General features: G+C 43.2%; 38 protein-coding genes and 1 CRISPR repeat array (1 of these 39 running past the window's edge). Of the genes, 33 read left to right on the forward strand and 5 right to left on the reverse strand.

Translation table 11 applies throughout. The annotated features are described in order from the left end of the window. The 9 genes from JAO78_RS07310 to JAO78_RS07350 form a co-directional block, all read left to right on the forward strand. The coding region (locus JAO78_RS07310; RefSeq protein WP_226750721.1) for a CRISPR-associated endonuclease Cas3'' at nt 1–2,558 on the forward strand (2,558 nt) is incomplete at its 5' end. A gap of 3 nt (nt 2,559–2,561) precedes the next feature. Further along, nucleotides 2,562–3,509 (forward strand): type I-Fv CRISPR-associated protein Cas7fv, encoded by a 948-nt coding sequence (gene cas7fv, locus JAO78_RS07315; protein ID WP_226750722.1) that lies wholly within the window; start codon nt 2,562–2,564, stop codon nt 3,507–3,509. 8 nt (nt 3,510–3,517) lie between these two features. Beyond that, the gene (cas5fv, locus tag JAO78_RS07320; protein WP_226750723.1) at nt 3,518–4,528 is read left to right on the forward strand and encodes a type I-Fv CRISPR-associated protein Cas5fv; all 1,011 of its coding nucleotides are present in this window, start codon (nt 3,518–3,520) and stop codon (nt 4,526–4,528) included. 8 nt (nt 4,529–4,536) lie between these two features. Continuing rightward, a complete protein-coding gene (gene cas6f / locus JAO78_RS07325; protein ID WP_226750724.1) occupies nt 4,537–5,088 on the forward strand; it encodes a type I-F CRISPR-associated endoribonuclease Cas6/Csy4 in 552 nt (183 codons plus the stop codon). 130 nt (nt 5,089–5,218) lie between these two features. Beyond that, a CRISPR array of direct repeats spans nt 5,219–8,608; the repeat unit is 28 nt; unit sequence GTTCACTGCCGCACAGGCAGCTTAGAAA. Between the two features lie 460 nt (nt 8,609–9,068). Next, entirely contained in the window at nt 9,069–10,148 is a 1,080-nt protein-coding gene (gene gcvT, locus JAO78_RS07330) for a glycine cleavage system aminomethyltransferase GcvT (protein ID WP_226750725.1), read from the forward strand. Between the two features lie 60 nt (nt 10,149–10,208). Further along, nucleotides 10,209–10,595 (forward strand): glycine cleavage system protein GcvH, encoded by a 387-nt coding sequence (gene gcvH, locus JAO78_RS07335; protein WP_226750726.1) that lies wholly within the window; start codon nt 10,209–10,211, stop codon nt 10,593–10,595. A gap of 305 nt (nt 10,596–10,900) precedes the next feature. Further along, nucleotides 10,901–13,792: an aminomethyl-transferring glycine dehydrogenase gene (gcvP, locus tag JAO78_RS07340; protein WP_226750727.1), complete on the forward strand. Its 2,892-nt coding sequence runs from the start codon at nt 10,901–10,903 to the stop codon at nt 13,790–13,792. Nucleotides 13,793–14,207: 415 nt separating this feature from the next. Then, nucleotides 14,208–14,486 (forward strand): hypothetical protein, encoded by a 279-nt coding sequence (locus tag JAO78_RS07345; protein WP_226750728.1) that lies wholly within the window; start codon nt 14,208–14,210, stop codon nt 14,484–14,486. Between the two features lie 241 nt (nt 14,487–14,727). Next, nucleotides 14,728–16,812, forward strand: a complete 2,085-nt coding sequence (locus tag JAO78_RS07350; protein WP_226750729.1) for an AAA family ATPase — start codon at nt 14,728–14,730, stop codon at nt 16,810–16,812. Here the strand turns inward: JAO78_RS07350 and JAO78_RS07355 are convergent. Beyond that, a complete protein-coding gene (locus tag JAO78_RS07355; protein ID WP_226750730.1) occupies nt 16,787–17,824 on the reverse strand; it encodes a helix-turn-helix transcriptional regulator in 1,038 nt (345 codons plus the stop codon). The two genes, JAO78_RS07350 and JAO78_RS07355, sit on opposite strands and share 26 nt — an antisense overlap. Nucleotides 17,825–17,930: 106 nt before the next feature. Here JAO78_RS07355 and JAO78_RS07360 point away from each other — a divergent pair, with 106 nt between their 5' ends. The 5 genes from JAO78_RS07360 (at nt 17,931) to JAO78_RS07380 (ending at nt 21,721) form a co-directional block, all read left to right on the forward strand. Next, nucleotides 17,931–18,155: a hypothetical protein gene (locus tag JAO78_RS07360; RefSeq protein ID WP_226750731.1), complete on the forward strand. Its 225-nt coding sequence runs from the start codon at nt 17,931–17,933 to the stop codon at nt 18,153–18,155. A gap of 194 nt (nt 18,156–18,349) precedes the next feature. Beyond that, nucleotides 18,350–18,601: a hypothetical protein gene (locus JAO78_RS07365; protein ID WP_226750732.1), complete on the forward strand. Its 252-nt coding sequence runs from the start codon at nt 18,350–18,352 to the stop codon at nt 18,599–18,601. A 44-nt stretch (nt 18,602–18,645) separates the two neighbouring features. After that, complete coding sequence (locus tag JAO78_RS07370) at nt 18,646–19,251, forward strand: hypothetical protein (protein WP_226750733.1); 606 nt, start codon at nt 18,646–18,648, stop codon at nt 19,249–19,251. A gap of 105 nt (nt 19,252–19,356) precedes the next feature. Further along, a complete protein-coding gene (locus JAO78_RS07375; RefSeq protein WP_226750734.1) occupies nt 19,357–20,343 on the forward strand; it encodes an FtsZ/tubulin family protein in 987 nt (328 codons plus the stop codon). A 235-nt stretch (nt 20,344–20,578) separates the two neighbouring features. Then, the gene (locus JAO78_RS07380) at nt 20,579–21,721 is read left to right on the forward strand and encodes a PcfJ domain-containing protein (RefSeq protein WP_226750735.1); all 1,143 of its coding nucleotides are present in this window, start codon (nt 20,579–20,581) and stop codon (nt 21,719–21,721) included. 238 nt (nt 21,722–21,959) lie between these two features. Here JAO78_RS07380 and JAO78_RS07385 read toward each other — a convergent pair whose 3' ends face one another. The 3 genes from JAO78_RS07385 to JAO78_RS07395 form a co-directional block, all read right to left on the reverse strand. Next, nucleotides 21,960–22,724, reverse strand: coding sequence for an SIR2 family NAD-dependent protein deacylase (locus JAO78_RS07385; protein ID WP_369413462.1), 765 nt, complete (start codon nt 22,722–22,724; stop codon nt 21,960–21,962). Nucleotides 22,725–23,032: 308 nt separating this feature from the next. After that, on the reverse strand, nt 23,033–23,791 hold the full coding sequence (locus JAO78_RS07390) for a hypothetical protein (protein ID WP_226750736.1): 759 nt from the start codon (nt 23,789–23,791) through the stop codon (nt 23,033–23,035). A 197-nt stretch (nt 23,792–23,988) separates the two neighbouring features. Continuing rightward, nucleotides 23,989–24,312, reverse strand: coding sequence for a hypothetical protein (locus tag JAO78_RS07395; protein WP_226750737.1), 324 nt, complete (start codon nt 24,310–24,312; stop codon nt 23,989–23,991). Nucleotides 24,313–24,810: 498 nt separating this feature from the next. Between JAO78_RS07395 and JAO78_RS07400 the strand changes: the two genes are divergently transcribed. The 16 genes from JAO78_RS07400 (at nt 24,811) to JAO78_RS07475 (ending at nt 55,747) form a co-directional block, all read left to right on the forward strand. Then, entirely contained in the window at nt 24,811–26,055 is a 1,245-nt protein-coding gene (locus tag JAO78_RS07400; protein ID WP_226750738.1) for a DUF6361 family protein, read from the forward strand. Beyond that, nucleotides 26,042–27,886 (forward strand): phospholipase D family protein, encoded by a 1,845-nt coding sequence (locus JAO78_RS07405; RefSeq protein WP_226750739.1) that lies wholly within the window; start codon nt 26,042–26,044, stop codon nt 27,884–27,886. The genes JAO78_RS07400 and JAO78_RS07405 overlap by 14 nt, the downstream gene beginning before the upstream one ends. Then, nucleotides 27,883–31,128, forward strand: a complete 3,246-nt coding sequence (locus JAO78_RS07410; RefSeq protein ID WP_226750740.1) for a DEAD/DEAH box helicase — start codon at nt 27,883–27,885, stop codon at nt 31,126–31,128. Before JAO78_RS07405 ends, JAO78_RS07410 begins: the two co-directional genes overlap by 4 nt. A 637-nt stretch (nt 31,129–31,765) precedes the next feature. Then, nucleotides 31,766–33,265 carry a sigma-54 interaction domain-containing protein gene (locus JAO78_RS07415; protein ID WP_226750741.1) on the forward strand — a complete coding sequence of 500 codons (1,500 nt, stop codon included), beginning with the start codon at nt 31,766–31,768 and terminating at the stop codon, nt 33,263–33,265. A gap of 70 nt (nt 33,266–33,335) precedes the next feature. Beyond that, nucleotides 33,336–36,761, forward strand: a complete 3,426-nt coding sequence (locus JAO78_RS07420) for a DEAD/DEAH box helicase family protein (protein WP_226750742.1) — start codon at nt 33,336–33,338, stop codon at nt 36,759–36,761. A 17-nt stretch (nt 36,762–36,778) separates the two neighbouring features. Further along, nucleotides 36,779–38,368: a type I restriction-modification system subunit M gene (locus tag JAO78_RS07425; protein ID WP_226750743.1), complete on the forward strand. Its 1,590-nt coding sequence runs from the start codon at nt 36,779–36,781 to the stop codon at nt 38,366–38,368. Next, nucleotides 38,365–39,498 (forward strand): restriction endonuclease subunit S, encoded by a 1,134-nt coding sequence (locus tag JAO78_RS07430; protein ID WP_226750744.1) that lies wholly within the window; start codon nt 38,365–38,367, stop codon nt 39,496–39,498. The genes JAO78_RS07425 and JAO78_RS07430 overlap by 4 nt, the downstream gene beginning before the upstream one ends. 19 nt (nt 39,499–39,517) lie before the next feature. Then, complete coding sequence (locus JAO78_RS07435; RefSeq protein ID WP_226750745.1) at nt 39,518–40,228, forward strand: HNH endonuclease; 711 nt, start codon at nt 39,518–39,520, stop codon at nt 40,226–40,228. Between the two features lie 9 nt (nt 40,229–40,237). Further along, nucleotides 40,238–41,656: a DUF3696 domain-containing protein gene (locus JAO78_RS07440; RefSeq protein ID WP_226750746.1), complete on the forward strand. Its 1,419-nt coding sequence runs from the start codon at nt 40,238–40,240 to the stop codon at nt 41,654–41,656. Next, nucleotides 41,656–42,537, forward strand: coding sequence for a hypothetical protein (locus tag JAO78_RS07445; RefSeq protein ID WP_226750747.1), 882 nt, complete (start codon nt 41,656–41,658; stop codon nt 42,535–42,537). The genes JAO78_RS07440 and JAO78_RS07445 overlap by 1 nt, the downstream gene beginning before the upstream one ends. 20 nt (nt 42,538–42,557) lie before the next feature. Continuing rightward, on the forward strand, nt 42,558–43,340 hold the full coding sequence (locus JAO78_RS07450) for a phospholipase D-like domain-containing protein (protein ID WP_226750748.1): 783 nt from the start codon (nt 42,558–42,560) through the stop codon (nt 43,338–43,340). A gap of 161 nt (nt 43,341–43,501) precedes the next feature. Further along, nucleotides 43,502–44,593, forward strand: a complete 1,092-nt coding sequence (locus tag JAO78_RS07455) for a ComEC/Rec2 family competence protein (RefSeq protein WP_226750749.1) — start codon at nt 43,502–43,504, stop codon at nt 44,591–44,593. Between the two features lie 2 nt (nt 44,594–44,595). Next, complete coding sequence (locus JAO78_RS07460) at nt 44,596–45,243, forward strand: hypothetical protein (protein WP_226750750.1); 648 nt, start codon at nt 44,596–44,598, stop codon at nt 45,241–45,243. A gap of 21 nt (nt 45,244–45,264) precedes the next feature. Then, nucleotides 45,265–45,795, forward strand: coding sequence for a DUF7004 family protein (locus JAO78_RS07465; protein WP_226750751.1), 531 nt, complete (start codon nt 45,265–45,267; stop codon nt 45,793–45,795). 27 nt (nt 45,796–45,822) lie between these two features. Then, nucleotides 45,823–49,365 (forward strand): STY4851/ECs_5259 family protein, encoded by a 3,543-nt coding sequence (locus JAO78_RS07470; protein WP_226750752.1) that lies wholly within the window; start codon nt 45,823–45,825, stop codon nt 49,363–49,365. Nucleotides 49,366–49,387: 22 nt separating this feature from the next. Continuing rightward, nucleotides 49,388–55,747: a DEAD/DEAH box helicase gene (locus JAO78_RS07475; RefSeq protein ID WP_226750753.1), complete on the forward strand. Its 6,360-nt coding sequence runs from the start codon at nt 49,388–49,390 to the stop codon at nt 55,745–55,747. 95 nt (nt 55,748–55,842) lie between these two features. Here the strand turns inward: JAO78_RS07475 and JAO78_RS07480 are convergent, their stop codons facing one another. Next, nucleotides 55,843–56,040, reverse strand: a complete 198-nt coding sequence (locus tag JAO78_RS07480) for a helix-turn-helix domain-containing protein (protein WP_226750754.1) — start codon at nt 56,038–56,040, stop codon at nt 55,843–55,845. Nucleotides 56,041–56,192: 152 nt separating this feature from the next. Here JAO78_RS07480 and JAO78_RS07485 point away from each other — a divergent pair, with 152 nt between their 5' ends. The 3 genes from JAO78_RS07485 to JAO78_RS07495 all read left to right on the forward strand — a co-directional run. Beyond that, the gene (locus JAO78_RS07485; protein ID WP_226750755.1) at nt 56,193–56,669 is read left to right on the forward strand and encodes a hypothetical protein; all 477 of its coding nucleotides are present in this window, start codon (nt 56,193–56,195) and stop codon (nt 56,667–56,669) included. Continuing rightward, nucleotides 56,666–56,980, forward strand: a complete 315-nt coding sequence (locus JAO78_RS07490; RefSeq protein ID WP_226750756.1) for a hypothetical protein — start codon at nt 56,666–56,668, stop codon at nt 56,978–56,980. The genes JAO78_RS07485 and JAO78_RS07490 overlap by 4 nt, the downstream gene beginning before the upstream one ends. Before the next feature lie 320 nt (nt 56,981–57,300). Then, nucleotides 57,301–57,671: the 5' end (the start) of a TnsA endonuclease N-terminal domain-containing protein gene (locus JAO78_RS07495; RefSeq protein ID WP_226750757.1), read on the forward strand. The gene runs 457 nt beyond the window's last position; 371 of the gene's 828 nt are visible here — the first part of the coding sequence; the start codon lies at nt 57,301–57,303; the stop codon falls past the right edge of the window.

Consider the following 57,671-nt stretch of genomic DNA (forward strand, 5'->3'; position numbering starts at 1 on the left):
CCGTAGGTTACCTTGCGGAACAGTTACATCGAAAGTTGTTCCCTGACAGTACACAGTTTTCGATTTTAAATTTTATTGCTGGTTGTTTACATGATATCGGCAAAATCGACCCTAAGTTTCAGGAATGGGTGATAAACCCTAAAAAGAAAAATTATGTTGCCGAAGATGGACAGCATATTGATGATGCTAAATTTAGCTTTGAAAAACACCCTCGGCACAATGAAGTATCCTTGCTTCTTTATCAGTTACTTGACAGCACTGAGTTAAAGCTTTTAAACCCACGAAATAAAGAAGCGCTAAAGCATGCTATTTATTGGCACCATGCAAAACCATTTCGAAAAGATAAAAATAGCTTTTTAACTTACAAAGACATTTCTAAGAAGCTGATATCTAATCAAAATAATTTCTTACTGTCTGATGCCATTAATCAAGCGCAATCAGTACTCAAGCAGGTCGTCGCTTTAGATAAGAAATACCGACATTCTGAGCAGTCTATGGCTGCTAGGGCGGTATTATATGAAGCGGTTTCAGAGCCTGAATACAAGATACCCAGCTCGCTGAATGTGCCAAGTTACAAAGAATATGATTTAGAAGATTCTGTAGCAGCGAATCATGCGAATGTAAAAATAAACGCACTTAATAATATTGCTAGAGCCTGCTTGATCACTGCTGATCGAAGAATTTCTGCGCTAAGTGCGGCAGAATTACATGCTGCAATTTTTGAACGTAAGCTAGATAACGAAGTTACTGAGCTGCTTGAAATTGAATCAACGCTTGGTGGACATATCGAAAGTTGTTTATCCACTTTTTTCCCTGAAAGTGAACGAAGTTTAAAACAAAGCCAAATAGCAAAAGAGCTAACCTATGCTGAAAATGTGGCGGTACTTGCTGGTGCAGCTGGGTGTGGTAAAACCAAAATCGCACTGGAATGGGCACTTTTAAAAAAGGCGAAACGCATTATTTGGGTTTGTCCTAGAGTACAGGTTTGCCAAGGCTTATTTTATGAATTGACGTCAGAACAATACTTACCAAATAGTACAATTGAAATTAATACTGGCGAGTTTAAATTTCATAATCAATGGGATAATCCTATCACGGAAGACAACAACTTTTCTGGTGACATCGTCATCACGACCATTGATCAAATTTTAGGCTCAGTAATAAGTCATACCAAAGCAAATACCCTAATCGACTTTCTAAACGTGCATGTCGTATTTGATGAATTTCATGAATACGTGAATATGCCTGCGTTTAATTTAATATTTGCTGAGCTAATTGCGGCAAAGAAAATGCAAAATAGTGAAGCGAATACACTGCTGGTTTCGGCTACACCTCACTATGTTTTTGTAGAAGATTTGCTTGGTATCGATCCCTGCGATATTAAAGTGATGCCGTCATTTAATAAAAGCCAATACAGATTGGATTTCAAATTATTTAATGACAGCGAGCTAAGTGAAGATAATCCTCTTTTTGCACACCACAGCAGTTTTACTTTTGTGATCAGCAATATGGCATTAACTGCGCAGAATAGCTTTATCACAAATCAACATATTGAAAATGCTATACTTTTACACTCAAAGTTTATAAAAAGTGATAAGCGTAAGTGGTTTGGCGAAGTGTATGAAGCTTTTAAACGGGGCGGTACAAGAAAGTATGATGTGTTACGAAGTGGCCCTATTGTACAAGCGTCTTTAAACATCACTTGTGATCATATGGTGGCAGAAATTACCAATGCTGAAGATTGTCTTCAACGCCTTGGGCGGTTAGATCGTTTTGGTGAGAATGACTACGTAAATACCTATGTCTTAGCTGTACCGCTTTCTATCTCTGAAGCAAAAGGAAGTTCACCTGCGGCACGTTTTTTATCCAATATGTACGTTCTTAGCTCAGTAAGAGCATGGTATCAATTTTTACGATGTGAGCTAGAGAACAAAATATTCACATTGCCAGAAATTTATGAGCTCTACTTTTCGTTTCATCACACAAAGAATAGAACTTTTATTGAAAGTGATTTAGTTGCAGCTCTTCAAAACAGTGTTCAGCAGATAAACGCCAAAGTTCTTGATCCTATCAAAGTACCACCAAAGAAAACCCACTTAAAAACACGCACTAAGATCAGTAAAAATTCGTTACGAGGAGATAACCGATTTGTGCAACTTGCTGTTGTCGATCTAACTAACACAGCACCTGTATTTTTGAACGAGTACGCCTACTCGCAACCGATAGGCAATGATAGTGATATTGATAACTTAACGTTGTCTACGAATGCAATTTTGGGCTACGGCCAGAGCGATAAAAACTTGCTGTCGCATATGTTTAAAAAACATCACAACATTCTTAATGGCATTAAGAAAGCCTACACCGATAATGTGCTGCTAAACGATGCGCGTGAACCGGAGTCTCCGATTTATTTAAGCTACTCCACAGAAGACTTGGAAAAAGTAGGAGGCGACAGTGCTCGTCATCCTTTTGCCATTTACTACGCTATTTGCAAAAAACAAGCAATTGGTGCGATCTCAATTAAACACATTAAGCAAACCACAGAGGAAGAGGAATAAAGCATGGAAAAAGTAACTGGAATTAAAAGTGTTGATTTCAAAATTAAAGCGCTTGGTCATGGTGTAGTAAATTGGAACGGACCAACAACACTAACCGGAGATAACGGTAAAACAGTAGATAATCACACACTGCCTAAGCTTCGAGGCTACAGCAATTTAACAGGTAAAATAAAAGAAGAAACAGGTTACAAGTATAAGAAAGAAGCCACTGATATCGACTTTAAAAAAACACCTCTCTATATCAGTCAAAACTGTATCCGCCATCACTTATTTAAAGAGCAAGCGTTTGATTTACATTTTGCAGCTGAAAAAAATCTTGAAAAAGTACTCGCTTCACTTACTGGGTTGATCAGAGGGTATGTTGTGCCGTCCAGCCAATGTAAACGAACAAGTCCTTTGCTCATTGAAGATTTTGTTGATCAACTAGGCAATGGCAATTTTGAGCAATTTGGTCAAGCGGGGGCACGTGACAGCTCTTCATTTTTCTCTAAAACAACGTTTGGCGATACGCAATATATCTCTTATGGCTCTATAAGCATTGAACAATTGCAATTTATCTCTCTCGACAAAAAGTTTGATCGTGCAAGCATGATTATAAAAGAGGGACAAGGTGAGGTGGTTGCTACCGCAGTGCAAAACTTTATCAAATCTCTTAATCCATCACTTAATCCTACAGCAATCTTTCACAGTAATTATGTGCGAAGCGGAACTATCTTTGAGGAAGGCGAATGTGGGATCTTACTTAATGATGATGCTGTGCAGGCACTAGTTGAGCAGACTTTATCAAAACTTGCTGATCTGAGTATCCGTCAAGCTAAAGGTTATATGTATGTTGATGAAATATCTGTCGATTATAACGATAGCCATAAAATGATGCGCATTAAGCGTGATGAGTCAGAAGTTGTAAGCGAAAAACATATGTCATTTGCTCAGTATTTTTATGCTAAGTAGGAGGCGATATGAAAATAGTTATCGAATATGACTCTTCTTGGCGAAACTCATTTTTGGATGGAACCAATAATGAGCCATTACCCAAAAAAGGCAGAGAGTTTGTAGGCTCTATGACCAATTTGAAAGTAGACGGAAATTTTAAAGTGTGTGATACCACTTTAAATACCGTAATGGGCTTACTAAACCGTTTGATCGGTGATCAGCGAAAGCTCTACCAAGCGCGAAGTAAGATGTTCGAAAAAGCGTATTATTTTGAAGACTTGGAAGAAAAAATAAGTTTCGTTGATAAACCTCAAATTTCAAATGAAATGACGTTTATTCGAAATATGAATGGCAGCACCGATCAAAATGCGTTTACTGGCATGATTAAAGTCTCTGATCCTGTATTTAACTCAGGTTATTCGATGCCGTTCTGGGCGGTTCTAAATCTAGATATTCAGCATCTTTGTGATTTTATAATTAATGAAACGGCTGTTGAAGGCAATATTGAGCTAGATCCTTTAAGTATTATTGCCCGTTTAGAGCTTCTCAATAAAGAGAAAGCCATTGAAAATACGGAAGAACACACTAAAGCCATTGATGTGCTAAAAACACATTTTCCGGATGTTGAATATTTAAATAACAAGGGGTTAATTACGCCAATTAGCCTTTACTGCTCTGCGTTATACCTTCAATTATCTCGCTTAGAAACGCAATTTGATATGAACTCAGCAAAAACTAAGTCTGGTGGAATTAGCGGTATCTCGAAACGAGGCTTTACCAAAAAAGACTTTATGGATCGTTACACTACTGGGTCTAAAAAAATAATTTGGGGTAATCCCTTCATTAAAAAAGAAAAAATTAAAGGACAAGGAGAAATCACATCAATGTTAACTAAAGCTAGTGGTCAGCTTGAAATTACTATTGATGTTGACTTTCCAAAAGGCCAAGAAATTAAAACGCTGATTGAAAATGCCGGGGTATCCAGCTTTTATCTTGGCAAAAAAGGATTGGCTTATGTTTCACAAATTCGTGTTTAGGAGCAAGAATGGACTCGTATATTGATATTCATTTAAAACCCGATGCTGAAATGAGTGAGGCAGAACTGAGCAGTAAAGTGTTCACAAAATTTCATAAAGCTTTGGCCACATTAAATAGCAACAACATTGGTATAAGCTTCCCGCAGGCGAAATTAAAGTTGGGGCGTATATTTCGTGTGCATGGTAACGCTAGCATATTGCATGATTTGCAAGGTCTTGATTGGTTGGGGCCATTGACTGGTTATTGTAAAGTGAGTGTGATTACTGACGTGCCAAAACAAACGCAATACCGTGTTATTTCGGTTAAACGTAGTAATTTAAGCCAAGCTAAATTAAAGCGATTAATTGCCAGAGGCAGCATTGATGCAGAAGGCCAAAAACGTTACAAAGTTAAGATGCTAAGTCAAGGTTTTGATAATCCATACTTGGATTTAATGAGCGCTTCAACAGGTCAAGTGTACCGAAAGTTTTTTGAGTTCAGTGATATTTATACGAAACCAGTGATGGGCGAATTTGATGCTTATGGCCTGAGCCATACTGCAACAATTCCGTGGTTTTAACCCTTTATTTTTGCTCTTTTATAAACTGCAATTAAAACAGTTGGTTACAACTATGCTGTTTTTATAGGGTAAAAATTTATAATTTACCCTAATAGCTTGTTTTAGCTTATTTTTATGTGAAAAACGTCTAGTTCACTGCCGCACAGGCAGCTTAGAAAAAAAAAGCTATTGTTTGCTTTGCCTATCCCTTGTTCACTGCCGCACAGGCAGCTTAGAAAAGCGAAACTGTTGCAAACGTCAAAATCTAACAGTTCACTGCCGCACAGGCAGCTTAGAAATATACACCTTTTCTTTTTCGCGTCAAAACAAGGTTCACTGCCGCACAGGCAGCTTAGAAAGGGCTGCTTAGTGAATCGTTAGCTTGTACCATGTTCACTGCCGCACAGGCAGCTTAGAAACGAACAGGCTTTACCTGTTCAAGCTCCAACCTCGTTCACTGCCGCACAGGCAGCTTAGAAATTTGGCATTGTGGATGGCGAGTTTGAGTTTTAGTTCACTGCCGCACAGGCAGCTTAGAAAACTGCCGCGTTAGCATTGAAAGAGATGAGGACGTTCACTGCCGCACAGGCAGCTTAGAAAAAACGCGCATTGCTGATCACTTCTTTGGCAACGTTCACTGCCGCACAGGCAGCTTAGAAAAGTTGGAGAGCGGTCGCTTTTGGGTTGGCTCAGTTCACTGCCGCACAGGCAGCTTAGAAATTGAGCGCTATCGGGATCGGTTTAAAGGTTTAGTTCACTGCCGCACAGGCAGCTTAGAAATCAACGCACAGACGGCAAAGGGCTGTCTGATAGTTCACTGCCGCACAGGCAGCTTAGAAAAACCTCCAGTTCGTTAGCCCTTTTCTCAACAAGTTCACTGCCGCACAGGCAGCTTAGAAAACCAGCCGCCAGTGTGCGTTATCGGCTTAGTTGTTCACTGCCGCACAGGCAGCTTAGAAAATCTCCGGGCGCGTTAATCGTTCCGACTTGACGTTCACTGCCGCACAGGCAGCTTAGAAACGTCTCACGCACACCCAATGCCCCACCGTCAAGTTCACTGCCGCACAGGCAGCTTAGAAATGCTGGTATCGTGTAATCTGAGTTAGGCGGAAGTTCACTGCCGCACAGGCAGCTTAGAAAACAACAACTGGACACCGAGCCAATATATTGACGTTCACTGCCGCACAGGCAGCTTAGAAACCCACAGGCACTAGATTCGGTCTATTTGTAAAGTTCACTGCCGCACAGGCAGCTTAGAAATAGTCAATCGCGCAGAATTGCATTATAATTAAATTCACTGCCGCACAGGCAGCTTAGAAACTTACCAATCAGCAAGCCCCTAACGTCAATAAGTTCACTGCCGCACAGGCAGCTTAGAAAGTACAGCCCGGCGTTAACTGCTGCGGTCATTAGTTCACTGCCGCACAGGCAGCTTAGAAACAATACGCCCAACGGCAATCAGATTGCAACAGGTTCACTGCCGCACAGGCAGCTTAGAAATTGCTATGCGTTTCGTTCTGGCCCGTTTGTTGGTTCACTGCCGCACAGGCAGCTTAGAAAAAGCGTGGTGAGAGTACCTTCGTGCGGGGCTTGTTCACTGCCGCACAGGCAGCTTAGAAAATGCGGCAAAGATAGCGTGGAAAGCGCACGAAGTTCACTGCCGCACAGGCAGCTTAGAAATATGAACATTCTTAATCGCACTTTTCACATTGGTTCACTGCCGCACAGGCAGCTTAGAAAACCATCACTGTAAAAAACCCATTGGCTGTTGTGTTCACTGCCGCACAGGCAGCTTAGAAAAGTAGATGAGGAATAAAACAATGCGGACATTTGTTCACTGCCGCACAGGCAGCTTAGAAAACGCTTAGCCAGCTGCATTGTGTTCGGGTTTTGTTCACTGCCGCACAGGCAGCTTAGAAAGGTATCAGTTGTGGGTTAGTATCTTGGATAAAGTTCACTGCCGCACAGGCAGCTTAGAAAATTTTTAACGGTGGTCGAAAATGATTAAGGTTGTTCACTGCCGCACAGGCAGCTTAGAAATACGACAATCTGACCGCCTGTAGTGCTTTTGGGTTCACTGCCGCACAGGCAGCTTAGAAATGTGCTTTGATTATCCCGCACTTTCCCGCGCTGTTCACTGCCGCACAGGCAGCTTAGAAAAGCCGTTAGTTTGGGTGATAGGCTTAGTAGGCGTTCACTGCCGCACAGGCAGCTTAGAAAGTGTGGAATACCCGCTTTTCGACGGATGTTGATGTTCACTGCCGCACAGGCAGCTTAGAAAGGTGACATAGACGGTAAACCTGCAGCAGAGCTGTTCACTGCCGCACAGGCAGCTTAGAAAAGCATAAGTCGCGGTCTGCGTATCTTCCAAAGGTTCACTGCCGCACAGGCAGCTTAGAAATTTACAAAGTTAACGATAAGGAAATACCAAGCGTTCACTGCCGCACAGGCAGCTTAGAAAAGCAACCTGCTGCTGTAAATCCTGCAATCTTGGTTCACTGCCGCACAGGCAGCTTAGAAAATTTGCAAGCGACGTTGTGTCGCCGATTGACATTTCACTGCCGCACAGGCAGCTTAGAAATGTGCGTTTCGGCGTCTTGTTAACTCTAATCCGTTCACTGCCGCACAGGCAGCTTAGAAATAGCGCGTCATACGTGTCTGTGTTGCGCGTCTGTTCACTGCCGCACAGGCAGCTTAGAAAAAGAAGATTTAATTGATGATGCTAGGCAAGCGGTTCACTGCCGCACAGGCAGCTTAGAAATGGGATATTTTGTGCAACTGTTGACATTTTGCGTTCACTGCCGCACAGGCAGCTTAGAAATGGTGAGTGTACTGAGCTGATTAACTATGAGCGTTTACTGCCGCACAGGCAGCTTAGAAAATAAACATCAGCCTTGGCGAGTTCCTTAGCTAGTTCACTGCCGCACAGGCAGCTTAGAAAGTTAAGATCCGACCCAGTGCGATCCTGATACTGTTCACTGCCGCACAGGCAGCTTAGAAAAGACGGCTCAGTTGTGGCTGGTGACTTTGCGTGTTCACTGCCGCACAGGCAGCTTAGAAAACGCAAGACGTTACAGACGAAGCCATTACCGTGTTCACTGCCGCACAGGCAGCTTAGAAAATGTCAACCGCTGCAAAAATATCAGTCATAAAGTTCACTGCCGCACAGGCAGCTTAGAAAGCTAACGCATGGCGATAGGCGTTACTGTGTGCGTTCACTGCCGCACAGGCAGCTTAGAAAGTTACGCTGCGGTTGCTGTTATCCGTAAAGTAGTTCACTGCCGCACAGGCAGCTTAGAAAAGGTAATCTTTTAATGCTGCTCTTACATCTTCGTTCACTGCCGCACAGGCAGCTTAGAAAACAGGCACACTTCGGTATCGACTGCCGCTATCGTTCACTGCCGCACAGGCAGCTTAGAAAATCATAAATACGCTCCCACAAAGCCAGCCACAGTTCACTGCCGCACAGGCAGCTTAGAAAGTAAATCCACAGCTTAACCTTTCCAAGCATTAGTTCACTCCCGCACAGGCAGTATTAAAACGTTCAAACAAAAGTTTATTAATCACGTTATAAGCAATGGAGTCACTTCGTATCGTTAATCTAATGGGGTTTAGCCAAGACATGACTATTTAGTGTTGATTGATCAATTTAAGCAACAACACGCTTCATTCTGGTATAAACAATTTAAGAACGTAATACAGTTTTAATAAACCCCGCTACAAGCCGCTAGCTGCAACAGGCTCACGCATTTGGACGGCGGCTCAGTGAGCTTGGATCTCACACTAGTCATAAATTTTGCCTTAGATTTTTTGGTAAGTGGGTTTGATTCATTACAAAAAGTAATCCAAATTGGGCTGTTTACCCAAGGGGCCTTGCGGTATAATCCAGCAGTATTTTTTAGTCCAAGCTGCAGGCTTATTGCGTAACAGGCTGAAATTTAAGGCCTTTTGCTGCGATGGTTTTTCTGCTGCTGACCCTCACACTAAGTAGGAAAAAAATAATGGCTCAAAAAACCGTGTTACACGCCAGCCACCTCGCTGCCGGTGCCAAGATGGTCGATTTCTTTGGCTGGGATATGCCGATAAACTACGGCTCACAGATCGAAGAACACCACGCTGTGCGTCAAGACGCTGGCATGTTTGATGTGTCGCACATGACCATCGTTGACATAACCGGTGCCAACACGCGTCAATTCCTGCGTTATTTAGTCGCCAATGATGTCGCCAAATTAACCGTGCCAGGTAAAGCCTTATACACCGGTATGTTGAATGCAGACGGTGGTGTGATTGACGATTTAATCGTGTATTTCCTGCAAGAAGACTTCTTCCGTTTAGTGGTTAATTCGGCCACCCGCGAAAAAGATCTGGCGCACATCAATGCGCAAGCTAAAGCCTTCAACGTGATGGTTACAGAGCGTCCAGAATTCGCGATGATTGCCGTACAAGGCCCAAATGCTAAAGCTAAAGTCGCCACCTTATTAAATGAAAGCCAACTGGCTGCCGTTGCCGGCATGAAGCCCTTCTTTGGTGTGCAAGCAGGCGATTTATTTATTGCGACCACCGGTTACACAGGTGAAGACGGTTATGAAATTGCCCTGCCAAACGAGCAAGCGGCCGATTTATGGCAGCGTTTAGTGGATGCTGGCGTAAAACCCTGTGGTTTAGGTGCACGTGATACGTTACGTTTAGAAGCCGGCATGAACTTATATGGGCAAGACATGGATGAAAGCGTATCGCCATTAGCCGCTAACATGGGTTGGACTATCGCCTGGGAACCGGCTGAGCGTGACTTTATTGGACGTGCGGCGCTTACGCAAGCTAAAGCGGCAGGTACTGAGAAGCTGGTGGGGTTAGTGATGGAACAAAAGGGCGTATTACGTCATGGTCAGCGCGTAGTTACCCCAGCAGGCGAGGGCGTAATTACTTCAGGTACTTTTTCACCTACACTAGGTTTTAGTATTGCGATGGCGCGTGTACCTGCTGCGACTACCGATACGGCTGAAGTGGATATTCGTGGCAAAATGGTTGCGGTTAAAGTGATCAAGCCGGCCTTTGTCCGCGCAGGAAAAAAACTTGTTTAAGCCGCAAACTGCGCGCTAATTTACACCGAACTACAACATAAAACAGCTAAGGAAAATAACATGAGCAACATCCCTGCGAATTTAAAATATGCATCTAGTCACGAATGGCTGCGAGCAGACGGTGACGGTGTTTACACTGTAGGTATTACTGAGCATGCTCAAGATCTGTTAGGCGATATGGTGTTTGTTGAATTACCAGAAGTGGGTGACACTGTAGAACAAGGCGGCGATTGCGCTGTTGCTGAATCGGTTAAAGCCGCTTCTGACATTTACGCCCCCGTAGCTGGTGAAGTGATTGCAGTTAACGAAGCCTTAGCGGACTCACCAGAATTGGTAAACAGCAGCCCATACGCTGAGGGTTGGATGTTTAAAATTAAGATTGCTGACGAAGCTCAATTAGCCAGTTTGTTAGACGCTGCGGGTTACCAGAGCGCTATCGAAGAGTAATATCGGCTGTTTTAGCTGTTGGCCACCAAGCAATACAGTATCCATTTCATGATGATGCTGTATTGGTTGTTTAATTTTCCGCTAGAGGCTGTCCATTATTAATGACAGCGCCGGTAAAGAAAAACGGCTGATAGCGAAAACCGCAAAGTGTGCTGTGCTTATTTTGATTAATCTATTTGAGCTTACACTGCGTAAGCAACCTAGTTCGCACACTCGCATTTTTTATATCAGCTGGCGTAGCAGCTTATACCTTAACTGCTTCGCGCCCGCTGTGTTAACCGCTGCACCAATACCAGGAATTAAGCATGACCCATACCGCTGTTAAAACCCTGACGCAACTCGCCAAACACGATGAATTTATTCAGCGCCATATCGGCCCAGACAGTGCCGAAACGGCCGCCATGCTGCAAGAACTGGGCGTTGACAGCCTAGAGCAGTTAATTGCTGAAACCGTGCCAGAGAGCATCCGCTTACCTGAGCCGTTATCTATTGGTGACAGCCGCACTGAAGCTGATGCTTTAAGCTTTTTGAAAGCCGCTGCGTCTAAAAACAAAATGTATAAATCATACATTGGTATGGGTTATCACCCGACATTAACGCCAAACGTTATTCTCCGTAATGTGTTAGAGAACCCGGGTTGGTACACGGCTTATACACCTTACCAGCCTGAAATTGCTCAAGGGCGTTTAGAGTCTCTATTAAATTTCCAGCAGTTATCGTTAGATTTAACGGGTATGGAATTAGCCAGCGCTTCATTGTTAGATGAGGCCACTGCCGCAGCAGAAGCCATGGCGTTAGCCAAGCGTGTTGCTAAGAGCAAATCTAATACTTACTTTATTGCTGACGACGTACATCCACAAACTATTGACGTGGTAAAAACCCGCGCGGAAATGTTTGGTTTTGAAATTATCGTTGGTAACGCTAGCGAAGCGACAGAATTAGAGGTGTTTGGTGCTTTGCTACAGTACCCCAATACGCGCGGCGATATTCGTGATGACCGCGCTTTAATTGCTGCTATTCAGGCGAAAAAAGCGGTGGTTGCCGTTGCTACTGATCCTATGGCATTAATGCTGTTAAAAGCACCAGGTGAACTAGGTGCTGACGTGGTGCTAGGTTCTATGCAACGTTTTGGTGTGCCTATGTGCTACGGCGGCCCACACGCCGCTTTCTTTGCCACCCGCGATGCCTATAAACGCTCTATGCCAGGTCGCATTATCGGTGTATCAAAAGATCGCCGTGGCAATCAAGCACTGCGTATGGCCATGCAAACACGCGAGCAACATATTCGCCGCGAAAAAGCCAACTCAAACATCTGTACCGCCCAAGTATTACTGGCCAATATGGCGTCGTTCTATGCGGTATATCATGGTCCACAAGGTTTAAAAGACATAGCTGAGCGTATCCATCGCAGTGCCGATATCTTCGCTGCCGGTGTTAAAGCTAAGGGTGTTCAGTTAGTTAATCACCATTGGTTCGATACAGTAAGTTTTACCGTTGCAGATCGTGCTGCCGTTATCGCTCGTGCTTTAGCTGCGGGTGTAAACTTACGCACGGACATGGCCGATTGTTTAGCCGTGAGCTTTAACGAAGCCACCAAAGCCGCTGATATTGCTGAGCTGTTCGATATCGTATTAGGTAATGGTCATGGTTTGGATGTACAAGCCTTAGATGCTGCTATTGTAGCTGAAGGCTCAACCTCTATCCCTGCCGATTTAGCACGTACCAGTGCGGTATTAACGCACCCGGTATTTAACCAGTATCACTCTGAAACAGAAATGCTGCGTTATATCAAAAAATTAGAAAACAAAGATTTAGCACTGAACCACTCAATGATCAGCCTAGGTTCTTGCACCATGAAGTTAAACGCAACTGCCGAAATGATCCCGATTACGTGGCCAGAATTTGCCTCTTTACACCCGTTTGTACCGCGCGATCAAGCTGATGGTTACTACGAGATGATTGGCGAGTTAGGCCGTTGGTTAGTCAACATCACCGGTTATGACGATATTTCTATGCAGCCTAACTCGGGTGCGCAAGGCGAATACGCCGGTATGGTCGCTATTCGTAAGTATCACGAAAGCCGTGGCGAAGGTCACCGTAATATCTGTTTAATCCCAGTATCGGCGCACGGTACTAACCCAGCGACAGCAGCCATGACCAGTTACGAAGTCGTACTGGTAGATTGTGATAAATCAGGCAACATCGATATGGCTGATTTAAAAGCGAAAGCGGCAGAAGTGGGCGATCGTTTAGCCGCCATCATGGTGACGTACCCGTCAACACACGGTGTATTTGAAGAAACCATCGCTGAGCTTTGTGACGTGGTCCACTCTTATGGTGGCCAAGTTTACATGGACGGTGCCAATATGAACGCACAAGTCGGTTTAACCTCCCCTGGCTTTATCGGTTCAGACGTATCGCATTTAAACCTGCACAAAACCTTCTGTATTCCACACGGTGGTGGCGGCCCGGGTATGGGGCCAATCGGTGTGAAAAGCCATTTAGCACCTTTCTTACCGAATCACAGTATTGTAAAAATTGACAACACCGGCAGTAGCAACGGTGCGGTAGCGGCAGCACCTTTTGGTAGCGCGGGTATTCTGCCAATCAGCTGGATGTACATTGCCATGATGGGCAGTGAAGGTTTAAAACAAGCTACCGAGTACGCAATTTTAACCGCTAACTACGTCGCCAAGAAATTAAACCCACACTTCCCGGTGTTGTATGTAGGTACTAAAGGCCACGTGGCGCACGAATGTATTATCGACATTCGGCCACTAAAAGAAGCCAGCGGAATTACCGAAATGGACATCGCTAAACGCTTAATGGACTTCGGTTATCACTCTCCTACGATGAGCTTCCCAGTAGCGGGCACGCTGATGATTGAACCAACAGAATCAGAAAGCAAAGCCGAGCTAGATAAGTTTATTGAAGCGATGATCACCATCCGTGCGGAAATTGCCAAAGTTGAAGCAGGCGAATGGACTGTTGATAACAACCCATTAGCCTTCGCGCCACACAGTATGGAAGATATCTTCGACCCAGCATGGGATCGCGCTTACGAGCGTCAATATGCCGCCTTCCCGGTGAAGTTTGTCGCAGAAAACAAGTTCTGGCCAACGGTAACCCGTATTGATGACGTATACGGCGACCGTAACCTGATGTGTTCATGCCCAAGCCCGGAAGATTACAGATAATTTGTTGATAATTGTCAGCGTGTAATTAAGTTTGTGACCGGTTTAATTAAGTTTGTGACTTTAATTAAGTTTGTGACTAAACGAAAACCTTAAGAAAAGGGCCGAAAGGCCCTTTTAAATTAATGGCTTACATGAATTATGCTCGTGCGTGTACGACAAGTGGAGTAAGATATCTGATCATATCACCTGTATTGATTATTCAGTTGGTGAGCGCAGATCACTACCTGTATATTACTTTGAAGATAAAGGAGAATTACATGCAGGTAGCGTCAATAAAAGTACTAACTCAATTGACGGGAGAGTTCTTCTCCAGACATTGGAATTTGGAGAAGCTTGGTCCTACACTATCATTGTCGCTGATATATAAATTTGAAGGGGCATTGCCTAACTATGATAGACAGGGCGTTTAGCATTTTTGAAAGATGGTACGGTTACTTATATAGGTGTTGCAACATCGCTTGGTAGTGGACGATATGCGGGTCAAGGATTAGGTAAAAGATCTCAGGTTTATACAAAAGTTATCAATGATGCTCATACTCCAACTGACCCACGACTAATTGACTCTGGCGCTATGATGACCATTGGTTTTCCTCAGGAATATGCATATTTGGCTAATGCATTAGAGCTATTTTTAATTGGAAGAATGGACACTGAGTACAATCTAAACCGTCCGGGTAAATTTATTAAACCTTAAATATTGCTAGAAGTTGGCTTACTACAATAGTAAGTCTATCAACTAAGAGTGATTCGCTATTTATTATTAAGCTTTATTTTTTCGTACAGACATACATCTCTATGTTGGCTTGCTGCTACGTTACAATCTCCGTAACGAAGCTTAGTCATTTTTTCTGAATTAATAGCTGAGACAACAACGCGCGTCTTAATTTGTCGTGCTTGCCTGTAACAATGCTGCTGGTTAACAGAGGAGTGTATTCGTGGGTATAGCTAAACGAAAGCGGGATGATAGCGGTGATGTAATTGCTCAGTTAATTGACGTTGATACACCAGCGATATGTAAGCTTTGGGCTTTTCGGATTATAAAAAGCCAACGCCTGCTAAAAAATCTGCATGAGTCTCTGCTGTTTGATAAGATGCCTGCCTTTTTGCGAGAAACCGAGCAGAATACTGAAGCCTTTACTGTCTCTCAGTTACGGCGCTATATCGATGAGCAGTTACAATTACTGGCCTCTGAAAATCCTCCGATCCCTGATGTGCTTGCCAGGAATATAAATAGACTTGGCGAAATGATGGGATTATCAGTCGTTGAACAGCAATTACTTGCGTTTGCTGCTTTGATTAAAGCAGACGCGACCCTTACCAGGGTAGCTTCAACGATGCCTACTATAAGAAAACCACAACTAGCAAAAATCTTGGGGCAAACCCTTGGCTTTTCAGAGCTCGCCATCAGACAGGCACTTAAAAAAGACAGTGTCTTATTAAGCTCTGGCCTGGTGCAGTTGCAAACCGGAACGGCGATGTCGCTGGAAGATGCGTTTGACTTTGTCACATATGGTTTTGGACACAATTTATTAGAAGACAATAAAGATGCCTCAAGCCTGCTTAAGGATGTGCTGCTACAAGGGGCTGCACCAACTCTGCAGCTGACGCATTACCCTCATTTAAAAACAGATCTGCAAATATTGTTGCCTTACTTAAAAAGTGCGATTAAGCATAAGCTTGTTGGGGTAAATGTACTAATTTACGGACCACCAGGCACAGGGAAGAGTGAGTTGGTAAGAGTATTAGCCCAAAAGTTAAAACTGCCACTTTATGAAGTAAGCAGTGAGGATGAAGATGGCGATGCAATTAGCGGGTTTAACCGTCTGCGAGCTTATCGTATGGCTCAGAAGTTTCTGGAGAAATCAGCCAATTTACTGTTGTTTGATGAAACCGAAGACGTATTTGAACACAATCCCTTTAGCCGAAGCGCCGAACCACGCAAAGCCTGGATGAATCGCATGCTGGAAAATAATCTGGTGCCAAGTTTCTGGATCACTAATAACCAGAGGGTGATTGATGATGCTTTTATTCGCCGTTTTGATCAGGTTATTAAACTGGATGTGCCTCCCAAAGCGCAAAGAGCGGCGCTTTTGCAAAGTGCAGCGCCAGCTTTGCTCACCCAGGCAGAGGCGGAAAAGCTAGCTGAGCATCCTGCTTTAACCCCTGCTATTATTACCCGTGCTGGTCGGGTAATTGCAAGCTTAAACCCCAGACTAAATCGCGCTGATAAAGTCGCGTCATTACAGCATTTAATGCAGCAAACCCTGCGTGCTCAGGGCTTTACTGTTGACTATGCCAAGGAGCGAGACGTTTTAGGTGCGGTGTATGATGCCAGCCTGACTAATGCAGATGTTGATCTTGCTGGTTTGACTGCCGGGTTAATCCGGGCGGGCAGTGGTCGGCTCTGTCTATACGGGCCTTCCGGTACTGGTAAAACAGCGTTTTGTCATTATCTGGCCAAGCAGTTGCAAAAGCCGCTGATAGTGAAAACAGCTGGTCAGCTATTTGGCATGTTTGTAGGTGAAACAGAAAAGCGCATTGCAGCCGCTTTTGCAGAAGCGAAAGAGAACGAAGCTGTACTTTTACTGGATGAAGTCGATAGTTTTTTACAAGACCGGCGTAAAGCTCAGCAAAGTTGGGAAGTGACCGCGGTAAATGAAATGCTTATGCAAATGGAGGCGTTTGAAGGTGTTTTTGTTGCCAGCACCAATTTACTGCATAACCTGGATCAGGCATCACTGCGCCGCTTTGATTTAAAAGCGGGCTTTCACTATTTAAAGCCTGCGCAAGCGCTTAGTTTATTTAAAGCCCATTGCCAGCAATTAAAGCTGACGCCTTGCAAAAGCAGTGAGCATCGTGTTACCAGTGCGCTGCGACTTACTCCTGGGGATTTTGCGGCATTGGCCAGGCAAAGCCGCTTCCGACCTTTTAGCACGGCCAGCGACTTTGTCAGCTCGTTGCTGCTTGAGGTTAGCCTGAAAAGCGATGACATTGCTAAACCGATGGGCTTTTTGCAGTAGCAAGCTCAGGGTAAAGCGCATAGCTCTTTTGCAAGCTGGAAACGATACTTTGCCGAAGGCTGGCCGGTGCCAAAACCTCAATGCTGCTGCTGTGCGATAAAATCCACCACTGCAACTGCCAGCCATCATGCACAGTCGCGCTGAGCTGTTGCCAGTCATCTACGGTTGCGGTGAGTGTCATATCTTCAGCAATCGGCGCTTCTTGCAGTAACTGGCTTAAATAAGGGCTAACCCGGGCTTGTAGGGTAATTTGCTTGCCATTGGCAAATTGCAACGCGCCACTTTGTAAGTAAGCGGATAAAGTAAAACCTGGCGGGCTTTGTAATGAGTTGTCTGTCAGGCCTAGCTCAATAAAACGGTGCAGGGCAAATAAACGCACATCTTCATAGTCACCTACAGTGGCCACCAGGTAAGTGATATGACCCCGCTGTACCAAGCCCAGAGGGTTCAGAACATATTGTTTTCGTTGCTGATCATACAGTGCGGTATAAGTGGCCTGCAGTTGCTTATTCTGGCTAAGCGCCTGTTGCACCGCTTCATATAACGCCTGCGAGGTAGCAGGGGGTATCATTGGTAATGCAGGGGACACCACGGCAATTTTATCAGCTAACCGGCTTATACTGTTGCTTTCTTCCAGCGCTTGTAATTTACTCTTTGCCTGACTAAAACGGCTGTTCAGACTGTGCAACATCACCTGCGGCAGAATGCTTTTAAGCGTGCCTTCCACCAACTGCAATATCATGGCGTCGGCGACACTAATGCCGGGCAACTGAATGTCTTTATTCTCCATCCAACGCCATAAATGCGCGGTTTTGCTGTCATCACTGACAATCGGAAATACCATCGACAAATCGTTTAGATCTCGCTCTACCGTGCGTTTCGTCACTTTAAAGCCTTGATCGTCCAGCAGTGTTTTTAATTTAGCGGCGGTTTTACCCTCGCCGCGGGTTGGCAGCAAATTCAGTAGTTCCCATTGCCGGCTTAAAGTCACGTGTGATTTGGCAGAAGACATAGCAACCCATCCTTGAATGTAATGCGAAGGATTATAAAAAAGCTTGCCCTAATATGGGCGGCTATGGCAATAATAGAGACAAGCACGGCAAATAGGAAGCTGAAAAATGATGATAGATAAGGACTTAAGCCACAGTGCTCTTAAAGCCTATCAACGGCAACTCCGCGACCATTTTCCAGATAGCCTGTCATTACGGGTACACCGGGCCCTTAGCTGGCTGAGTAAAGCCGAGCAGGCCAGAGAAGCAAAAGACACTGACACCGAGTTTGTCTATTACTGGATCAGCTTCAATGCTGCTTACGCCTATGAGTTTGGCGAATTAAGCGCTTAGCTGAGCAGCAGGATTTTCAGGCTTTTATCGCAAAAATTGCTGTTCTTGAAACCGAGAACCTACTTTATAACCTTATTTGGCAGCAATTCAGCGGCAGTATCCGGCTGTTAATGGACAATAAATTTGTATTTCAGCCGTTCTGAGATTTCCAGCGCGGCCGCAGTACAGAAGAGGAATGGCAACAACGCTTTAGCATGTCCAAAGCTAACCTGAATAAAGCGCTAACCGATATAAATGTACCCATAGCGCTGTCATATATCTTTAGCCGGCTGTATACCTTATGCAATCAACTTATCAATCGCGGTGCCATCCATAATAGCAGTGTGAATCGCGAACAACTAAAAGACGCCTGTAACCTGCTAAATAAGCTTATCCCTTTGGTGATTGTTTTGATGATGGGGGCGCCGGAGCAATTGTGGGGTGAAGGGTGTTATCCGGTGGTTTGACACTGATTTTTCTGTATTCTTTAATTTATTACCGAGTGGAAATTATGTCGATAAAAAGAATTAAACCAAGCAAACAAGGCGATCTAGATGGTGCTTGTGGATTTTATGCCATCGTAAATGCATTAATGAGCTTAGAGCCAGAACTTGATGCTGAGGAGTTGTTCACTCAAACATTTATATCTCACTTATATGACGGTGATCCAATGAGATTTATTAACGGGACGAAGCGTGGCTCGATAAAAAATGTTCTGAGTAGAGTAATTGACTATTTACACGACCATTTTACTTTTTCAGATGGTAAGTCAGGCTTAGAGTATAAATTTTGTATGAAAATGCCTTTCTGGCGTGCTGATAAAGAACGAAACAGAAAATCAATGTTAACCGTGTTGAAGCAAGCAGATTTTAAAGCTGGGGTCGTTTGTATTATTGGATACGGTTATGCTGATGGAGATGGTGAACAAGATTATGCTCATTGGTCAGTTGTAACTAAGGTTAATGATGATGGGCTCCATTTACTTGATTCAGGTAAAGAAAAAAAATTAATTAGCTTTGACAGCATAAGAGTCGATAGCAAGCAATCTTCAAATGTAGCTAGACCTTACAATATCTATTCAGAGGATATTTTCGTAATCTCACGAGAGCTTACTTAAGACATTTTATATTTCTAACAAGGCAGTAGGTAAATCAGTAGTAGTAACCGCGACATGTTTTGTCATGCACGCCCTTTATCCTGCTCATTTTGGTGGAGGATAAACATGAGCAAAACTAACACGGGTAATGATAGCGAGAATAGCCTGGCCGCATTAATGGAGTTAGGGCCACGGATCTTATTATTGGGTATTGGCAGCCTGGGCTGTTATCTGGTTGCTAAAACTCAGCAGCAACTGGTCGAAAGAGACAACGGAATCGACTCTCGCATTGAGTATGCCTTGTGCCACCACAAAGCCTTTTTGTTACAAGACAAACCTGATGTGCATACTTTTTTGCTGGCCGATAATAATGCGCCCTTGGCCGAGCGATTGCTTGCTAATGGCGAAGAAGGCAATATCACGGCTTTGCAGGCATTACTGTTTCATTATGATCTGGTTCTGTTATGTGGTGCATTGGGCGGTAAAAGTGGCGCTACGTTAGCAGAGATAGGCTTACTACTTAGTCCATGCCAGGCTGCATTAGCTTTTGTGGTAACGCCGTTTAATTTTGAGGGGGGTGCCAGGTTAAAGCAGGCAAGGGCCACGCTGCAGCAATTAGAAACCTGTTGCAACGGCTTATTAGAGTTGCCAAATGACTTACTGCGCAAGGCCCTGGGTGCAACTACTACGTTGGATCTGGCGCTGGACGCCAGTAATGGCTTTTTAACCGCTATGTTACGTCAACTGCTGCACATCATGGCAAAGCCCAGCTTGATCAACCTGGATATGAATGACTTGCTGGGTTTACTACGATATCGTGGACGTATTGCGATTAACTGGCAGCCACTCGATTTTTCCCAGCCGTTGGCAGCGCAAGTACTAACACTTTTACAGCACCCGTTGTTAGTCATAACTGCTACCGATACGGCTAAAACTGCCATGCTACATGTCGAAGTCCCTGAACACTTTGAACTGGAAGCTTTTGAGCAACTGCATAGTCTGTTGCAACAGCACTTGCCGGATAATCTTATTATGTTGTCTGGCTTAAGAATAACAACAGGTCTTGCCACACCCGAGGTGACGTTATTACTTACCGGCATTTCACCGGAATGAGTGTGCAACGGGCAAAAATAAATTAGCCTGCCGAGCAAAAGAGCCTCGCTTCTGGATGAAAACCGTACACTGGCTAAACACTCAGTGTAGAAAATCCTGAAAAATGTTGGAAATATTGGCAAGGATACCGGCCCCGGACGGAAAAAAATAATAGCTAACCAGTTGTGAGACGCTTGGCTTAATGCATATCAACTCATCGAAATTTAACAAGTATTTATGGGTTTAAGGAGCTTTTTTGTTTTTGCTGACTTTGGAAAATAATGGCGATATTCTGTTGGATACCGGCGAGTGTCAGGGGAGCAGATTCCGTGTTGTTTTTAAAAGTTGGCGTCAGCACTTATGCTGGAGTGTTGCGGTCAATGATGAGGCATTTGAGAGCCAGACAATCGCTCCGGGCATCAATTTAGCAGCGTGTATAGAGGAGTCACAGTTAAGTATTGATTGGTGGAATGCATTAAGTCAGCCTTTTAAAGCAAATGTGCTGTTATTCCATGAACAGTCTGCTTATGTGTTGCAATTAGCCAGTCGATCCCGTTACGTATTTGAGTTGGTTGAAACCAGGCCAATATTATTAGCGTTACTAATGTGTCATTCCGATGACTCTGCAACGTTGATTAACGCAGCAGCAAAGCCGCAAAGAAAAATAGGTGCTATGTTCGGCCTGCCACCTACTAAAAACCTGCTGAAGTTTTTAAATAAATATACCTGTGAGCGTTTTAATAAACATGCATTGCTTAACCTGCTTAACTTCCTAAGGCAGCCTAAGCACTGCCAGGTCTTGCAGCATGAGACAACATATACTGATGCGACAATAGTTGTTGCACTTGAGCACCCGTGGCTTATTTCAAGCCCGTTATGGCGCCGGATTCAGCTGTCAAAAAAGGTTAAACGTAAAAGCTTTTTAAACCAGATAGCTGATTGTTTAATGCTAGCTGAAACATTGGGCATAAACTTGCCTCAGCGAATAATCCGCAACTTAAGCGGATTGACGGATTTACAACAATTGCATGACAGATGGGTTATCCGGGTAAATGCCGGGACAATCGCAGACATTCCACATGCAGAATATGCTAACCAGTTTTGCCATTTTCCCTATCCGAATAGTAATGGCATTGAAGCCATTAAAAGTCAGGGTGAATTAAGTGAGGAAGGGATTCTGTTAAGTCACTGTATCCGCTCATACCTCAATCTTATCATGGCAGGACAATACTGGGCTTACAGATTAATTCTGCCTGATGAGCGAGCAACTATCGGATTTAAGCGGGATGAAAAGGGCGCTATTATCCTAGATCAGATCCGGGGCTACAAAAATGCGCTGGTCAGCCAACAGGCATCAGACTATGTCTCACAGTGGCTTAAAGTATGTAAAATACAATAGCGTGTAACATTCTTCCTGATGATAAATTAATTCATATCACTTAATTAAAGTGGGTATGTACGGGGGGGCTGTCGCCTTTATATTTTCTCTGATCAAGTTCTTCGTGTAGCAAGCGGTAAAGGATTGACGCCCCTCGGATCCCATTAATTGTTGCTGGTTTGCTAATATTTATACTATTCAGTTTTTGAATTATTTCATCTATGGTTAATTCATGTATGTTCATATTTCTTATTCCATCCTATGACACGGATGCATCTAAATTGGCATCATTAAGCCAACGACGCACAAGCTCGACTACTTTAGTCACCGCTTCACCTTGCAACACCTTAAAGCCATAAGGTGTTGCAAGGTGAGCGGCGAGATCTACCAGGTATTTATCAGCATCTTCACCACAGCTATGTAACAGGCTTGCAGCCGGCTCTACCAGCAATGAACTGCCTACTACTAACACCTTTTGTGCGGCACTGAGGAAATCGCTGGCTTCCAGCAAATGGGGTACCATTTCACCAAACCAGACAATATTGGGTCGCCACTCGCTTAGCTGCCATGCTGAGCCATCTGGCGCCAGGCTATGTTCTGTAAATTCAGCGTCACCAATGTCGAAAACGGCGTCAGGTTGGTTGACTTTTCTAAGCTCGTTTAATTTACCATGTAAATGAATAACCTGGCTTGAACCGGCGCGCTCATGTAAATCATCAATATTTTGCGTGATCACCACGACCTGGTACTGCTGCTCTAGCTGTGCAATAGCCAGGTGAGCTGTATTGGGTTGCGCTTTGGCTGCTGCTAAACGACGACTTTGATAAAAGCGGTGTACCAGCTCAGGATTGGCGGCAAAACCTTCTGGTGAAGCCAACTGATACACATCGTATTGTTGCCAAAGGCCTTCACTATCACGAAAGGTTGGCAAACCGCTGGCAGCGCTAATGCCAGCGCCGGTAAAGACTACGATCAGTTCACGCTCAGTACTTTTAGGCTTCAGATTTCCTGCTTTATTTAGAATACTTTTCTAAACTCAATGATGGCATCGCGTTGTCATATCAGTTCATAACAGTTAGCTACCAGCACCAGTAAGTCTGATGTTGGATCAAATTGCCGCTTTTAATAAATCAAAACCGCCATGCACATCACTGAAAAAATGCAGCTGGCGGTAAACCTTGGTATCAAGGATCTTCAGTTTGAGCAAAGCAACTGATATTGCGGGCATTTTAAATGCTCCAAAGATGGCATTATCTTTAGCTTAACTCAGGATTACGGCTGCTTACTTACACAAAGAACGATTAAAGCCAGCAGCCAGCTTTATTGCCAGGTTTACCTGTACAATGTGATGCCATTTAAAATGGGACGATAAAATGTCTCTTCACGCACTTTCACCGCCGAAAAATGGTGCAAATCCATCAATAAAACATCTCTGCCAGCACATTTTAATCTCAAATATGCCGCATTCGGCGTGTATTCCAATAGCGATAACTCACCTAATGCCTTTAGACGCTTCTCTAAATTCATGGTTACAATAATGTCAGGGTTTATTATTTCTATTTGTTTAGTAAAGTAATTTTCTTTTTCCTTGGCAAAGCTGTTGATGAAGCTATCAATTAATTGCCAATCTGCTTGATAATCATCAGACTCATTACTGAATTTGGATAAATTCATAAAAGCAAAGCTCATGCCGTCAGCAGTGGCAAAAGTTTTAGCTATCTCACTTGCCGCTGGTATGTCGTCCCAAGAGCAGCAGTTATGGTTTAAACCATAGGCAATACGCAGCATTAACGCATGAAACTGTGACTGATTTAAGCCCTTTTCGCCAATCTTCCCAGTTTTATAACAGTGGTGCATGAGATCGAGGTAATGCTCGCCGGTCAAACCTAACGACTCTCTGCCAATGAATAATATTTTGCAGGTTTGCGCACTAAAGTAGGGGAAAAAACCATCAAATACCATGTCATCGGCAGATTTATCAGCGTCAAAAGAAATCTGTGTTGCATCTTCATGCCAAGTTGAAAATAACCTATTTAATGATGAAAGTTGCGCTTGTTCAAAATCAGGAAAATTCAGTTTTGTTAAATTCATGTCCATCTCCATATGTCATTTTATATTCAAATTTTGGTGTCAGTTTGAAATTACTTATTAACTTGTCACGGTTTATTACTTTTTACCATTATATCTGACAGGGTAAATTAACTATCCTATGGGTACGCTTGAACTAGGGGCCACTCAGATAAGATAAAAACTAGGAGTAGCGCATCAACGCAATTGCTGTTCCAGTATTAATCAGCGTCATATTCTTTTTCTAATTTTAAAACATAGCGGTTTGATGAATCGCCTACGGTTATAAGCTTTTCAGGAATTAGCAGCAGGTTCCCCTGACGTTGCAGTTCTGTGCAGGTGCCTCGCATCATTATGGCCATTCGCTCTCTGTCGTCCGGATCACTGGTATCAATCAAAAGTTCCAACATCTTGCTGTGTAAAATTGCAGGCAAAATATGCCAATAGCTAGGGCTTAAAGTGGCTGTAACCACGTAATCCTGATCAGGTAATGCCTCAGGCAGAACTAAGAAATTGTCGCAACGCTCCAAAGGTATAGTGAACACGCTAATCTCGCAGTCATCTTTGTAATATTGGCTATTTTAAAACGATGAAGCGACAACTTAAGCCGCACTGACAATAATGCTTACAGACATTATTCAACATGCGTGAAAAGCGTACACTGAGTAATTAAACAGTATGGTCAGATTTTAGAAACTACTTAATAATATTAGTCGTTACTTTGTTAAATATGGAATGTAATGGGTTATGACAGCAGCAAGATACCTTATTAAATCTCGTTTTAAGCTTGCGCTGGAATGCCCGATTAAGCTCTTTTATACCGGTAAGCATGTGTATGCTAACTAAAGTCTGGAAGATGATTTCTTGCAGGAACTAGCCAACGGTGGCTATCAGGAGCGGGACCTTGTCAAAAATTATTTCCGCGAAATGCCGATGTTCATAGTTAATAGCTTTTCTATCTAATTCAGTCTGTTAGTATTCATGCGTATTTTGTTTGATATGGAGTAGTACTACACGAAGCATCGTGTTATTTGTGAGGTAGAATGAGTTTGATTGGTTGGGTCGATTTTTCATCCTTAGAGCGTGAGCGCGTTTCACAAATAATGTCTATGCTGCAAGAAAAAGGCACACTTGATGAGCTAGGCATTGGGCAACTACGTGATGCGTTTGCTGATAAACTTTTTCCAGGTTTTTCTACGATACAAACACGTGCCAAGTACTTTGTGACCCTACCTTTTTTGTTTCATGATTATCGACAGCTTAAACCTCATGAGCGTCTCAAAAAGCCGTTAACTGAGTTTCTTAGCGAGCGTGAAGATAAACTTGCTAGGATGCTTGTTAAGAATCACATTGATAACATGCCTTATGGAATTATTGGCAAAGACAGCTTAGACAAAGGCGTCGCAAGAAAGCCATCATCAGTTTATTGGAATGGGATTCGCAAGCTTTCTATCGCCAATACCGACCTGTCATTAAAAGAATTTATTCGTCAATTTGAAGATCACTATTGTTCAGTGAGAGATACTCACGTAGATGACGATCATCAAAGCTCAAATCTTACTGATTGGATGACAAAGCCTGATGGTTACTCTCCTGACTGGTTGACCAAAACAAAGATCGAGTTAACTCTGCGTGAGGCCGAATTTCTCAAAGATAAGCTGTTAAACACAAAACGCATCGAGCATAGCATTCCAGCACAATTAATTAAGCATAACCTAGTCAAAGAGGTGCTAGATCTCAATGAACATTTACCCTCAGGCAGTTGGCAGGCATTCTCATTACATGAGCAACTTAAGAACTCGGCTGTCTCGTCCCAAACTAAGAGCACACTCGCCAAAGCTCTCGAGTTTAGTTTTGTGTTAGAAGGTGCCCACATTCGATATAACTTACTCATCGCACTACGAGCTGATAACTCAGCTTTCATCGAAAGGCTGAAAGAAGATTTTAGCGAGTGGCAGGCGAAAGCACTAAGCCAGCGAGATAGTTTCACTGAAAATGCGATTAACAATTGGTATTTATCTGCTTTTGACGCACAGAAAGCAGCCAGCAGCCGAACCCGTCAATTCATTGAGAATTGGTGTCAATTGGTAAGGGATGAATCGAGTGAAGATGACTTGGATCAATGTGTAAAACGTCAAGCTATCGCTAACAAAGGTGCGCGATGCTTACTGAAAAAGGCCTTGAATTCAGACCAAGGCTGGGTTGGAATGCGCCTATTAGAGTTTAGGTGGCCGACAGCAAAGATTATTCTTCGCGATATTCAGGAGGGGTTGAGTGTTATTACCTGATAAGAATCGCCTGGATTATGGAGAGCAATTGATTTCTCCAGAAGGCTATGAAATTACTCATGCTATCGCGACAACCTTTAGTCTTGATCTTAACACCTTACTTACAGTGCCCATTGCCATGTGCTTTGGCCACACGCTCGAAGGCTCTGTCGAACACATGCGAATAGCACTGCTGGATGCACTGGGCACACTTGGCGACAAACTGACTGTGTTTTATCAGCAAGGTAATATTAAAGTTCCCGACAAATACAATAGTCTCTTCGGATTGTTAGAAAAAAGCTTAGTGCCCGTTGTACCAAATTCAGGGCGTGAAAACTCCGCTTTTTCATCATTCCACCCCAAAGTGTGGTTGTTGCGTTTCGCCAGTAACGATCCGGAAGCAAATATTAAATACCGTTTGATGGTTCTGTCTCGCAATCTGACATTTGATCGAAGCTGGGATCTTTGTGCAGTTATAAATGGCGAATCGAGAGGAAAGCGAAAGCCGGCGAATAGAGCGCTAGTCCGTTTCTTTGATGAGGTTTATAGATCCTCGCATGAGCAATATTTCAGTGATGTTATTGACCCGGAAGAACTGATGCGGGTGCTTTGGAAAAAGCCAGACAACGTTTCGAATCTGGATTTTCTCTCTAGCATTTTTGAGGATGGGAAACGTCAAAGGCCTATTGATATCCCACGTAGCAGCCGAGCGATGCTTGCAGTTTCTCCATTTATCAGGGGAGGAAGTAGAGTGGATGCATTGGATTGGCTGCAAAGTTTTGCGCCAGATGGTAAACGATACCTCTTTAGCCAAAAAGAAGAGTTAGATCTTGCTGGAGAGAAAGCTTTAGCGGGTTGGAACTGTTACTCATTTAATGAGCATTTAGTAAACGCTGAAGAATTAGAAGAGATGGAGCAGTCTCAATTCGTTGAAAATGACCTCAATTTACACGCGAAACTACTGGTAACTGATGAAAACGCAGCTGAATCAAGCTGGCATTTAGGCTCGGCGAATATTACTCAAGCTGCGCTAGGGGATTCGACTCATGCGCCAAGAAACACTGAATTCATGCTGCGCCTAACTGGCGATCCAAAATATATGGGGGTTCAGGCGTTAATCACGCAATGGGTGAATGCAGAAAATACCGGGTTGTTTGTAAAGCACGAGTTTTCAGTTTTGCAAGATAACCAAGATGACGCATCAGAACGAGAGTTACGCCAACTTGCGTTCGAATTAATAAAGACAAAATGGTACCTGAAAGTTGAGCCGAGTGAAGATAATTACAAATTAATATTGGATGCAGAACCAATTGATTTACCGAACCATTTTAACGTCAAAGTATCGACACTAAGTATTTCACAGCCCCGAGACCTTGCTGAACGGGTTGAATGGGATAAGTTAAAGCTTTCTCAAATAAGCGCATTACTTCGGTTTGATATTGTGCAAGATGGCATTGTGGTAAAGCACTTAGTGACACAAGCCAACTTGAACTTTCCCAATAATTTGGATAGGGATAGTGCCATAACCAAAGAGCTTTTGGCGAGCACCTCGCAGTTCATGGGCTATATCTCGATGTTGCTACAGATAAACCCTAGTAAGCAAGATTTGTTCGACAGCGAAACTCACCAGAACGGTAATGGTGTTGGTGCTGAGTTTTTCAATTCCGATAGCGTTATTTTTGAAAAGCTAATGCGTGCAGCAGCAGTGACCCCAGAGTTATTTGAACGGATCGACAAGCTTCAATCGCAAGTGGATGAGTCGATAATCCCAGAACAATTTAAAAAGTTATGGTTCGTCTTTGCTCAACTCATTGAAAAGAAAATGTCAAAGCAGAACAAGAATAATAAATGATAAACATAGAGATAGATCAACAATTAGAGCGTGTGTTAGCCAGCTTAAAAGACTTCCAATTCGCGACAGTAAACAACACTTTGGTTAAATTTCAAGATCTTAAGCACAGTCATCGAGTATTGGTTGCAGACGAAGTGGGCCTGGGCAAGACGATAGTAGCAAAAGGGGTGATCGCACGCCTGTTACGTTTGCATCTGCAGCGCGAGACAGGCGTTCCTTTACGTGTCATTTATATCTGTTCGAATTTAGCCTTAGCAGATGAAAATAAGCAGAAACTGGCCATATTTAAAGGAGAGCAGGCTGCCCGATGGGTGAAACCATCAACTTTTGGCCGCTTGGTTGAGCTGGCTATAGAATTGAAAGAGGTCAGTCAAACGAGCAGTCACATTATTGAGGTTTGCACACTAACACCAGCGACGTCTTTTACTCTTACAGCAGGGGCTGGCAATCGCAGAGAGAGAGCTATATTAGCTGTGCTTCTGTCCCAAACTTCCGTTTTTAAAGACAAAGCACCTTCGATTTATCAGCTGTTCAAAACCAGCTACATTAGCCGAGATGATCGCTGGAAAGATGAGATTTGCTATATCAAGAACTCGTTCAATATCGATCCAAGGGTAATAGTTGACTTAGAGGAGCGTTTAGCCAGGCAGTGTTTATTGCCGGGACTTTCTTGCAAGTTCAAAACTCTAAAAGAAGCAGCTTTATATATAATCACCGACTGGGATAAACACGGCGGTGAAACTGAAGTCAATAAGCAGCTTTTGAACCTGTTCAGAGCTGAAATTCGCAGGCAAGTCGCTCAGTGCTGTGCATCTCATTTGCAGGCGGATTTATTCATTTTGGATGAGTTTCAACGTTTTCAATCATTAACTGATCAAAGCTCTGAGTCAGAAGAATCACTCATTGCTCAACAAGTTTTTAATAGTAATGTCAAAAAAACAACAGCAAAGCCTAAAGTGCTTTTGTTGTCAGCGACGCCATTTAAGGCAATGACTACCTTGCATGACGAAGATGACGAGACCAGCCACCATGAACAATTGCACAAGTTGCTGGATTTTTTGTCCAGCAATGATGTCGATTTTGTTACTCAGTATGAGATAAACCGCGACTTGCTTCATCGCGATATGCTGGCGCTCTCCTCTGGCAGCTCTGACTTCGAGAACATTAAAGATATTAATGCTCGCGCAGTTGAAAAGCTTCTTCAAACTTATATTTGTAGAACTGAACGAGTTCAAATCAGTAAAGGATTTGAGCAGCTGATTGAGTCAAGTGAGCTATGTTGTGGCGAAGACTTTGACATGACAGAGGTACTGGGGTATCGAGCACTAGAAACGTTGAGTTCCTTGCTGCCTAAAGGCCGCGGCGGCGTTTCATTGATTGAATTTGCTAAAGCAACACCTTGGGCGTTGTCTTTTCTCCATGGCTACGCGTTTAAGGATCTTTATTATCGCAATATCCAGAAACCTGAAGTTAAAGCACTGCTCAGACACTCAAAGCACAGTGAACAGCATCTTGCATGGTTGTCCCGCAGTGCTATTCAACGCTATCAGTTGAATGTCGGGAAAAGCGCACCAAGTGCAAAGATTAAAGCGCTTAGCAAAGTTATTTTTGAACAACAACCAGAGAACTTACTCTGGGTGCCTCCGTGCAAGCCTTACTACGAATTTGATGGTGTTTTTAAAAGCAATGATAACTTTACCAAAACACTATTGTTTTCCTCTTGGGCGCTCGTTCCCAAAGCACTAAGTTGCCTTTGGTCTTATGAAGCTGAGCGCAGGGTATTGAAGGGGAAAAGCAGAGCAGATGAATATTACAGTGATAATAATGCCTCCCCGTTACTCAGATTTGAAGGTAAGTCGACGCTTAATGTTTGGCACTTGCTTTATCCCTGCAAGTCGATTTCTGAGATAAGTTTCTCAGGGCAAAATCTTCATGAGCTTCTGCAGCAACAGACAGCGTTGATTAGAGAAAAACTTGACTGTTTAAAACGTTATGAGAGCGAAGAAAAGAGTAGTAGTAATTGGTATCTGCTTGCTCCTATGTTATTGGACAAGTTATCTGGTAAAGCTGAGCATGTGAAGTACTGGCTGCAAGTCACTGAATCTCATTTAAACAATCAAGGTCGCTTGAAGCACTTTTGCGAAATCAAAGACTTGTTTGAAAAAGATAAAGCCTTGTCATTGGGCAAAATGCCTGATGATTTAGCACAAGTGTTGGCTTATTCGAGTATTGCGAATCCCGCAGTGTGCGCGATGAGGACAATTCAAAAGCTCTGGGCGAAAGATATACCTGCACAAGAGCTTATTGGCTGTTCGGTTAGGCTTGCCGAATTGACAGTGAGACTATTCAACCACGAGTATGCGATCCCTATCGTGAAGCGCAACATCAAAGGCACCCTTGAAGCTGGTAGAACAGCGTCGCCGAATTGGTACAAAGTGCTAGTGTATTGTGCTCATGGTAATTTCCAATCGATGCTTGATGAATACTGTCATTTACTCGCTTCATCAGGTTGTAGCTTGGAAGCTGCATTGCACAAGATTGAGCAATCAATGGCAATTAGAAGCTCTAACGAACAAGTGCATTTTTGGGAAGACAGAGCAAAATCGAAAGATACATGCTCGTCGTCAATGCGTTGTCACTTTGCTGTCCCGTTGGGAAATCAGAAACTAACGGATGATAGCGGTTTGCAACGCGTTGTAAGTGTGCGAGATGCGTTTAACTCTCCATTTAGACCCTTTGTTTTAAGTTCTACTTCTATTGGTCAAGAAGGGCTAGATTTTCACTGGTATTGCCGTCGAGTTGTGCACTGGAATTTACCCAATAACCCGATTGATATTGAACAACGTGAGGGACGGATAAATCGTTACAAGTCTTATGTGGTAAGAAAGCGCATTGCTCAAAGCGTTACTCCTAATCTTGATGGCCAAACAGATATCTGGGAGCAAATGTTTGAGTTGGCTAAAAAGGTGGGTGGTGAAAATGGCAATGATTTAGAGCCATACTGGTATGTACAGAGTGGTACAGCGAAAATAGAAAGAATAGTACCCACGTACCCCATGAGTAAAGAAGTTGCCAAGTACAAAGATATCAAAAGAATATTGGTTCTGTATCGGTTAGCGTTTGGGCAACCAAGGCAGCAAGAGTTGCTTGAACGGTTTATCGGCTGCGATGTTAATAATGGAATATTTCAGGAAATTAAAGATTCGTTGATGATTAACCTTGCGCCAATAATTGCAAAATAAAACTGCAAATGAGTTTTGCAGGCTAAAACCATAAGGCGCCGCGTTCTTGATAATCTTAGCTTTGTAAGGTAAAAAATATTGACGACCAAAGTTTTTTAAAATTTACTTTTTCATGGAGGGTGGCGAAAAGGTACGAGAAGGTCTTTCCGCTAAGTAATTTCTATTATCAAGTTCTTCATGCAAAAGTTTGTAAAGTATCGATGCCACTCTTGCCCCATTAACAGTTTGAGGTTTAGTGGTATTCAGTAATTGCATTTTATTAAGTATTTCAGTTGTGCTCATATTTTCGAATTCAGACATTTTGTATTTCATCTCATAAATTTTGTTAAAAATTATAAAAAAAGAATAGGATTACTGTAGCAAACAAGCAATAAAAAATTTAAAGACACAGCTGCATATATAAAAGTCAGCTTACAATGGGTTTAGTTGTAATTAAGCCGGTTAACACAAACCTGCGTTTTACAGGTTTAGCAACTGAATATTAGTAAATTAACAGACCAAATTAAAGAGCTTAATCTGAAGCATTAATTTTTTTCGTAAATAAATTTGCATCTTTTGAAGATTTATTACGAAACCACTGGTTCATTAAACAGCAGCCTGCTAGGCTGCATTAAAACGTATTTGGTTTAGTGAATCTATGAATATCCTTATCTCTTGGCTGGGTAAAACCGACATCGACAATATGCAAGCGAACGAGCCTGCATCTATTGCAACGCTAGCTACCAAGCACAGTATTATTTTTGACCATATTATTATTCTTGCCAATACTTGGGAGGAACACTGGGATAGCTACGAGAAATGGCTAAAGAAACGTCTTGCTGTATTGCATCGTCCTGCAAATGTCGAAATTAAAAATCAGTCGCTTAACTCGCCAACAGATTATCAGGCCGTAGCGGCGATTATGCAGAAAAACCTGCAAGCACTTTGTCGTGTTGAAAATCAAGTTTATATAAATCTGACCTCGGGCACACCAGCGATGACGGCAGTATCGGTATTGCTGGGGAAGGGGATATATGAGTGTCACTTTTTACAGTCTGCTCGCGATAACACCATAGAAGATGTACGTATACCGTTTGATTTTGACGCTACCTATGCCAAAGCAGCTTTAAGCAGTATTTCCGCTAAAGTCGTTGCAGGTCCAAAATTATCAGCTGCTTTTGATGATATGGTCTCTGTTTCTGAAGCAATGCAGGCAGTTAAGCATAAAGCACAAAGGCTGGCGATGACCGATTTACCCGCATTAATATTGGGCGAAACCGGCACCGGGAAAGAGGTATTGGCAACTGCGATACATGGCGCAAGTAATCGTAGTGCAAAGCCGCTTAAAACCGTTAACTGTGGCGCTTTACCGGAAAACCTGGTCGATTCCATTTTATTTGGCCATGTTAAAGGCGCATTTACCGGTGCGAATAATGACCATGCCGGTTTATTTGAGCAGGCTAATGGTGGCACGCTTTTTTTGGATGAGATTGGAGAGTTAACACCGGCTGTGCAGGTAAAATTACTCCGCGCGCTGCAGCAGGGCGAAATTACCCGGGTAGGCGATAGCAAAACTCGTCAGGTTGATGTGCGGATAATAGCGGCTACCCATCGCCATTTAACGGAAATGGTTGCTGAAGGTACTTTTCGGGAAGATTTGTTTTACCGTATTGCGGTAGGGGTAGTTGAGCTGCCAGCACTGCGCAATCGCACTGCCGATATACCTGAACTGGTTAAGCAGATTATGGCTGAGATAAACGCTGTGTTTGCCAAACTACCTGAGTATAAATGTAAAAAAATTAGCAATCCTGCAATTGGTTTTATAAAAGAGCAGAGCTGGCCTGGCAATATTCGGGCACTTTGGAACGCATTAAATCGGGCGGTGTTGTGGGCAGACAATACCGAACTTAGCGGAGCAGATATTCAAAATGCGCTGGTAGAAACGGTTAAAACAACTGAAAATACCGCCGTTGTACCTGAATTAGTTGCTGGATTCGATATTCAGCAATATATTGATGGAATTAAAGAAAACATCGTCAAAGCGGCACTTGGTAAAACTGCAGGTAATAAGTCCAAAGCTGCAAAGTTGTTAGGGCTGGCCAATCACCAAACATTAACGAACTGGATGAAGCAGCTGCACATTGATACTGAAAATTAATTAGAGCTTTTGTTGTGGCATTAAAGTTGTAATACAGGGATATAAGGAACACGCAGGAATGAAGCACGCAATGAGTTTTAAACATCTTGAAGCGCTACCCGAGTTATATCAACTGGCTGCCTTTGCCCAGGATTACGCCTGTAGCGATCCGCAAAGTGCGCTGGTGAAAATGCGCTGCCTGATGGAAAAAATCGTTGGCGTTATTTATACCAAACTGCAATTACCGGTTTACCCCAACGCTAATATCGTCGACAAAATTAATGCCGACAGCTTTACCTCTGTGGTGCCTAGCCCAATTATCGATAAACTGCATGCAATCCGCAAAAGTGGTAACCGTGCGGCACATGAAGGTAGAGTCAGCCAGCAAGAAGCGGTCTGGATCCTACAAGAATGCTATTTTGTCAGCGGTTATTTTTATGTGGCCTATTGTGGTGGTAATGCAAACAACCTGCCTGAATTTATCGCGCCCGACTGTACCAAGCTGGCAGGGCAATCTGATACCCAGTTCGCCCGCGAGAATAAGCAACTACAATCCAAATTAGCTGAGCACGAAATACGTTTAAAGCAGGCGCTGGACGAGTTAAAAACCGCCGAAGCGGCCCAGCTAAAAGCGCAGCAAGAAGCCGCTAACCTGAAGCAAGCCATTAATGACGGCGCAGTAGCGCAAGCCAAAGCAGGCTATGCCAGCATGTCGGGCTTTAATTTTAATGAAGCCCAAACCCGCGCCCGTATTATCGATATGGATTTACGTGCAGCCGGTTGGGACGTGTCCTTAGATGAAACCTCAACCGAGCAGGTACGCAAAGAATTTGCCGTCGACGGCCAGCCAACTGCCACCGGTAAAGGCTATGTCGACTATGTGCTGTTTGACGATGACGAGCTGCCACTGGCAGTTATTGAAGCCAAACGCACCCGTGAATCTGTTGAGAAAGGCCGCCAGCAAGCCATTTTATATGCCAATGCACTAGAAAAACGCTATGGCCGCCGCCCAGTCATTTTTTACACCAACGGCTACGATATTCGCCTGCTGGACGATGCGCAAGGTTACAATAGCCGCAAGGTTTACGGTTATTACAGCAAAGACAGCCTGCAATATTTAATTAAGCAGCGCAGCCTGAAAAAAGACTTAAACAAAACGCCAATTGATACCAAAGTGGCTGGCCGTTTATACCAAATGGAAAGCATTACTCGGGTGTGTGAACGCTTTGCCGACAAACACCGCAAAGCCTTAGTGGTGCAAGCCACGGGCACCGGTAAAACCCGGGTGTCTATTGCGCTTGCTAAACGCATGCTTGATGCCGGTTGGGCGAAGCGCGTGCTGTTTTTATGTGACAGAAAAGAGCTACGTAAACAAGCGGGTAATGCCTTTAACGAGCATACCAAAGAGCCGCTATACGTGGTGGGTAAAAGCAAAAAAGCCGCTGCCGACAGCGCCCGAGTGTTTATTGCCACTTACCCTGGCATGATGCGAATTTTTCAAAAATACGACGTAGGTTATTTTGATTTAATTGTCGCCGATGAATCGCACCGCTCTATTTACAATATTTACGGCGATATTTTTAAGTACTTTGATGCACTTGAAGTAGGCTTAACCGCCACACCGGTAGAAATGGTCTCGCGCTCGACCTGTGAGCTGTTTGGTTGCGACTACAAGCTGCCTACCGCTAACTACCCGTTAGAGCAAGCGATCGAGGAGGGTAACTTAGTCCCTTATAAAATTGTTAGCTTTACTACGAAGTTTCTACGCGAGGGCATCAGCAAAAATACGCTTAGCGATGAACAAATAGCCCAATTAGAAGAGCAGGGCATTGATCCTAATACCTTGGATTTTGATGCTAAGCAAATTGATGAAGCGGTTAAAAACAAAGACACCAACCGGGTTATTTTACGCAATCTTATGGAAAAGGGCCTGCGCGATGCTGACGGCCAGCTGCCAGGTAAAACCATTGTATTTGCCCGCAACATTAAACATGCCGAGCTGCTCACCACCTTATTTGGCGAAATGTACCCGCAACTTGGTGATAATTTCTGCCGGGTTATTCACTCTAAATACGAGCGTGCTGAAGAGTTAATTGACGACTTTAAAGCCAGCGATGAAGGTAGCGTGCGTATTGCTGTATCAGTCGATATGCTCGATACCGGCATTGATGTGCCAGAAGTGGTTAACCTAGTATTCGCCAAGCCAATTAAGTCCAAAGTAAAGTTTTGGCAAATGATTGGCCGTGGCACGAGGCTTTGCCCCGATTTGTATGGCATAGGTAAGCCTAAAACCCATTTCTTAATTTTTGATCACTGGCAAAACTTTGAGTACTTTGAGCTGGATCCAGAGCAAGAAGATGTGAAGCAAAGTAAATCGCTAACGCAAAAACTGTTTGAAACGCGCTTAGCCTTAGCCGAAACCGTACTGAAAAAAGCTGACTTAGCCGTTTTTAACAGCGTGATAAAACTGATACATGCCGACATTTGCACGCTGGACATGAACACCATCGCCGTGCGGGATAAATGGCAAGACGTTGAAGCCTGCAAAGATGAAAAGCGGCTAAACCAGTTTGCCCCAGCCACCAAAACCATGTTGTTCGACAGCATTGCCCCGTTAATGCAGTGGCGCAACATTATGGGCCAGGGGGAAGCCTATAAGTTTGATACTGAAATAGCCATTATTCAAACCCTGCTTTACACCGACCCTGCACGCATAGACCTAGTGCGCCAAGGCATAATGGGTAAAATTACCACCTTACAAATGCATTTAAATGAAGTGCGAGCCAAAGCCAATGCCATTGCCGATATTCAAAAAGACAGTTACTGGCAAAACCTTAGTTTTGCTGCACTGGAGCAAAGCCGCCAGGCGCTGCGAAGCATTATTCATTTACGCGATAAAGGCTTGGTTACCCCAGTGCCAGAACTGGTGCTAGACATTAAAGAAGCAGAAGCCGATTATCAGGTAACGGAGCGTGCGGCCAAAATTGTGTCGATTGATTATCAAATTTTTCGCCAAGAGGTAGAAAAAACCCTAAAACCACTGTTTGCAACTGACGCGGTGCTGAAAAAAATACGTGCCGGTGAAAGCGTAACCGAAGATGATTTAGCCCAGCTAAACTCACTGGTGCACACGCACAACCCGAATGTTGATTTAAACACCTTAAAAGAGTTTTTTCCTGAGTCGAGCGTAAGCCTAGATAAAATACTCCGCACCATAGTGGGCATGGACAAAGACGCCATAGAGCAGGCCTTTACCCAATTTGTGCAGCAAACGCACACCCACATGAATGCCAAACAGCAGCGCTTTATTGGTATGCTTAAAACCCATTTAATTCGCTACGGCGCAATTACCATAGAACAGCTGTACGATGCACCCTTTACCAGTATTCACGACATGGGCTTAGACGGCGTATTTAGCCAGCAACAAGCCGATGTTATCGAACAATTTATTAAGCAGTTTAATGTGAACCTGGGGCAAAAAGCCCCGCGCATTGAAAAAACACTTAACCCGTTATAAGCAGTACAGGAATTACCATGATCACAGGTCAGCTAAAAAGCAAAATCGACAAACTCTGGGAAGAGTTCTGGACCGGCGGCATTACCAACCCGCTTACGGTGGTAGAGCAAATTACCTTTTTAATGTATGCCCGGCTGCTGGACATGAACGAGCAAAAAGATGAAAAACTCGCTGCCCGCACCGGAAAAGCCTTTAGCCGCCGTTTTAGCGATGAGCAGCAACACTTACGCTGGCAGCACTTTCGCCACTTAGGCGCAGACAAGCTGTATAAACTGGTTAAAGACGAGTTGTTTCCGTTTTTTGCCGAAAGCTCGGCGCAAACGGTAAAAGACGGCAACGAAGGTTCGCTGTTTGCTGAGTTTATGAAAGACGCTCAGCTGATGATCCAAAAGCAAAGCCTGTTGGTGAAAGCCGTTGAAATAGTTAACGACTTACCGCTGGAAAACAGCGACACCAAAGGCGATTTATACGAGTACCTGCTAAGCAAGCTAACCACCGCGGGTATTAACGGTCAGTTCCGCACACCAAGGCATATTATCCGCGCCATGGTAGAAATGCTCGATCCCAGCATTACCAGCCGTATTTGCGACCCGTCAACCGGCACTGGCGGCTTTTTAGTCAATGCCTACGAGTATCTGCTGGAAAAATACACATCGAAAGATGCAGTAGAGCGTGAACTGTTATTCGACGAACAGGGCAAACCGCTGCTGGATATTAACGGCCAGCAACAACACAACCTGCTTTACTCGGGTGACTTAATTGCCCCAGAGCAGCGCGCGCATATTGATAGCGATATGTTCCACGGCTTTGACTTTGACGCCACCATGCTGCGCGTAGCGGCCATGAACCTAGTAATGCACGGTATTAAACAGCCGGATATTCACTACCAAGACACGCTTAGCCAAAGCTTTAAAGAGCGCTTCCCCAAAGCGGCAAAAAACGGCTTTGATATTATTCTCGCCAACCCGCCGTTTAAAGGCAGCCTGGACGAAGAAGACGTTTGCCCGGATATTTTACGCAAAGTAAAAACTAAAAAAACTGAGCTGTTATTCGTTGCCCTTATTGAAAACATGCTGAAAATTGGCGGCCAAAGCGCCACCATCGTGCCCGACGGCGTGTTGTTCGGCTCGTCCAACGCCCACCAGCAGCTGCGCCAGTTACTGGTAGATCAAAACCAGTTAGAAGCGGTTATCTCCTTACCCAGCGGTGTGTTTAAGCCTTATGCCGGCGTATCTACCGCGATATTAATTTTCACCAAAGGCGGCAGTACCGACCACGTTTGGTTTTACGATGTACAAGCCGACGGCTTTAGCCTGGATGACAAGCGTACACCAATTAAAGATAACGACCTGCCAGCGTTAGTAGCCGGGTATAAAGCGCGGGATAAAGCCATTGCTGAAACCGAGCAAAACGACCGCACGCAAAAAGCCTTTTGGGTAAGCAAAGCCGACATCATCGGTAATAAGTATGATTTATCCATTAACCGCTACAAACAAGTAGTGTATGCCGAGCAGAAATATGACGACCCGAAAGTGATCCTTAATAAGTTGGTGGCGCTGGAAAACGACATTCTGGCTGATCTAAAGGCACTGGAGGCAATGCTGTGAATAATTCATTTCCAGAACACTGGGATGTATTGCCCTTTACTGAGGCTATTCGTGACGCAACCTCAGAGTATTCAAAGATTCAGAAATCTGAGTATAACGAAACAGGTCTATTTCCTATTGTTGACCAGGGACAACAAAAATATGGTGGTTTTACAGATGATAGCTCGATGGTATCGTTAGATAGCTATCCGGCTATTGTTTTCGGTGACCACACGCGAATCTTTAAGTTTATCAATGAGCCATTTTGTTTAGGTGCTGATGGTGCGAAAGTACTAGAACCTAAGGTTAAGCTTGATAAAAAATTTTTGTTTTATTATCTGTCTTCACTGCGGATCGAATCAGCTGGTTACAGTAGGCATTACAAGTTCTTAAAAGAGAATCTAGTTCCCCTCCCACCACTAGCCGAGCAAAAGCGCATTGCCGAGATTCTGGACAAAGCCGACGCCATCCGCCGCCAACGCCAGCAAGCCATCCAGCTCGCCGACGACTTCCTCCGCGCCGTGTTTCTGAAGATGTTTGGCGACCCGGTGACCAATCCGAAAAAGTGGGAAGTTAAATCCCTCTCTACTTTGTGTTCAAAAATTACAGATGGGACCCATCATTCTCCCCCGATTGTTGATGTTGGTGTGCCTTACATAACAGCTAAACATCTCAAAACCACAGGATTAGAGTTTTACAAAGATCCTTGGTTTATTTCTGAAGAGTCACATAAAGCGATTTTTTCTCGTTGCGCTCCAGAGAAATATGACGTGCTTTACATAAAGGATGGAGCAACGACGGGTTTGGCTGCAATTAATGAATACGATTTCGAGTTCAGCATGCTGTCTAGTTTAGCTCTCTTAAAACCCAACAAAGAGTTGATGCTGCCTGAGTTTCTTTGCATGTTTCTCAATCACCCTCGCTCTAAGCTGGTGATTACTGCCAATATGGCTGGTGCTGCAATTACGCGCCTAACGTTAGCGAAGATTAAGGATATTCAGATACCCTTACCTGAGGTAACTAAGCAAAAGGTGTTTTCTGAGATTTATTGGAAAGTAAAAGAGTTTTTATCAAAGACCCGTGAAAGTGAGCAACATACGGCTGAAGAGTTTAATGCACTAAGCCAAAAAGCCTTTTCCGGCCAGTTATAACGTAAATAACAAGGATGTTATGAGTAACGAACTTACCACCATCAACGACAAATACCTTTATGCCTTAAGTGCCGCTGCCGATTGGCTGACGGTATCTGAGTGGGCTTTAAAGGTGGCGGAGTTATTTCCCGATTTACTGGCTAATGCCGACGCGCAGGCGGCTAAGCAGAGAAACGATACTACCGGTCTTCGGGAAATTGCCGCCAGGCTAAGTTCGCGTATTTCCAGCGGTGGTTTTGGCAGCCATATTGAAGTCGATACTACCGAGCGGCCCAAAAGGGTGCGCTTTTTAACGCCTAACGAGCAGCAGCAACATGAGGCGGAAGAAGTCGAAGAAGACTTAGCGCCGCTGCGCCGTATCGATATTATTAAACGCGACAGCGAACAACTGAGCGTGGCCGAGCAATACCGCATTGACGAGTTTGAAGCCATCAGCCGCCAGCTTAAAGCCTACTTTGGGCTGGACTTTGAAGTTGACCATGCCGCCGCGCTGCTAAACAGCAAAGCCCCCGGCAAACACCACCCAGATAATTTGCAGTTGCTGTTAAAAGCCCACAACGCTAAAAAGCACGCCAACAACTGGCCACGTTTTAGCTTTGCCGAGCAGAAACAATACATCGAAGCGGCTATAACCCTGCAAACCCTGGTTGCCAGCAGAATGAGCGTTGAAGTTGAAACCCGTGTAATGGCGTCACTTTTAAGCCGGTTAGAAGCCGTTTATGGGAGTTAAGGATCTAACATGCAAATAAAATCCATCACCATACAAAATTTTAAAGGCATCCGCCGTAAAGCGGTGATCCCACTTGCTCCGGTGACCATGTTGTTTGGTGCTAATAGCTCGGGTAAAAGCAGTATTTTGCATGCGTTAATTTATCTTTTTGAGCTGATAGTTAACCGAAATCCTGATCCGGAATACTCAACCATTACTGGTGAACATTTATATCTTGGTGGCTTTAAAGAGTTGGTATTTGGTAAAGATATCAACAACACCATAACACTCGGACTGGACTTAGATACATCTGATGATTTAGATGTATTTGACGAGTTTATCAGTGACGTTGAACGAAATTTAGTGGAAGAAAATACCGGTTGGTATCCCGATAGCCAGACTAATAATCCATCTTTCGAGTTGGATATCAAATGGAATGATCTTGATAACAAAGCTTATGTTAGTGAATACCGTGCTTTCGTAGATGGTAAGCCGTTTATGACATTGCTGGCTCAGAAAGGGCAAAAGTCAGTTAATGCAACGCTTATTGACGTATCGCATTGGCCAGTTGCTGATTTCTTCAGAGATCTGGCTGATGACATTAGGAATGGTTTTCGATTGCCTATCTCATTACACAAAGGCGATTCAGCATTACCAGACCCGAATCAGAGTTTAAATCTGGATTTTGTGCCTTGGAAGTGGAGTGAAATTTACCATGCTCATCCGCTTGCTGCAAAAGTGTTTGCTGAGGCGGCGTTATCTCAAGGTTTGCTTGGTCCACTCCGTTTATTGCAAAAGAAACTTGCAAGCTTGATACATATTGGCCCACTTAGAGTTGTACCCAAGCGAAGCTTTGTTGCCAAAAGAGCGCCTGAAAAGTCGCGTTGGTACGATGGCGAAGCAGGATGGGATGGTTTTTATAATGGTAGTAGAACCTTACAGCAGCAAGTGAACGAATGGTATCAGTTACATTTTAAATGCAATTATCAGTTCTTAAACGCGCCGAAAGGTTATGGCGTGGCACTTATGGACAACCAAAACTCGTATCCTTTATTCCCATCCCAGGTTGGCGCTGGTGTATCCCAGGTATTCCCCTTTGTGGTTGCGGCGATGAAATCTGATATAGGAATTGTCAGCATTGAGCAACCAGAGCTGCACTTACATCCAGCCTGGCAGGTTGAGTTAACTGACTTAATGCTTACACAAACTAATGAATACAGTGCTGGAAAGCAGTTTTTTGTAGAGACCCACAGTGAGTATATGGTGCTGCGTTTGCTCAAGCATTTTCGAAAGCAAGGAAGCAACATTGCAGGCTCTGCTCAGATAATATTTTGCGAAAAAATTGAAAACGAGACACGTGTACAACCAATTAACATTACTGAAGCAGGGGAGTTTGATCGACCTTGGCCAAATGGCTTCTTTGAAGAGCGAAGTAAGGAGTGGTTTTAATGCTTTTTGCTGAATTTGCAGTTAACCCTGATGTGGTAAGAGATTGTAGAGATTTACAGTTGTTGAATGCCCATTTTAGCCGCTATAGCGGCGCGTTAATTTCAAAGTTCCCTGATAGTTGGGCTGAGTCTGTGTTACAAAGATTGTCTAAAGTAAGCTTCTCAGAACAGCAAAAAGCTCAGATCCTCATTCCTAAACTTCTGCAAAATGCATTACTCAGTTTTGAGCGGCAATATCGAACTGCCAACTGGTGTGACGAAGCTATTGCTTCACATAAAGCACAAAATTTCTATGCTTTGTTGGGTATGCGAGAAACTCGTTTACCTGAATTTATCAGTACTTTGGATGAAATTGACCACGTCGATTTTCGCCGAATAGGCTCAAGGAGTGTTGAATGCCGGGCACAAGAGCTGGCAAATGCAGCATTACCAATTTTAAGAAGTGCAGAACGAATCAGTCTGATTGATCCTTACGCGAAGCTTGGGAATAACATTAACCGAGGTTATGGTAAAACTCTGGAAGCGATGTTTGAAAAGATCGCTGGCCGTAGTGTGGCGTTCGATATTTTTGCTGAGGATGATCAAACTAACTTAGATCAAGAACTGGTTAAGTTTAAAGATTTTAAACAGCGTATTCCCCCCAACATTCAACTCACATGGTTTTTCCTGAGTGATGATGGTAATGGTGCTCTGCACCAACGTATGATCTTAGGAAATAATCTAGGCTTGATTTACGATCGAGGATTTAAACATGAAAACGATCTGGATAGGCAAGCTGTCGGCACACCAGTTTATGTTGCAAAATTGCCAGACATTGAGCGGGCCAATCGTCGCTATAACTATGTGCAGCCAGAGCAAAGAGTAGTTTTAAAACTAACTTAAATTACGTCGGGTTTTACACAGTGAGTAAATATCAAAATCTAAACCATCTTACAAAAACCGTTACAGATATGGGTGATAATACGAGAAAAGTTGCCCTTGATGATTGTTCTGTCCAACGATATATATCCGAAAAAACTAAAGTTGCAGCGTACTTTAAGAACCTAGAAGCTCACTTAATTCATCATATTAAATCAGCAGATGCAGTTGTAGGTTGTATTGCTTGGTTAACCAGTGAGAACGTACTTAAAGCGCTTAGTGAAAAAATCGCGGCATCCGTAATAATTCAGAAAGAGGATTTTCTGCGGCCCGATATTAATTCGTCCTCTGCTGACTGGAAAACTGACCTCCGAACTCTATACGATGCAATCAAACCGATCCGAACTCCAGAGAATGGGTTAATGGGATGGTATGAGACATCACAGGTTGATGACAATGTGGGCATTGGAAGCCCTTTTGCTTCAGTTGGTATTCGTTGTGTAGGATATAGTCGTGGAGCGACAGCGACACAGCCCCGCATGCATCATAAGTTTTTGGTTTTTCTCAGACATAAAGTCATTACAAAGGAAGAAGAATTACAAGGCTTGTGGCCGTATTTGCCATATGCTGTCTGGACAGGTTCTTTTAATGTTACCAAGAACGGTGCCGCATCATTGGAGAATGCGCTTTATTTAGAGGATCCTGTTGTCTCTGAGGCATTTTGTAATGAATGGACTCAGATGGTTGAGATATCCGAATCTTTAGATTGGCACAGTGAATACGCAACGCCAGAAGTCTACTTCAATACCGGCGCTTGTCTGAGTTAATTCATTGACGGTATATATTATTACTATAAGGTAATTAATATTACTTTATTATCCTTCCGCTTATTCGCGAATATAATTTATCTGTATGATTTTATTTAACTAATTAAAATGGCATGACTCCTGAATTACCTCTTGTGACTAACATTTCACAGGAGATAAACATGGGTTACGAAGTAGATTTTTTAGGTGTAGGTAGCGAGTCAAAAAGCGGTGATGCGATTGCCATCCGGTTTGGTAATTTACATGGTAGTCGCCATGAGCAAACTGTCGTGGTGATTGATGGTGGTTATAGCGATACCGGTAATGAGCTGGTCGACCATATACGTAATCATTTTGGCACAGACATTGTCGATTTGGTGATAAGTAGCCACCCGGATCAGGACCATATTAATGGCCTTGAAGTCATTTTAAACGAACTGCAGGTTAACGAGCTGTGGCTGCACCAGCCCTGGTTACATAACCATAAGCTGGCAGATGAGTTTGCCGACGGCCGGCTAACGGATAGCGGCCTGGGTGAGCGTTTAAAGCAAAATTTAGAGCGTGCATGGTTACTGTCCAAATTGGCAAACAGAAAGGGCATTGTTCTGAAAGAGCCGTTCACTGGTCTGACGGATAAATCCGGTGCCGTTAAAGTATTGGGCCCCAGCCAGTCTTATTACGAGTCGCTAATTCCTGATTTTGAAGGTATGCCGGCTCGTGCTGAAAACCGCTCTCTTATCAGCGAAGGCTGGTTTGATAAAGCGATGCGTGTGGTAAAAACGTTTTTTGCTAATTGGGGTGAAGATCATATCGCCGATGATGGCCAGACTTCGGCTAAAAATAACTCCAGCGTTATTACTCAGCTTATTGTCGACGGTCGCCGTCTGGTATTTACCGCAGATGCTGGAATTCAGGCATTAGAATATGCAGCTGATGAAGTAGACGGTTGTTACTCCGGCGCTGAGCTGACGCTTATCCAAATTCCGCATCACGGTAGCCGGCGCAATGTTGGCCCTACAGTGTTAAACCGTCTGATTGGTAGCCCGGTTGCGCAGGGCGTGCAAAGTGGTGTAACTGCCATTGCCTCTACTGCCAGAGCGAGCGAACCCAAGCATCCGCGAAAAGCTGTACTAAATGCATTTGCGCACCGCGGTGCCAGAGTTTTAGTCACTCGTGGTCAGGGAATAATGCATTACCACAATTCACCTGGTCGCGCCGGTTGGTCCTCTTTGACTGCAGAGCCATACCACTTTTCTTATGAAGAGGAGGTTTAACTATGGCCGAGGTATCCTTAAAAACGCAAAACCTACCGTTGCTTGCGATGATTATGGTTGCACAGCTATTGATAGCTTATCTTCTCTCGAGTTCGGATTTTAGTTGGTCTGTTATAGAGGAGTTTACTCAAGGTAGCGTTGTGATGGCAGCAATAATGCTACTTGCAGCGCTTTTCAGCGGCCTGCTGCCTGCTTCGATAAAGTTTCAGCTGGTGTACTTACGCCTAAACAATACATTACCGGGTCACCGCTTTTTGCACCTTGCGGCTCAAGACCCGCGTATCGATTTGCTTGCTTTACAGCACAAAGTGATGCCGCTGGTGCCATTGAATGCGGCGGAGGCCCAGCAGAACCAAGTGTGGTATCAGCATATTTATTATCCATTACAGCATGAGCCGCTGATAAAAGATGCGCACAAAGCGTTTTTGCTCTGGCGTGACAGCGTTGTGGTGTCACTTGTTATTGGCCTACTGCTGGCGCTTGGGGTCATTACAGTGCCAGTGGTTGCTGCTGTTTTTGCCCCATACTCGTTTTTAGTGTCTGTGTTCTTTGTTTTTGCCAGCGTGCTTGCTGCTCATCATAGCGGCAAAAGAATGGTGACCAATGCTGTTGTCACCTGGCTGATGCAGCCACGTTCTAATCAGAAATAGCGAACTGAAGGAGAGCGAGTTATGGCATTTTTAGTGAATCAAAAATTTGAAGCTAAAGCGGTTCTGATCTCGAATTTGCTGGATGGTACACGGTTGGTATTTTCACAAGGCAGGTTTGATAGTTGGTGCATTTATCATTTGCGTAATGGTTTTGCCCATGCCATCCGCGATGAGGAGGTATTTTCCTTGATGCAAAAATATACCACGACATTACAACGATTTTGGTTATATCGAGATTTTCTAACTGTGTTCAAATTAGTGACAAATGATATTAATTGTGGTGTAGTCAATAACATAACTCGCATGGCAAAACAGTATGAAGAGCCCAATGAGGTGCAATTTATTCTGACGTTTCTTTACGCAGGTATGGTGGCCGAAGAAAATAAGCAGAAAGCCATTTTAAAAAAATACATCAAACGGCTTGGTGTGCATCAGGTGTTAATAGAATGCATGCCGCCCAGGATGGCAGCAAATTACTCACGGCAGAAAAAATTCCGGGAGTTACAACTCGAGTGTGAAGCAAGGGCTTTTATAGCCAGTATATTGCATTGAAGTTAAGCGCATAAAAGGATTTATGAAGTGACAGCATTAAATGAACTTAACGAGTGGACGGCTTTTGTATTTAAAAGTCGGCGTGATGTGCTTCGAGGTAGTCCATTATGGGCATACAAAATAACTGACCAGGAACTTGATAACCTGCAAACAATTTTGCAGCGTCTATTTTCTACTACCAATGCAAGCTTACTTTTCAATAGACACACAAGTTGTCTGGCATGCCCACTTGTGCTGTACATTTCGACCTGGCTTCAGCGAAATACCCGCACTCGTCCGACATGGGAAAGTGTTACATCAAGCATCTGTTTAGATTACAACACTAGCAGTAGAGCGCTTCTTGTCGATTGCGTAAAAGCTGGGCTTAAAACATTAGGTATCACCATACATTTTGCTCAAAATTACCGATATCTGGACACCTTGTATTGTCATGGCGGTTTTCCGCGAGCAGATTTACTGGGCATGTCGCATTCGCACTTAATCGAGTATTTTGAAAACGTGCTAGATGACTTTGCGACTTTCTCTTATTCGAGCTCAGTGACTGATATTGCTCAGAAAAAACTGTCTGATTTGCCAGAGACGCTAAGACAGCAGCCTTTTGCTGAGCTTGCATCATCATTGATTTCATATCTTATTGAGCTTAGAGACCGCTTTCAGCTGTATGAAACCTCTGATCCATTAGCATCTCTAGAAATGAAGAGTCCTAATTGGCGCGACCAAATCCCTTTTCTGGTCATTGACGAGGAAGCTGAAAGGCTAATTTACAAATTAGTTAAAAGAACAAGCGAAGTTGTTAGACGTTCTCAGAACCCGGTTAGATTAAAGCGTTACCTCACTGAACGTGACAATATATTTAACCTAGTAAGTGAGATTTATGTAAACCACACTATTCACCCATCGGATTTGAATAGAGTCTTTTCTGTTCAGTCACTGCCGAACTTTTTTGAATTAGTCACCATCACCGAAGAGGGAAAGCGACACAAAGCGGCAAGCTTTAGTTTTAAAACTGGCGCTAATCCTAGGTGGATAGTGTCAGTTATAAGTAATGCAGTTACAGGTGATGCTGCGGCCGGAGAATTAAAGTATGAACTTTATTCGGACGGAGAATGCGTTTGTGCGGGCACTTACCGTAATGGCGATCGTTTAGACGAGCATGCCCCTTGGAGTTTTGAGGTTGACAGCCAGAACCATAACTATATCGGAAGTGCCAGCCTTAGGAGCACTCAATCGACCTTGTTGATTGCAAGTTGCCTTGAACCTATAGGTTGTAGCAAGGATGCAAAGGTAAAAAGTATTGGAAATGTCAGTTCTGTAGCTCGAAACCTATATCAGGTTGAAGGGCATGTAAGAATTCCATCTACATTTGGTGATTTCCATGTCAGAACGAATGCAAATCAACTTAAGTGTGAAGATGTAAATGTTAAGGGCAGAGTTTTTTTAGATGTTATATCGGATAAACCTGTCTACATAGGTAAACCTAATCTTGTTATTGATGAGTCAAAGACCGATGCCATTTTAAATAAGAATGAGTTTTTCTGGGTAAATGGCAAAGGCGTTTCAAGGCCCTATTTTGAGGTTAAAGATAGTTGCGGTATCGGCGCCATCGTAAGGGCGATAGAGGGCGAGGTGGTGTGGATACATCAGTGTGTTTACCTACATGAAGCATTTAATGTTGAACTTATTCATAACGGAAAAGGTGATTTTGAGGTAAAATTTTCAGGCTTGGAAAACGCAAAGGTTGGTTTAGTTTCTAGTCAAACTGCCTCGATGGTGGGCGAGCCTGAAGATATCGCCGGTTTTACATTTTTAGAGATCAAGTTGACAGATCTTTTAGCTGATAGTGTTGAGTTTAACCTGTTTTGGCTTGATAACCCCGATACCATAGTCAAGCTTAAATTACCTGTTGATTTAAATGCCATTTCTCTATTAACGCGAAGTGGCCACTTATATCGGGATAATGATTCTGGTGCATTAACTGCTGAGGACCTTATCAACTGCACGTTTAAGTTAAAGTCTGATACAGAAATGTTGCGGGTAAAAGCAGATTTGATCTCAGACGGAAAGTTACAAACAACGGTTTCAAAGGAATTTGCTCTTACTGCCTCGGGAACATATAAAACGCTACAAACAAGAGAAGTAGCAAATCTTGCACTGCGGTTGTTTCGGCACGGAATAAACCCTGAAGACGCAGTACGCTTAACATTTTTCTTAAACGGTCAGATAATGGAAAGCCAGTTACCTTGGATCTCAAGATTCAAATACTCTCCAGAAATCCGCGGTAAATCGGCTTTTATCAGAAAATCATTACATCTGATCAAGGACTTTAAAAATTGGAATTTGAAATTGAGCCCTACTTGGGATCTCACCAGTGACGGCTACTTGCTCGAGTGCATCGATCGACATGGTGATTACATAGAAATACCACTGCCTGAGATTGCAGAATATGGGCGTTGGTTATTGTGGGCGCCAGGTCAAAACAGTATTAAACCGACGGTCATCGAATTTGAGATACCGCTTGTCAGACAAAAAGTTGAAAATCTTGGAGCGTTGGCTCAAGCACTTAAATCCGCTTTTCATTCGTCACAGGGAATTAGTGACTATGATGAACGATTAAAAGTTGATTCTATTCAATATGCAATTAAATATCTAAAAAAGGTTGAACGTAAGGGCGCTGTAGATTACTCGACGTTGGATCGCGTGTTATCCAAAATGGCGAATGATGCTGACCACGAAGGCTGGCAGTATTTTGACAGCCTGATTGATTTAATTAATGAAATTGAGCCAGCCAATTTTCACGCACTTACGCGGCTTATGGCGTATCCCTCTTGTTTGACCTTATTTTTACTTAGAAACAAAACCAAGTTTCATAAGGTGTGGGAACTTGCTGATTATCTGCCTTTTGAATGGACTCTAATTTCAATTCAGGATTGGATTAAAGCAATCAAGATAGTGAAGCAAAAAAATGAACTTCTATTAGAAGGGGTAAGGCGCGCTGCTCCTGCAATTTATGCAGAAGTTCAGCGAGGACTTTTTCATGATCTGATTTCAAAGGGAGCGTATTTCGCTATCTTGGTTGATATTGCGTTAGTGACGTATACACCTGACAAACAGCTTTGGGCGAATAAGGCGTGCAGAAATACAAACTCTTTTATTGGCAATCAGTTTTTGGAAGCGCGTAATAAGTTATTTGAGCGCCATCAGCATAAACTGATGAGCATATCTCAGTCAGTTAAAAAAGATCTGGAACTGATTGAGTGCACAGAAAAGTACTGGCCAGTGTCCTCATTACCTAGTGACCTTCGTGGCTTCTTCAAATCTCAGCTGGCTTCGGAAAAAAATGACGTTGTAAAACGCGCGCATAAGCTAACAGTTGATTTGACGCTAAAAGTTGCTTTTTATAACTTGGGTGTTTTTCAGCGTCCACTGCCGACCTGGGCAATGAGTTCGCTGAGTTTTGCGTTAAGTCAACTTCAACAATTTGACCGAGGGTGGATGCAAGAGGTTATGTCATTGGCTGCTGGAGCAGCCTATTCGGCTTTTTGCAATTCAGAAATAACAGTGGTTGGTTAAGTAATAAATGTAGGTTTATTAAATGGCGAAAAAAAGCATTTCTTTGGCAAATTTGTATAACTCAATTTCATCGGTGTCAGTTGATGCTGTGCTTAATCAATTAAATTTTAGACATGCGAGTTTACGTAATTACCTGCGTACAGTGTTTTCTGGACAAAACCTGTTTAGCGATGGCTTTTTGGCTGACCCTGTAATTGAGGCAACTTTTGGCTGGCATTCTGCTATTGAGACTATGCATGAGTTGGCTGAGCAAAATGAGATTTCCCCTAAACTAGTTGATTGTATGGATGGTGCTTTTGCCCCATATACTGAAAAGCAAAAGAAAAAGGACCAGGAACAAAGAAAAACTCGTTTGGGATATGCTGCTGATATTGATGAGGATTACACCTGGCCCCGGAATCGACCACCATACATTCATCAGCTAGAAGCCTGGAGAGTACTAAATCAAGATAAACCGCGCTCTACTGTGGTTACTTCGGGAACTGGCTCAGGTAAGACAGAATGTTTCTTAGTTCCGCTACTTAACGATTTAGCTAAACAGGCAGAGCAGCAGGATTCTGAGCTTGTAGGTGTTCAAGCCATTATGCTATATCCATTGAATGCGCTGATCAACTCTCAGCAAGAGCGCTTGAGTGCTTGGACTCGAGGGTTTAACGGAAAAATCAGGTATGCCCTCTACACAGGGGAGACAGAAAATACTGCTCCGCCAAAAGCGACTAAAGCGTTTAAAGCGCATAAGCCCGAAAAAGTGGAGTATAGAGAGGACATTAGGAATGCACCGCCGCCAATACTAGTTACGAACTCCACAATTCTTGAATACATGCTTGTGCGTCCGGTTGATCGGGGAATCTTGGCTAAGTCTAAAGGCAAGCTTAGATGGATTATTTTAGACGAAGCACACACTTTGGTTGGTACACAAGCTGCCGAAATCTCGATGTTACTTCGTCGAACAATGATTGCATTTGATGTTAAACCTGAGGATGTAAGATTTGTTGCCACTTCTGCGACAATAGGTGATGCGAAAGATTGGGAAAAGACAGAGAAGCTATTAAAAGAGTTTCTTGCAGGCCTGGCTGGTGTTGCCCCTGGCCAAGTTTCTGTTGTTAGAGGTAAGCGATTTATACCATCAATTCCTGACGATAAAGATATTGAAGGAAATATTTCAATTTCTGAGCTTGAGAGCATGAGCAGTGGTGATGCGTATCAACGGTTATGTCAGATACCTTTAATGAGGCGTCTGCGACAGAAATTAATTCACTCACCAATGACGTTAGATGAGATAGCAAAAGACCTATATCCTGATGTTGAAAATATACAGGCGAAACACAGAGATAATGCGCTTAAGTTAATCGATGTTGCAACAGATGCTTATCCGGATGGAAATGCTGATCTTGAAGCGTTTTTTCCACTTAGAGCACATTTGTTTCATCGAGCGCAGCGCGGGTTGTGGGCTTGTGTAGACCCTAATTGTTCGCATAAAAATGGAACGGAGTTGGAGGCCGGATGGCCTTTTGGCCGAGTATTCGTTACTGAAAGACACAAATGTATAGAAGGGTGTGGGGCCCCGGTTTATGAATTGACTCACTGCAAAGATTGTAAGGAGCCTTCTCTTGCAGCATCGCTCGTTATTGATTTTCAGGGAAATCGAGTACTTCAGGCTAGAGATCAAGATGAACTTGATGAATATTCAGATGATATAGAATATGACCATGACGATGTACCAAATCAGCCGGAGTTTAAAACAAAAAATAATGTTCAGGTTTTTAGTTCTCACTCTAGCGACTTAGCTCGCTTCAAGTCTGTAGGTGCTGCAATTGACTCTAATTTAGCGCCGGATTCACAACAGTTAAAAGTTAAATCTGATAGCGGAATACCGATTAGATACTCGATAGCTGACAGGGACTCGCCACTACGATGCGCCTGTTGTGATGCTACTGAGACCATGCCAAATTCAACTTTTAAAAGGGCACTACTAGGTGCGCCATTCTTGATGGCAAATATTGTTCCTGAGTTACTACGCCATATTCCTCGTAAGAATGAAGACTCTCTTGTTGGCTCCCGCCTTATTACCTTTACCGATAGCAGGCAAGGGACGGCAAGATTTTCAGCGAAACTACAGCTAGATTCTGAGCGAAAGTGGTGTCGCTCTAAAATTTACCGTGAAATTGCGACTCGAAGCTCAGTTGTCGATTTTGACTGTGATCCAAAAATTAAGGCCTATAAAGATGCGTTGAAACTCATCCCGGAAGGTGACGCCCAAAAGAGCATAATCGATCTAATTAAGATAAGAGAAACAGAGCTAAGTAAAGAATCGTTCAGGTTATCTTGGGTCGACGCAGTGGTGCTTTTAGCCAACACCGATGAACTTAAACTAATGTCTGGCGAGCTTGATGTTGAAGATTACATGTTACCTGGAGAATATAAAAATAGAGATAACCAGTTTGACAACACCAAACAGCTTGCAGAGCTCTTTTTGCTTCGAGAATTTGCGCGCAGGCCCAAAAATGCCAACAACCTGGAAAGTCTCGGGTTAGTTAAATTAGTTTATTCAGGCCTAGATAACATTGAACAGGAGGAGTTAAGAGTAGGGTGTCCAACATGGCTGATGTTGGGTCTTAATCTGGATGATTGGAAGAATTACCTCAAAATTATTGTGGATTATTATATTCGGGAAAACACCCTCGTTGATATTCATTCATATCAAGTGAACTGGATGGGCGGTAAATTGTATGCCCGACTTTTACAAGGTCCTGACTTTGAAGCGATAAGCGAAGAACAAAATAAGGCTGTCTGGGCTTTTCCATCTGTAAACAAGGGTAACCAGCACAAGTTAGTGCGTATGCTGGAACTATACAGTAAGAAAGATGCAAAGGACGACCCAGAGCTTTTCAACACTATCTTGAGATTTGCATGGGAAACATTAAAAAAGAAAAACATAGTTGAATTTTATAAAGACGAAACTAGGGAGTGGCGCAAGGGTTTTCACTTAAAATTCTCTAAAGCGGTGTCTTTCGAGCTGGCTAAAACTGCATCGTTGTGTCCTATTACAAAGAGGTGGTTAGACACAACATTCAGAGATATGTCGCCCTATATGAACACTAAAACTTCACTAGAAGATTGTTTAGTGCAGGCTAAGCTTCAGACTATTCCACATCCCGATGCAAATATGCTTACAAGCGAGAGCTCACAAAACTTACGTAATTGGATACGAAATAACGAAATTATTCTCTCCAGAAAAAATGAAGGTAGCTGGAGAGATGTTGCTGATGCAGTGTTTTTACCGCCGGCAATGTTGCGCTCAGCAGAGCACTCTGCCCAGCAGTACACTACCAATCTGAAGCTTTTTGAGAAGGCATTCAAGAAAGATTTTTTGAACGTATTAAACTGCTCAACAACTATGGAAATGGGCGTTGATATTGGTTCCTTAACAATGGTGGCAATGAATAACGCTCCACCATCAACTGCAAATTACCTTCAACGAGCAGGTCGAGCTGGTCGCCGTGGGGAAAGTACGTCCGTTGTCTTCACGTTTTGCAAGGCTACACCCCATGGTGAACGAATTTTTGCTAATCCCAAGTGGCCTTTCGATACACCCATTCCAGTGCCGAAAGTTGCCCTGGAAAGTGCGCCAATTGTCAGTAGGCATATCAATGCATTTTTACTGTCTACTTATCTCAATTCTAAGTTCAGTAAAGAGAATCTACCTAAGTTGAAAGCTGGGAAGTTTTTTACTTCTGATACTGACACTGCACTATATGAGCGTTTTATATATTGGTTGTCACAAGAGGCCGTTGATAACGGCGATATTGCTGATCGCTTGAAATTGTTAGTCATGGGTAGTGGGCTCGCAGGATATTCGCCAGCCTCTTTGATCCACAATTCCTCAGTGAAGATTACTGAAGCCTCAATGCATTGGCTGAAAAGATGGTATGCACTTTCTGAAGAAATTCAGAGATCTGCATCAGATGATTCGGGAGCAAAACGGCGTTTAACAAAGCAAAAAGAATCAATGGAGAAAGAATCTCTATTGAGTGAATTAACTTCAAGGGGATTTTTACCAGGATATGGCTTCCCTATAAATGTTGTAGAGCTTGTCACAAATAACAAGATGGAGCGCTCAAAAGAGATAAAAGGTTATCCTTCAAGAGGGCTTGCTACTGCTATCCGGGAGTATTCACCTGGAAGCGATATAGTACTAAACGGTGCAGTGTATCGATCTATGGGGCTTCAGCTGTCCTGGAATACACCAAGTAATCAGCACGAGTTATACAAAATACAAAAATTGCGTAACGTTGTGCACTGCGACGAATGCGGTTTTTGTCAGGCAGAGATACATGGCGGCGTTGATATTAAAGTTTGTCCGGATTGCGGCTCGAGTAAACTTAAAGCTATGGAATACATTGTACCCGATGGCTTTAAAGTCGATTATTCGACTCAGCTCCATAATGATTACACTCAGCCTCATTATTCGCCCTACATAGAGCCTTTAATTTCTTTAACCGACGCTTCTTGGCAATCGTTAAATAGGCCTGAGTTTGGCCGGTTTAAAGTTTCCGATAACGGTAATTTGTTTTATTACAATAATGGTAATGGAGGAGGATACGCACTCTGTTGGAGCTGTGGCCGGATGGAGCCGTTAGCGGTCAAAAGCACGGATGGGCGGGTTTTAATAGATTTGGAAAGTCCATGTCGCTTGTTGAGTAGTAACGATCATCTGAGGCTTTCTGGCACCATTAAAGATGGAAATACAAAATGTATTAAGAGCGATTGGAGTATAAAAGTCAGCGCTGCTGAACAGCAAGATGGGCTGTTGCGAACTCCATTCGTTCTCGGATTCAGCAATTTGACAAGTATGTTTGAGTTACAACTTCGTAATCCACTTACGAATGAGTGGATATTCGATAAGAAATTGCTATTCACTTTAGGAGCGGCTCTGAGGCAGGTGTATTGCTTTACAAAGGGCATATCGACCGCTGAGTTAGGTATTTCGGTGTATTCCCGAAGCGTAGCTTCTATCGGTAATGAATCAGTATCTAGTCTTTATCTTTACGATACAGCTGAACAGGGTGCGGGGTATGCGTCTTCTATTCCTGAGGTTCTGCCCCAGCTTTTTAGTGAGATATTTAAATTTGCGTATGAATGTCCGGCTGCTTGTGATGCATACTGTCACGCTTGTCTTTTAGATTATGATACTCAGCATCATGCCGACAAACTTGATAGAAAATTATTGATTAACTTCTTCGAAGAAACAAAATTCCACAAGAGATTTAAAGTTGAACAGAATCGGGCTTTTTTTGGAGATAAGTCGATCCCTGAGCTAAACAACCTTGAGCAACTTTTGTCTCTTAAAGGTCGCTCTGCTGGATGCATTGATTTATTTATTTCTTCGGCGGATTGGGATTTCGCTGAGTCTTCAATTCTAGCTAAATTGCAAGATTTCAGAGGAATACCCATAAGACTTCTGATGTCTGAAGAAGTTAGTTTGACGCTGACTCCAAATCTTGCTTGGCAGTTTAGGTGCAAGCTACCGCCGAATATTGAATTAGGGGTTTATGATCACCCCGTTGAGTTGTTATTTGATGCGTACCCAATATTAAGAATGCAGTTTACTGACGGAGATTATTGGTTCGCAACCGACGATATATCGCAAACCTCATGCAACGCGAACTGGGGCATGGCAAAGGAATCGTCGTTGGTTGCAGCGAAGCCTTTAGATATTAAATTGCAAACCAGAGCATTTGATTTAGAAAGGCTTGCCCTAAGTTCTGAATTAGAGAGCAATATTGCCTTGATAGATGATTTATCAATAAGGGTAAATGTACCTTTTGACCGTTTTGGTGAGGCACTATTTAAACTGGTCGAGGATGAAGTTCCACGTTTTGCAGAGCTTTTTTCCGAAGGTATTGAACAAATTTCTTATACTGACAGATATTTATTCAGTCCCCTCAGCATGGGGCTCGCAATTTCAATGTTTGCTTACTTAAAACAAGCTTTTGGAGTAAATGAATTTGAAATTATTACCTCTTATCCGCACCCTGCTTATGAAAAAAAACCTTATTGCATAGCCGATAATTTCAGAGATACTGATGAAGTTAATGACTTTATTCAGGTAGCAAGCAGCCACTATGACATTTCGGTTTATCCTGAGTTTGCCGATAAAAATCAGATTGATCATGGTAGATGTTTAATGCTCAAACTTAAGAATGGTGAACGAGTAAGGTTTTTGTTTGATCAAGGAATGGGCTATTGGTCCACTAGACGCCCGTATAGTCGACGCCAATTTAACTTCGACGATGTATCCAGCTTGGATCTGTCAACCTGGGATTTTGAATTAGAGTCAGCTGGGGGAAGCAGTTATATCGTGGTTCACAAAGGAAACTAGACGCTTATTCCAAAAGGCACCTTAACTAGGTGCCTTTTCTAAACACTTTAAAGTTGGTCGCAGAAGTTTAATTAGCCAATAAATAAAGTTAGAGCTTAAAACCTTTCAAACAAATCCTCAACTTTGCAGTTAAATAACTCGCAGAGTTTATCTATTGTCTCAAAATCAACGCGCTGAGCTGTCTCTTTATAAAGAAGGGTTATTGTATTCCTGTTTAAACCGGTTTCTCGTGCAACGTCCACAATCTTCAACTTATGCTCGCCCATAAGTCTGGCCAAGTGACATCTAATCAATTTTTGCTACCCCTAATAAAAAAAAATCATTTTAAATGACAAAAAGCGCTTGCAAATATCATTTTGCGATGCTAAATTTCATTTAGGATGACATTTTAACTTACTGAATGTGATTCTGTTACTTAGGATAATGCACTTAAGGAGTTATTTCCATGAAAAAGTTATTGCAATCGACAACGGCGAAGAACGGCACGGTATATCTGCCTGCGGCTTCAGCTTCGGGCAGGCATGTATCGACATGTGTTAGGGCCAATGACGAATTAGCACAGAATCACATGAATGAGGAAAACCATGCATGGTTACGAGGCTTTCATTTAACAAATGGTAATGGTGATTATGTTGAACTGCCGTCAGCAATTCGAGCGGAGATTTTAAAAAAGCGCTTTCGCCGGCAAACAAGCAACCTTGCTACTAGCTTGATGACAGCACTGAAAATTGACCCGTATGGCACGCTACTGGTGCCAATCTGCGGATCTGGCCGAGAGGCTGATAACACAGAGGCGGTTCTCTACTGGGTTAGAAATTGCGCTTGCTGCCCCAGCTGCATACTCACTTTAAGTTTCAGCCAGATGCAACTCAAGTTCGTGCGTTTTCTTCTAGATCAAACCGGGCAGGAGTACTACGAATGAGCAATTCAAAACGACATCAGGGATTTCTGGCGCAATATTTTATTGTGAAATACGGAGAGCGGGGACTGAGCTACGCCTATGGCATGCGCCAAGAGCATGGTTTACCACTACATCTGATCAAAACTGCTCCTATCGTGCGGTTCGATCGCAAAACGGCTCGATTTTATACGCACTATGGTGTGTATGCAGTAGGAGAGTTAATTACCGATCCGGATGAGCAGCAACTGTACAAGTTGGCGCTGGCTAAAAACGAGGTGCATTTTCTGGACGATTTTACTCTGAGTGTACCGTTGTCACTAACGCTACATTAACATTGGTTAGTCAGCAAGGACGCTGTCTGCATTCAATATTATAGTGCGTTATTGTTTTATTTTTTTAGATTTGTGCGCGCTATAATATTGGTTTTCCTTTCTTGTTGAATATTATTTTAATGGTTAATTTGTGCGCGTTATAGTATTTTTATTTTATTCTTTTTACTTAGGGTTTAACTTTTTGCGCACTATAATTTTATGATTTTTGTTTGATGTTTTTATTAATATTGTTGTAATTAGGTGGGTTTGATTAATTTATTTTAATATATATATTGACAGCTCTGCTTTTAAGATCAAATAATAAAGGCATGGAGGTTATTATGAACGAGCTAATTTTAAATAGAAATGATATTGGAAAATACAATACATGGGTGCGCGCTATAAATGAAAAAATGTATAGGCCATATTTAACTGTTCGAAAAGTTAATAAATTTGGCCGAAGGCATTGGCTTTGGTGCGACGTTCAAAAAAGGGAGGTACATCTTCTATCAGATGGTGAGCGCAGAGCTTATGAGATTATGGTCTCAGATCCTCGCACCGTAAGTGTCTTTGAGCAATATGCGTTAGATATAACCGACACTCTTGCCATCGCTAAACAGTTTGGCGTTGTTCATCCGCGCAATTACAAAACAAGTCAGCTAAGTGTTATGACAACTGACTTTCTTATTGTCACTCAAGCTGTCGATAAATT

Source organism: Alishewanella maricola, from assembly GCF_016343785.1.
Classification (GTDB): Bacteria; Pseudomonadota; Gammaproteobacteria; order Enterobacterales; family Alteromonadaceae; genus Alishewanella; species Alishewanella maricola.

Bases quoted from the DNA above. Each gene is read 5' to 3' on its own strand.
- cas7fv (WP_226750722.1), top strand. From the start codon at position 2,562: ATGGAAAAAGTAACTGGAATTAAAAGTGTTGATTTCAAAATTAAAGCG.
- cas5fv (WP_226750723.1), top strand. From the start codon at position 3,518: ATGAAAATAGTTATCGAATATGACTCTTCTTGGCGAAACTCATTTTTG.
- cas6f (WP_226750724.1), top strand. From the start codon at position 4,537: ATGGACTCGTATATTGATATTCATTTAAAACCCGATGCTGAAATGAGT.
- gcvT (WP_226750725.1), top strand. From the start codon at position 9,069: ATGGCTCAAAAAACCGTGTTACACGCCAGCCACCTCGCTGCCGGTGCC.
- gcvH (WP_226750726.1), top strand. From the start codon at position 10,209: ATGAGCAACATCCCTGCGAATTTAAAATATGCATCTAGTCACGAATGG.
- gcvP (WP_226750727.1), top strand. From the start codon at position 10,901: ATGACCCATACCGCTGTTAAAACCCTGACGCAACTCGCCAAACACGAT.
- JAO78_RS07355 (WP_226750730.1), bottom strand. From the start codon at position 17,824: ATGTCTTCTGCCAAATCACACGTGACTTTAAGCCGGCAATGGGAACTA.
- JAO78_RS07360 (WP_226750731.1), top strand. From the start codon at position 17,931: ATGATGATAGATAAGGACTTAAGCCACAGTGCTCTTAAAGCCTATCAA.
- JAO78_RS07365 (WP_226750732.1), top strand. From the start codon at position 18,350: ATGTCCAAAGCTAACCTGAATAAAGCGCTAACCGATATAAATGTACCC.
- JAO78_RS07370 (WP_226750733.1), top strand. From the start codon at position 18,646: ATGTCGATAAAAAGAATTAAACCAAGCAAACAAGGCGATCTAGATGGT.
- JAO78_RS07375 (WP_226750734.1), top strand. From the start codon at position 19,357: ATGAGCAAAACTAACACGGGTAATGATAGCGAGAATAGCCTGGCCGCA.
- JAO78_RS07390 (WP_226750736.1), bottom strand. From the start codon at position 23,791: ATGAATTTAACAAAACTGAATTTTCCTGATTTTGAACAAGCGCAACTT.
- JAO78_RS07400 (WP_226750738.1), top strand. From the start codon at position 24,811: ATGAGTTTGATTGGTTGGGTCGATTTTTCATCCTTAGAGCGTGAGCGC.
- JAO78_RS07410 (WP_226750740.1), top strand. From the start codon at position 27,883: ATGATAAACATAGAGATAGATCAACAATTAGAGCGTGTGTTAGCCAGC.
- JAO78_RS07415 (WP_226750741.1), top strand. From the start codon at position 31,766: ATGAATATCCTTATCTCTTGGCTGGGTAAAACCGACATCGACAATATG.
- JAO78_RS07420 (WP_226750742.1), top strand. From the start codon at position 33,336: ATGAGTTTTAAACATCTTGAAGCGCTACCCGAGTTATATCAACTGGCT.
- JAO78_RS07425 (WP_226750743.1), top strand. From the start codon at position 36,779: ATGATCACAGGTCAGCTAAAAAGCAAAATCGACAAACTCTGGGAAGAG.
- JAO78_RS07435 (WP_226750745.1), top strand. From the start codon at position 39,518: ATGAGTAACGAACTTACCACCATCAACGACAAATACCTTTATGCCTTA.
- JAO78_RS07440 (WP_226750746.1), top strand. From the start codon at position 40,238: ATGCAAATAAAATCCATCACCATACAAAATTTTAAAGGCATCCGCCGT.
- JAO78_RS07445 (WP_226750747.1), top strand. From the start codon at position 41,656: ATGCTTTTTGCTGAATTTGCAGTTAACCCTGATGTGGTAAGAGATTGT.
- JAO78_RS07455 (WP_226750749.1), top strand. From the start codon at position 43,502: ATGGGTTACGAAGTAGATTTTTTAGGTGTAGGTAGCGAGTCAAAAAGC.
- JAO78_RS07460 (WP_226750750.1), top strand. From the start codon at position 44,596: ATGGCCGAGGTATCCTTAAAAACGCAAAACCTACCGTTGCTTGCGATG.
- JAO78_RS07465 (WP_226750751.1), top strand. From the start codon at position 45,265: ATGGCATTTTTAGTGAATCAAAAATTTGAAGCTAAAGCGGTTCTGATC.
- JAO78_RS07475 (WP_226750753.1), top strand. From the start codon at position 49,388: ATGGCGAAAAAAAGCATTTCTTTGGCAAATTTGTATAACTCAATTTCA.
- JAO78_RS07485 (WP_226750755.1), top strand. From the start codon at position 56,193: ATGAAAAAGTTATTGCAATCGACAACGGCGAAGAACGGCACGGTATAT.
- JAO78_RS07490 (WP_226750756.1), top strand. From the start codon at position 56,666: ATGAGCAATTCAAAACGACATCAGGGATTTCTGGCGCAATATTTTATT.